Raw genomic sequence first — 57,671 nt, forward strand, 5'->3', positions numbered from 1 at the left:
GCCGGCAGGGACTTTCACTTTCCCCTCGCCTGCCGGATAAGAAGGTATCGCAGGATATTGCTCCTTCAGTTTTCCGAACTGGGCGGCCGAAATGACCGGGTTCATAAAGAAACTGCCGGCATTTCCCAGCTTCTCCGGATCGGGCAGCTTCTCCTCACGGATCGCGATCACCGTCCGGCGGACGGCATCCAGAGTAAGCTCCGGACAACCGGCCAGCGCCTCCTTCAGGTTACCGTAGTTTATGGAAAGAGCAGGGCGCTTATCCAACCGTATCAGTATATATGTAACAATGTACGGATCGTTATGTTCGTTTTTGAAGAAGCTGGAGCGATAACCGTACTGACATTCCTCGTTCGTAAAAATCCGCTTTTCAAAAGTCAGCTGGTTGTATGCTTCCACACTTTCTATCACATCTTTTATCTCCGCCCCATAGGCTCCGATATTCTGGATAGCGGCGGCACCTGCCTCGCCGGGGATCAGCGACAGGTTCTCGATCCCTCCCCACCCGTTGGCAACGGCATGCGCAACAACGTCGTCCCACTTCTCGGCGGCTCCGACACGCAGCCAGATATGTTCGTCGGTTTCCTTCTCCACACTGATGCCTTTGATGGCCGAGTGCAGAACGATACCGTTAAAGTCATTTATAAACAACAGATTGCTTCCGCATCCGATATGCAGCGACAAACACTCCTGAAAATACTCGTCCCGTAAGATCCGTCCTAATTCTTCTTCATCGGTATATTCCATGAACCACCGTGTTTTCACCGGCAGATGGAATGTATTATGCTTCTCCAGGGAGTAATTTTCTTCTATCCTCATAATATCTGTTTATTATTTATTGCAGGACAAAAGTAGTAATAATGTGCCAATAGGTCAATATGCCGATCGGCCAATTAAGAAATATCTTTATAATTGGCTGACCGGCATATTAGCACACGGCTACATTATTATAATGTATCGACGATCTCACGCTGCTTCGTGAAAAAGATCATTCGCTGTATCTCCCCGCTCTGCGATATCAAAGTGGAATAACGTTTCAACGACTGGATCCATTCTTTCTGGGCACGACAGATCTCCGGATGCTGCGAATCCATATAGTTGATGGCATAAAGGCGGAACATACATAGCTGGAAACTTCCCTTTTCCAGAAATGTATAGGTTGCTTCAAAATTGATGTTCGACAGGTAAAGGTACGCCTTGTTGCCGTTCGAATACTCTCCCCGTGCCGCGATCAGCTCCATTTCGTCCAGCAAACGGTGGAGTTCCTGCTTCATAACGTCGATATCGTCGTCGGTCAGCATATTCAATCCTGCAAAGTATTTGATCTCCCTGACCATCGACTGGAAAATGTTGCTATCTAATATGGTATAGGAAGACGGGACCTGCCGGAGTTCCTGCATCAACTTACGCTGCGACTCCAGCACCTTTTCCGGAACTACAACATCAGACATGCTGGCAGTGATCTTCATCCCGTTGTTCTGATGCATCCAGCGGCAGAGGCGAAACTTCGTCAAACGTTCGAAAGGCGAATAGAAAGTGAACGGCACGATGTTGCATGCCGCGCTGAGGACTGCCTTCGGATCGTCCTTGATGAAAGCAAATAGTTTATGGTACCGTTTGAGAATATCATGGTAATTATCGATCTGACTCATGGTATTAGAGACATTCAGATTGAAAACGGCCCCTTCCGCCCGGTTGGTTCCCACGATCTGATCGAGTGAGATCCCCAGACTTTGGGATAATAATGATACTTCAAAAAAAGTAAACGGAACCTCTCCGCGTAACCGGCGATAAACAGCTTCTTTTCCTATGGATATAATATCCATAATATAGTTAGCTAGGTTCGTCTCCTCCGGGAGATGTTCTCTCATGGCTTTTATCAGCCCGTTATTCAATGCATCTTTCATAATTATTAGTATGTTATTTTACTGTTTTTACTCATATTGTTTTTACAAAAATGTCCAAAGAACGATTCCACTCAATAGCATAAATGCCTTCCTTTGTTTCGATTACCGCAACCCAATGCAAATTAACGTTTTTTGTTTCTCTAATCGTAACAAAAGCCTACAGCTATTGTTTAATAAGAAATGAACGCCATTTTGCTTACTTGGAAAAAGACACCATATAGAAAAAGCAATGGCTTACATTTGCAATGTATATAATCATTAAAAAGAAACACTCATGAACAAAGCAGAACTTATCGAGGCCTTAGCAGATAAGGCAGGGTTACAAAAACAGAAAGCGAAAAAAGTATTAGATGCTTACATCGAGATCGTAACCGAAAAAATGTCGCAAAAAGAGGAAATTACTCTTATTGGTTTTGGTACTTTAATACCGAGACCTCAAACAAGTCGCCTGGCTCGTAATCCAAAAACTGGTACTCCAGTACAAATTCCAGCCAGAACAACGGTAAAGTTCAAACCCGGTAAATTCTTGCTGGAGGCTATGAACGGCACTGGCGAAAAAAAATAATATGATTTTTCTCTATAACATCCTTCTTGCTTTTGCGGGAAGGATGTTTTTTTACACCTCCTTGTTCTTTTACTTTATCATATCTGCAAAAATACATACAGATTTCTAGTAAAATGAGGTGTTTTTAATGAATATCGAAACATTCAGGTTCTAATTAAACAACCGCCAGCATGTCCCCTACTCAATTATCGCAATTCCAGAATCCGAACAACCTACCCTGTTTCGGAATATGAAACTTTTGCCCTAAATTTAGAATTTTACAGAGAAACATTTGTGTGATGCTCTAATTATATATAATTTCGGCTCCGAAAAAAAATTAGTCTGCATAATACAACAGAATACACATGAAAATAGTTAATCTTGGGGAATCAAACTCCGTCCTGAACAGATTCGTTTCCGAACTCAGAGATGTAGATATCCAGAAAGACAGTCTCCGCTTTCGCAGAAACATCGAACGTATCGGTGAAATCATGGCTTATGAGATCAGTAAAGATTTTACTTACACCCGGAAAGATATCCAGACTCCGTTAGGGATCGCACCGATGAATACTCCCGACGACCGGATAGTGATCAGTACCATATTACGGGCAGGACTGCCTTACCATCAGGGCTTTTTGAGTTATCTCGATTATGCAGAAAATGCCTTTGTCTCTGCTTATCGCAAATACAAAGACCGTTTGAACTTTGATATTCATATCGAATACATAGCCTCTCCAAGACTTACCGAAAAGACATTGATCATTACCGACCCGATGCTTGCCACCGGAAGTTCGATGGAACTCGCCTACGAAGCATTACTGACCAAAGGACACCCGGCGCATATCCATGTGGCATCCATCATCGCCAGCAAACAAGCGATAGAATACCTGCAACGGAAAATGCCGGATGACAAAACAACCATCTGGATCGCTGCTCTCGACGATGAGCTGGATGATCATTCGTACATCATCCCGGGACTGGGAGATGCCGGAGACCTGGCTTACGGAGAAAAGGAATAAAATCTTTTATCGGGGTAAGGAGAACCAGAAACGCGAACCTTTGCCAATTTCTGAACTTACTCCGATCTTACCTTTCTGCTGTTCCACAATACTTTTACAGATAGAAAGTCCAAGACCTGTCCCTTGCTTAAAGTCATTCCCTTTATAGAAACGGTCGAAAACGTGCGACTGGACTTCTTTACTCATGCCCTCTCCCGTATCAGTAACCGAAAATTCGATTTCATCCGGACGAAGTTCATAAGCCAATGTAATAAAGCCTTTTTCCGTATGCTTGATCGCATTATTGATAAAATTGGAAAAGAGCTGGCTCAACCGTACATGGTCGAACGTGAAGATACAAGGCTCCAGACCCGGTTGACTGCAAAGCTCCACACCTCCATGAAGTTTTATTTTCATGGATTTTACCAAATCTTCCAAAAAGTCTTTCAGTTGTATATCTACCGGTTTGAATTCGATCGTATTCGCTTCTATCTTCGCCAGATCGAGCACATCGGATATCAGCTGCAATAAAAGTTCATTGTTCTTCTGGATTATCTCGACAAACTGCAATTGCTCTTCCTTGTCTTCCGTTTCGGTCAACAGGGTCGAAAAGCCGACAATCGCGTTTAGCGGAGTACGTATCTCGTGGCTCATATTTGCCAGGAAAGCCGATTTCAATCGGTCCAGCTCTTCCGCCTTTTCCCGCTGCTGCTCTGTCTCTTTCAACTCGGTAATATCATAATTCACACAGATCATTTCGATCTTGTCTGAATCGCTCAACTGGGAAGTACACATCACATTGACACGTATCCATTTCCATCCGTCTTCGTGTTTGATACGTAGCTCTTTACGGATACTGGTAGCTTCTCCCCTCACTACTTTATCAAAAAAGTCCAGCATCACGGCACGGTCTTCCGGATGTACACTTTTATAGTTTCCTATTATTTCAGGTAAAGGCGTCCCATCTTTTTCACCAAGGTTCTGATACCACTGGCTGATCGCATATCCTTCGCGAGTCAGCAGGTCGAATTTGGCATATCCCACTTTCGCATAACGACTGACCAATGTGAAGAAATATTCGAACTCTTCAATACGGTTGTAAGCAATCGTTTTATCTGTATTATCCAGATTGATAAAAAGATAGTTTATCAACTCACCCTTATTATCATAAAGCATGCTGACCTTTGTTATCAGGTCGATCGAATCGTTCTTCCTGGTTGGGTAATATTTGTTGGATCTGATATCCGTAAAAGAATAATTCAACCGGAACGAGACAGGTTTCTTCCTGGACATCTTGTCCAGTACATCCTGCGGAAGCAGCGGATTGTCAAAGATGTTGATCCCTAACGCATCTTTCTTGGAGTTCAAACCAAAGATCTCTACATCCTTATTATTCATATCTATCAGAAATCCGTCCTTGTCGTACAGTTCGATCCCGACAGGTATATTCGTATAAATATTGCGCAACAACTTTTCACCCCGGTCGAGCGCCTCGTTGATACGCGCCATCTTCGTTATGATACTGATAATATTGGCGATGGAAGAAAGCCATTGGTAATCTTCCAGGTTCCACATACGATATTTGTCGACGATATCGATGCCGATATAACCCCATGCCTTTTTCTTAATGATCAAAGGGATCAGGATAAAGGAAAGTACGCCTCTCCGCTGCAGGTATTTTTTCTCTTCGCCCGCTTCTGCCGGTAGTTCATCCAGATTACTGATCATCACCGGGTACAGATTCCGTATCCGGCGTGTCGACCACGGCAATGTGGAAACCGGAATATTCTGCAGCGATGAACGGACAGTCGAAACGCCGTCACTACACACTTCGTAGGTACAACTAATCGTTTTTCTGTCGTCACTGTATTCCATAATACAGGCTCGTCCCTTTGTGTCGATGGAAAACAAAATTTCGGTAAGGACCAGTTGGATAGAAGTCAACAAGTCGTTTGTCTGGATGAAAGAATGCAAAGCGCGGGATATGGTGTTCAGGTGACGGAGAAGACTGTCCACCTGATTATTTACGGCTGGCTTATTTTCTTCCGTTTCACTAAAAGGAACTAGCTGCAGGATACCCAGTACATAGATCTTTCCGGTAGCATCGATCTCCCGTTTACAGATCTTTGTCCGTACAAAGCGAAGACCATAACAGGTCTTCATCGGGAAAATCTGCTCATAAATGCCTACTTCTTTAAAATAAGCAAACTCATTCGCTATCCTGGCCCTGTAGTCCTCGCGGATCAAACCAAGAAAATCATCTGTCGGAATAGCATTGTCTTTCAAGCCTAACAGACTGATCAAATAATCTGAACAGATATAACACTTTCTCTTGAAATCAATTTCCCACCAACCAACTTGTGCCGTATCCAATAATAACTTATACTGATCTGTACCCATACATTACTCATACTAGTATGAACACAAAATTCGGTATTAAAAATCATTCCAGCAAATTAAAGTTCATTTATATTCAAGGCTTTTCAAAGATTCTACGTTAAAATAAAAAAAGCGGAGACCGGTAAACCGAGCTCCGCTTTCCTTTCAGATAAGAATCTGTTATTTCAATTCTTTGATCCGGATATTACGGAATTTCACAGGTGAGCCATGTCCCAGGAATCCGATATGTCCTTTCTTGTTGAACAAGCCCGGATGTTCCTTACCGTCAGGTGTTCCGTTCTTAACGGCATCACGGATGTTACCTTCCAGGATCACCACTCCATTCACTGTTACACGGATATTATCTCCGTTAGCAACAATCTCCTCTTCATTCCATTCACCTACCGGCTTGAATGCTTTGTGGTGATCGGCATTCGTTGGGATGATACCGTAAACGGAACCGTGGTGCTGATACTTGGTAATATCTTTATAGATAGGATGTTCGCAGTCCAGTATCTGGATCTCCATACCTACATAAGCAGCATCGCCTTCCATCGGAGTACGGATACCTACGCCGTTGTTCGCTCCAGGAGTCAACTGGAACTCAAAACGATAAACGAAGTTTCCGAATTCATCCTTTGTATACAGGTTTCCACCATAACTCTTACTGGGTATCATAGAGATACAACCATCTTCAATCGTATAGTCGACTGTATTTCCAGTCCACTGGTGCATGTTAGTACCGTCGAACAAGACTTTGAAACCTTCTTTCTGTTCTTCTGCCGACAGTTTGAACGGTTCCTTGCGTTCCAGTTCCTTTACATATATATTACGGTAGTACACTTTACTGCCATGAGCCTGCAATTCGATCTGTTCGATCGGGAAGATCGGTTGTTTACGATCCCAATAGTTTTCAAGGATCACGTCGTCCACTACCTTTTCTCCGTTCAGGATTACAGTTACACGGTCGCCAACCATCTTGATGTAGAAGCTGTTCCACTCGCCCAGCTTGTTATCTGCCACTTTAGACGGCTTACTCGGGTTCACCTGGTTATTATACAGACCGCCGGAACCAACCTGGGCACCTACATTGACACGGGAAGTATCCCAGATCTGCACCTGAGGTGTTCCGCGCAGATAGATACCTGCATCCGCTTCAGGACCAGCCGGATCAAGCATCCAGTCTACATACATTTCAAAGTCGCCATATTGCTTTTCCGTACACAAGTTGTCACCTTTTCCGTTAAAGACAAGAGCGTTGTTTTCCACACTCCAGCCACTACGCATAACCTCGTCAGCCTTTGTTTGTTCTTTTGCCAACTCGGCAGGTTTCATCTTCGAACGGGCAATAGGATTCTTTACCAAGCCTTTCCAGCCTGTCAAGTCTTTCCCGTTGAAGATAGAAACGAAACCTTCACCCTGCGGCATTTCAGCCAGGTGTTTCTTGATCGCTTCCTTCTGATAACCGGCATCCGGATTGTCAAGTACCTGCATTACTTTGTTAAGCAATTCACGTACATTGGTTCCTGTATAATCTTTATTTCCTAAAGCAATATTCATGACTGCGTTGGCTGCTGCCTGCTGAACAGGTTTCTGATCCAGGAATTCACCGGCATACAACATTCCCAGGAATGTTCCTGTCCGTTCAATCTGTTTCAGGATGATATTCTTCTGTTCATCTGTTTTAGCAATTTCCATCGCTTTACGCAAACTCAATAAGCGATTCTCGCCGGTAAAGGCAGGATTAGAAACCAACTTCACATAGGCTTTCAGAGCACGATCGAAATAAGCGGAAGAAGGAGCATCCGCACAGATGGCATACAGTTCGTCAGCCGCTTTGATACCTTTCCAGTTCAATAAAGCATCAAAAGCAGCATCGCGGGCAGCACCCGATCCCTTACGGAAACCATCTACGATAGTAGCCAGTGCATCTTTTTCACCGGTTGTAGCCAATACGGTATAATACAAATACTTTTTGCTGTCGCCGGCCTGGAGCATACGACGGCTGATCGTTTCTTTCTGTTTTGCGGGGGACATAGAAGAGATCGCGGAGATCACAGCCTGCTGGATCGGAGCCACGGCAGACGCATCTGCAGTTTCGAGCATTCCGCACAGATTGACCAGGTCGCCTTCCGATACGACATCTTTCAAAGCTGTATAAGCAGCTTTCTTCACTTCCGGTGAACCGGACTTGATCAGTTCGAGTACCGTCGTCAGGTTGGCCGTCGCTTTACGCATAGCCAGCAATTCAGCACCGGCAATCTTTCCGGCATCCGTAGCAGACGGGATAGCACGTGCTACAGCCTGGTCGATATCACCACCGAAAGCAGCCAATGCATCCTGTCCCAACAGGATTATATCTTTATTGTCGCTTGTCAGTAAATCGGCAAGAGCAGGGATAACCTGTTTGTCGCCTATCTTAACCATTGTCCAGACAGTTGCCTGTTTCACATCGAAGTTCGCGTCTTTCAACTGACCCAGCAGAACCTGCATAGCTGTCAGATCGAAACGAAGTTCAAGATTCTTGATCACATCATGTTTAGACGGGCATTTAGCTTCACGGCCGATCCAGTTGATAACATCCACTTTCACTTCCGGTTTTGCTTTCTGCATCGCCTTCATCACTTCGATATATACTTCTTTATTTGCAAAATCGGATGCATAGTTCAATGCTGCATTACGATATTCCTTGTTGCCGTCTTTCAGAGCTGAAAGCAATAATTTAGTACTGTTTTCTTTCTTCAGCGATAACAGGATCTGCAAAGCTGCGTCACGGGTCTGAGTCTGTCCGGCTTTGGTAGCTTTCTTCAACAGATCGTTGGCAGCCTTTTCCACTTCCTTTACATCTCCCTGCGCAGCTACGCGTTTCAGCAACGCGATATATGCTTCGTTCGCATTTGTCTTCGTCATTGTATATCCGGCAGCCGCTGCAGCATCAGCCAGTTCTTTGATAGAGGCCTTGCTTCCCACACGACTTAATGAGTGCAGGACAGCCTTCTGCATACTTTCATCTCCCGAACCCACTAACGCTTTCAGAAGATCTTCCGTTCCTTCCACCTGTGCCTCACCGATCGCAACGATAATATCTTTTTGTGTCTTCGGAGTACCCATACGGCGCATTAAAGCGGCTTGTAAAGCCTTGCCGGCATTCTCGCTGCCATTAGCAGCCAATGCACGTGCAGCCGGACCACTCAGGCTTTCATCACCCAGATAAGCAGACAGCGCATCGATACATTCGTCTTGTCCCAGGATTTGAAGCTGGCGGATGATAAATGCTTTGGTTTCACGTTCGTTCACCATATCTAAGGCTTTCAGATATGCATTTGCTGTTGCCAGGCGGGCGCTTTCTTCTCCTTTCGCCATCACATAATGCGTCAGGCCGCTCAAAGCGTAATCCACCTGTGCATTGCTACCCTTTCCGGGAGCGTTTATCATGTTGACCAACATCAGTACCCCTTCTTCACCGGTACCTTTCAGGTCATTGATCAGTTTATTATATTCAGCCTGTTTCTCAGCAGGCATCTGGGCCAGTACATCTGCCGCAGTTGTTTTAGCTGTACGGTTTGCCGGAGACTGAGCCATCAGTACGCTGCCGAATAATAGCAAGCTGGCAATCGATATATATGCTTTTCTCATTTTATTCTCTTTTGATTTAGTATATTAACCCCTAATTAAATGTTCCAGGGCGCACGCATCGGCTGGTCGAGCAGACGGTTAGCGGCCTCATCGTTCACAAATTCAAGTTTCACCGGATCGAATTCCAACGTACGATTCAGACGAAGTGCGGTAGCACCCATATTCACGATCGTAGACGAGCGGAATCCATTCCGTTCATTCAAGGCAAAAGGCTGGCGTGTCTTTACACACTCGATAAAGTCGGTCACCTGTGGTTCAGGTTCCGGGAAATCGGCCAGTTTCTTTTCCCAATCAGGGATATCACATACAAAATTCTTATAAACGTTACCGTTCGGACCGGAGATATACGGCGTATTAGGATCGCCGAAGTCGCCACCCCAAAGAACGATCTGGCAACCGTCGTCGTATGTATAAGTAATAGAACGCCATGTTCCTACGGCATCCGGATGTTGTTGAGGAGCATCCACTTCCACCTTCACAGGGCTTGTGTTATCTTTTCCGAGGAAATACTGTACAGGGTCGATATAATGTTGTCCCATATCACCTAGTCCGCCACCGTCATAATCCCAGTATCCGCGGAATGTCTGGTGAACACGGTGTGCATTATAAGGTTTATAAGGAGCCGGGCCTAACCACATATCGTAATCCAGTTCGGAAGGAACTGTTTGCGGTTCGAGATATTCTTTACCTACCCAGTAGAATTTCCAGTCGAAACCGGTATGTTTACTGATCGTTACTTTCAACGGCCAGCCAAGCAGACCACTCTGAACCAGTTTCTTCAACGGTTTAACGGGAGTACCCAGTCCGTAGAAAGGGTCAGCGAAACGGAACCAGGTATTCAGACGAAACATGCGTCCGTTCTGTTTTACCGCTTCCATCACACGTTTACCTTCACCGATCGTACGTGTCATCGGTTTTTCACACCAGATATCTTTTCCTGCTTTGGCAGCTTCTACCGACATAATACCATGCCAGTGGGGAGGCGTCGCAATATGCACGATATCAACGTTAGGGTCGAGTATCAGATCACGGAAATCATGATAAGCGGCGATCTTATCCTTCACCAATTGTTTCCCCAGTTCAAGATGTTTCTTGTCGACATCACAAACGGCAACCAGACGTGTCCCGGCATAGTTCACATGACCACGTCCCATTCCGCCTGTACCTATAATACCTTTTGTCAACTGGTCGCTTGGAGCGATAAAGCCATTTCCAAGCACGTGACGCGGCACAATCGTAAAGGCCGCAATTCCCCCAAGGGTTTTAAGGAAGTCCCTTCTGTTTGTTCTCATAGTACAAATTAATGTATAATATTGATTAGCAATTGTAATTTTTTCCGTATTAAAAAAGACGTTAGAAAGCAAAATCTCCCTCTAACGTCTCACAAAGATATTATTTATCCAATAACTCTTGCAAATATTTACGAGTTTTTATGACATAATCATGTTGGGAACCGTTCAACTCACACTCGATAGTGACAGCTCCCTGGAAACCCTGTTTCTTCAATTCGGCAATAACTGCTGGAAAATTAACATCTCCGGTTGGGATAGGTACTTCCGCCCCCAATTCATAAGGGTTATCGGGGTCCGGATATTTTCCGTCTTTAGCATGAAACTCTTTGATAAGAGGTCCGAACTGTTTCACGGCATCCAAAGAGTTAGCCTTTCCGTACATCAGCAGGTTTGCCAGGTCACAATTGATGAACACATTTCCGGTTCCTATATCTTTTATGGCACGGATCAATGTTGTCGGTGTCTCCTGCCCTGTTTCAAAATAGATCAGGACATTGCGTTCTTTCGCATAATTCGCCAGGTCCTGCATTACCTTGACAAAATCTTTATATTGTTCGGAAGAAGGATCTTCCGGAATAAATCCGAAATGGGAGTGCATTGCCGGAATATCAGCCATCGCACAAAAGTCGATCATTTCATGGTACACTTTGATCTTTTCTGCCCGTTCGTCTGTAGGCACCAGTCCGATCGTTGCCGGTCCCTTCCGGAAGTTCCAGGTACTTTTACTACCGGGCACACCAACCAAAGTAGTCACTTTGATATCATATTTCTTCGAAGCCTCTTTTACCTTTTCAGCAAAATCTTTCGTCAGCGTATTTTTCCTGTAACTGATTTCGCAGGACCCGAATCCCTGATCATGCAGATCTTTGAAACTTTTATCGATATCAGTCAGATCATACTGGATGACACCGATCGTGATTTTATCAGCGGCGTGTGCCGTTGTAAAGGCAAACAACAAGGCTGCTGCCACCAAACAATGCTTTACTTTCATAATGTAGAAATTTATTTTAGTCAGTACAAAGTTAAGACGGAAAGTTAAAAAATAAACCTTCCGCCTCAAAATTATCCGTTCAATTATTCCATAGTAGGATTGAATGTGCCGCCCCAGTTATTATTTTGTTCCAGATTCGGATTTTCTAATATTTTACTTTCCTGGATCGGAAAGAAATAATAAGATTCCTGAATCAAAAATTTATTTTCGGCAATGGCACTGATCGGTACCATTCTAAGTATATATTTAAAATTATCAGGAACCAATGAATACGTCTTGGCTTTTTGGGTAGCTTCAGCAATATCCATTTCAGTACCATCCTCATTGATAGCGATAGCTTCGATTCCATATTTTTGCAGTCCGTTCAATTGCATCATTTTACGAGTTCTTCTCAGATCCATAAAACGATGCCCTTCAAAGCACAATTCTACATTACGTTCATCAAGAATAGCCTGGCGAATCTCTTCACGACTGCTGACTTTCAATCCATACAAACCATTTTCTCCAGCTTCGATACCAGCCCGTTTACGAATCTGCTTCAACATATCTATGGCTGTATCTTCGTGACCTGTTTCATTGGCTGCTTCAGCATAGATAAACATGACTTCAGCTAATCTCATGAATGGATAATCATGGTCATAGGTCGATACCAAATCTTGACTTAAAGACAGATCAGATCCTTTCCGCACATACATACCACTGATTGCATCATTTTGTGTGGCAGTGCTACCTACATTCGGATTGATTCCATAGGAATCTTCTCTAACCGCTATACCCACCGAAGTGTATTGGCGATATCCTGAAGCGGTTCCTGATACAGGATACAAATCTGCATTATATAGGATACAATCCTCAAATCTAGGATCACGGTTTTTCCAATATTTCTGTAAAAACTCGGATTCTTCACCAACATAATACTTGCCATCCGGATCATCAAACCTCTTTCCATCCATCATAGGAAAAGCTTTTACCATGTCCCAGGTAGGTGTATTACTGGCATTACTACGACTCAAAGAAGACGGACGAATAGTGTTTTCCCATCCTGCAGTCTTATCCGGATTGCTGTATATAATAGGAAAAACGACCTCTGAATTACCGTCCACTAACCAGTTATCAGCATAATTAGCAGTCAATTTAATTCCTTGGGATATACAGAAGTCATATGCCTCCTTTGCAGCCGTATAAGCTTCGCTCCAATATTTATTATCATACATGTTACTCGGATTAAACTGCGGAGAAGCTTTATAAAGCAACATCTTTGCCTTATATGCTTTAGCAAAACACTGATCTATACGTCCATAATTATTACCCGTAGCTTTTGCCGGAAGCAGTGCAATAGCATCATTCAGGTCTTTTATTATCAAATCAAAGCATTCCGCTGTAGAATTACGAGTTACATACAGGTCGTCTTTATCTTTATCCTGAGCTTTGGTAATATAGGGCATACCTCCATGATAAACGACCATTTCACCATATTCATAGGCCCTCATAAATAGCATCTGACCCGTCAGACTATTCTTAACGGATTCGGAACAAGCTCCCTCCGCAAGATATTCGATACCTAAATTAATATTACGGATATTAGTATAATTCCATCGTTTATAACCACTCCCCGATGTCGTTATAGTACTTAACATAAACGGAATACCAGTTTGTTGTTCTGCTGTATTATCAGCACTTGTAGACCATCCACTGAAAATATCGCCATAGAGATCGGTCACATACGCTGTTGCCAGGTTATCATCATTCCAAACCAGGTCCGCATCATAATTCCACAAATTTGATATATCCAAACTATTGCATCCATTGACCAGCAATATAGTTACCAAACCAACCAATGATTGTTTTAATTTATTCAGTTTCATATTTTTTAATTTTAAAATGAGAAGTTAAGACCAAATGTAAACGATCTCATCAAAGGGAATGAATCGTAATATTTTTGTTCAGGATCCATGAACTCATTCATCGCAGAGATAGAGAATAAGTTGGTTGCGTTCATAAATACCTGGGCATGGGTCAGTCCCAACGGACGAAGAACCACCTTAGGCAAATCGTATCCTACGTTAAGATTCTTCAAACGTAAATACGCACCATTTCGCATCCAAAAATCAGTATTACCATAGCCTGATTCATATTGGTTCTTACCGATTACACGAGGATAAACTCCATCGGGATTGTCCGGACTCCAGCATTTATCACTTGTCCAGATAGGATAATACGGACGTGTATTACCACCATATTGCGGCATACCCTGCGTAGCCTCACAGCCTACCAACCGGTCATAACTGCCAACTCCCTGGAAGTGCATATCGATAGTTATTCCCTTCCAACTGAAACTACCTCCAAAACCATAGTTAATACGAGGCGTGCCGTTTGTTGAAAGCAAATTATATGAGTCATTTCCATCAATTTTACCATCCGGTCCCGGAGCATAACCATCACCACGAGTATCCTGAAATAAAAGGCCGCCAAGGTACGGATCACGTCCATACTGCTTAAATCCTTTAGCGATCAATTCATCCACTTCTGCTTGATCTGTCAACAAATGATCCACTTTCAAACCCGTGATACGTCCTGCCGACATTCCAACCAAAGACAAGTCTTTCAGATTACCTGTCATATAAATTACCGATTCATCCAATACATCCCAGCGATCTTTGGAATAGCCTATATTCATATAAAGAGAATAGTTTATTCCGTGTTTAGCTTTATCTCTCCAACTTAATGTGAATTCTCCACCTCTCCATGAACGTTCAGCATAGTTTTCAGGAGCCAACGATGCACCATAGGTGCTAGGTAAAGAAGAAGTTCTTGAACCCAAAATATCAGTTTCCTTTCTATAGAATCCATCGATAGTACCACTTAACTTATTACCTAAAAATGTAAAATCCAAACCACCATTGACAGTCGATGATGTAGCCCAGGTCAAATTATAAGTCGGCATACTGCCTGATTGAATACCATTAGCTAACCCATTGCCAAACATATAACTGTTACCGGAAGTGTATCTTTCTATATACTGGAAATATCCGATCGACGCATTCGACGTATTCAAATCGTTACCGGTAGTACCGTAAGAAGCACGTATTTTTAAGTCATCAAGCCAATTAGAAGCACTCTCCATAAAGGCTTCTTTACTGATACGCCATCCAAGTGAGGCCGAGGGGAAAAAGCCCCATCTGCTTTCTTTTGGAAATTTATTATTTCCATCATAACGGAATGAAAACTCTGCTATATACTTGGAATCATAATTATATGTAGCACGTCCGATCCACGACAAATGCGAGCCTAAATTCTCCGATTCATTTACTGAAACCGTTCGTCTTTCCGGATCGGTCGAAAACACAAACCATTGGTCATAAGCCGTCAGCGGATCATTCGCTGTTGCATAGATGGCTTCACCCTGACTTTGTGCCTGTTCAAAAGTGATCATTCCGCCTACTTCATGCTTGCCAAACTTATTTTTATAGTTCACTGTCCAGTCAAACTGCTCATTCCAGAATTGGCGGGAACCATAAGTCAGATTCTCATAATTGGAACCAAACGTGAAGATATTATATTTATTCAAATCCAATGGTCCCGGAACAAAACGGTTATTAGGATCAGCCGATTGAAAATTATAGGCTTTCTGATGAGTAAGATATTTCTTACGAGCATAGTCATTGATTATGTAATTTCCAGTTACTTTTGTTGATAATCCGGGTAAAAGCTTACTCAAGTCAATATTTAATGATAAAATACCATTTACATTCCGTCTGCGGGTTTTGATATAACGATCACCCAATATCACATCTGCAACATTCCATCCTTTAAAATTACTGACATCCGGATAAACAGGATAATCAGTCTTTTCGTTTGCCGGAGTACCATCCAGATACGCATAAGACGGAACCGTCCTCAAACAATTAAACGTAGTTCTATAAAAGTCGAATATATCCTCACTATCATCGCCACTTCCAGACCAATTGAATCGTCTATCGTCTTTCTGGTAGCCGGAAACATTTGCATTCAATGATATATACTTACTCAGATTTACGGTCAAATTAGATCGGAACGAATACTTATTATTTTCCAGATTCTTGTAAGATCCTTCTTCTCTGATAAAACTTCCTAAAACGTAGTATTTAACTTTTTCAGTACCACCTGTCGCACTAATAGAATGCTTTGTATTCCATGGATTTTGCCAAATCAGGTCATTCACATTATAATCATGCGTCTTAGCATATTCCATCTCTTCGTCATTATTAGGTCTGGCCAGTCCATTAGCTTCAGCAACTAAATTCTGATAAACCAACTCTTTGTAAGCACTCATCTCATCTGTAAATAACTTACGAGTGGGTTTATTAAACGTATATGATCCCTGATATTCAAATTTGGGTTTCCCCATACTATCCGCTCCCGACTTAGTTGTCACCAGGACCACTCCATTACCCGCTTTCGATCCATAAACAGAAGCTGTTGCAGCATCTTTTAAAAAACTCAACTGATCGATCTCGTTCGACTCAAGTGCATCGAATGCCGCTTTATCCCGGATAATTCCGTCAATAACAAATAACGGATCACCGAACCCACCACGCATACGGATTTCTGAACTTGCTCCCATGAAACCTGAACTCCCGACAATTGTCAATCCCGGTGCACGACCCGCTAAAGTATTAGATAAATTGGTCGTTGAAATTGTAGATAACTCTTCTGTCTTCACATTAGTGATAGCTCCGGTCATATTTATTTTTTTCTCTACACCGTATCCGACAACGATCACTTCATCCAACTTTTGGGTATCTTCATGTAATGTGACCTGATAAGAGACCTTCCCATCTTCCACCCGAATTCTCTGCTCTAAATAGCCTATATAGGAGACAAGTAAAGTAGCCCCGGCAGAAATATTGCTTAAGACAAACCTCCCATTAGCATCTGTTACTGTTCCAACACTGCTATTTCCCTCGAGAGTAATGTTTGCACCAATGATCGATGTTCCTTCTTCATCGACAATGACACCAGATATTCTCCTCTCCTTCTGTTGCACTTCATTTACAACCTGTTCTGTGCGAACATTCCTTTTCACACTATTGTCTTTCAAAAACACACGGTTATTCACAATCTTGTAAGAAATACCGGTATCTTTAAAAACCTCTTTGAGCACTTTTTCTATGTGTTCGTTTTTTAAATTAACAAATACGTTGGAGATTTTCTTATTTAATAAAGCTTCATCATAAGAAAATTCATACCCAGTCTGTTCACTTATACTTTGTATTACTGCACCGACTGTCGTACTATTCAGCGTCAGTTCCAGATTCACATACAAAGATTGCGCATCGTTTATCGCCATCGTAGACGATGCTGCAGACAAAAACATTGCTAATGTCGCAATAGAAACTTTTTTAATCATACATGTGATTTAATAATGTTAGTACTAATTTTTCAGTTAGATTTCTTGTTGTGTGTTCATTTTTCTACTCTCGGTCATTTTATCATAGGCATTGCTTTTTGGGGTTGTTCATATATAAAAACTTCTTTTCCTTCCACCTTATAATGGATCGGCGCGAGGTATCCCAACAGATTCAGGATATCGGCAAGTCCTTCGTCCTCATTGATCACACAGCGAAATTTACGCCGTGCAAGAGCCGAAGACTCGATATTGATGTTCACATTAAATTTTACGGATAGTTTATTTACTATTTCGCGCAGGGTGGCATTTTCAAACACAAACTGCCTTAACCGCCAGGCTGTCGAGATATTTACATCTATAGCTTCCGAGGTGTATTCATTCTTGTTTTGGTTATAAGTCACTTTCTCTCCGGGAGAAACATCCAATACTTTATTCCGGTTAATATCCAACAGCTCTATCTGACCACTGACCAGAACTGTCTCAACTTTCTTATTTTCATTATCGATCTTTACATCAAAGGAAGTACCTTTTACCTGGATATTCACATATCCGGTAAAAACATTAAATAGCGAGAACTGCTCCTGCTTTCTTTGAGACTTCAAAGAAAGCTTCTCCTTGCAAGGAGACCTGACGATTCTCGTCAGAGAACGATACCGGATACTTCAATGTCGAGCCGCCCTTCAACCAGACACAAGTTCCGTCGGCAAGCATAACTTTTTTCACATCTTGACCGGGCTTAACTACAATACATATCTGTTTTTCAGGTTGAAAATACTCGTAACCTCCATAAAAGCAGGACACCAGCACCAAAAAGACAGCTGCATATTGCAACACGTTACGCATTAATTGAAAACGATTCGATCGGTCAATCTTACCGTTTACCTTTCCCAAAGCCTCTTCAATACGATCCGGACTTTTATAATACATCGAATGATAGGACACACGCAGACGCATCACATCCGACAATATTGTTTTATTATCCGGAGATAAATTACCCCAGGCCAACATCTCCTGCATTTCGTCGGAAGAGATATTGCCCGCCAGATATTTTGCCAAAAGTCCGTAATCGAAATCCATTTTTTATCCTTTATATCAGCAAAACGTATGAGAGAAAGAAACTACGGAGCAAAAGAATCTTTTTTTAAAAATTTCCTTGCCGGAAAAGAAACAGAAGAGAAAACAAATAGAAATCCTGCTTAGACATATGTGCTTTCAGGAACTTGATCGCCAAATAAATATGACTTTCTACCGTACGTTGGGGCATTTGAAGTCGCTCAGCCACTTCTTTCGATTTAAGCCCTTCTATATAAGTAAGAATGAAGACTTCGCGGCGTTGGGAAGGTAATTCTCCCAGCAGATTATGTAATAATTTATAAAAATCTTTTGAATAAATCTCCTCCAGAACAGACGCATCCGATCTCAATGAATCAGCATACTCCTCCCATACGGATTTCTCTGCCTGAAGCAAATATTTTCCGGCAGACTGTGTTTTCCGATAATGATCGACACAACGCGTATAAGCCGATTGGAACAAATAAGAATGGAATCCTTCTCCTACATATATTTTTTTACGGTTTTCCCACACATTCAAAAAAACATCCTGAACAATATCTTCCGCCATCTCCTGCTCCACGATAGTAGCTACATAGGCCATCACCCGGGGATAATAATAACGAAACATATCATTAAAAGCCTTCCGGTTCCCTTCTTTCAGTTTATATAATGAAGAAACATCAAACATATATAATGTCAGGACAATTTTTACTTAAACCATCTTAATTTGTCCCCAAAAATAAACATTTTTTATTCAATACGGACTATCTATCCCTAAAAACGGGGTACAGACAATAGAAATTAAGCCTTTCTTCACCAGGCACAGGAACAACTATTCGTTACCCGACAAAGAAGTATTTGCCTATAGCTGAGTATCTAAATCTTTATATACTAGCAACTATTAATATGGTGTACTACTTATCGTACATAAGATGTACACCATATATAGGATAAGTAGTACACTATATATAGGATAACCTGTACACCTAACCGATAGTTATTCACATGCCAGGAAATACTTTTTCATAAGATAAAAAATAGTTTATAGACAAACAGGAAACAGTCTTTGCCTTGTAGCAGAATTGATCCGGCGGACAACCACGATTTAAATATATTCGATACCTTTGTCCCTGCAAATGACTAAAGAATAGAAATATGAACTATTACGAACTGAAATTCACATACGAATCGCCTATCGAGGCAACAATCATCAGCGATGTACTGGCATCCGAACTGGGAGAAATAGGTTTTGAAAGTTTCACCGAAAACGAAGACGGCCTGCAGGCTTATATCTCCGATCAATTATATAATGTAAAGGCATTAGTCGACAAACTGAAAGAATTTCCACTGGAAAACGTCACAATCCATTACTCCGAACAGTTTATCGAGAGCAAGGACTGGAACGAAGAATGGGAAAAGAACTATTTCAAACCCATCCGCATCGGAAACGAATGCATCATTCGCGCCTCTTTCCATGAACCGGAGCCAGGTTATACATATAATATTATTATAGACCCCAAAATGGCATTCGGGACAGGCAACCATGAAACGACTTTCCTGATGATCAGCGAGATGCTCAAACTCGACCTGGAAGGTAAAGATTTGCTGGATATGGGATGCGGAACAGCTGTCCTGGCAATCCTCGCTAAAATGAAGAAAGCCAACAAAGTAGTGGGCATCGACATCGATGAATGGGCCTACAACAATGCACTGGAAAATGTCCGCCTGAATAATACCGAAGATATACAAGTCGTACTGGGAGGAGCCGAACAAATCCCGGCTTTCGGACAGTTCGATATTGTATTTGCCAACATAAACCGCAATATACTTTTGAATGATATCCGTCACTATACCAGCTGCATGAAACCAGGAGCACTACTTTTTATGAGCGGATTCTACACACAAGACATTCCCGCCATCGAAGAAGAATGTAAAAGAAACGGCTTGAATTTCATTTCTCATACAGAGAAAAACAACTGGGTGGCCGTCAAGACACAGAAGCAGTAACTTTATTTAACATTAAAAGTTAATGCAGAAGTAAACTATCATCCGCATAAAATCGTTACATTAGTAGACACATTTAAATGTAAGAGTTATGAAAAATGTAGATTCTAAATTATTACTAGGTTTGGTAGTTGGAGCTGCAGTAGGTGCAGCAGTCGGATATTTGGCAGCTACCGATAAGAGAGAACAGTTACTGGAAGAATTGAACGGTGTAGTTGGAAAAGTAAAAGAAGGCTTTAATTCCGCTCTCGCCAAGTACAAAGAAGGTAAGACTGAAGTTGTAAAGGCTACAGAAGAAATCGTAGCTGAATAATCATTTATGGAAAAAGATTCAGGAAAAATCTTTCGTGAGCTGAAAGAAGATGTTTCGACTTACGTAGAATTAAAGCTTGAACTTTTAAAGTTAAGCACATACGAGAGAAGCGGGCAATTGATCGCGGTTCTTTCGTATGGCTTAATTTTATTGTTTCTGGCTTTCTTTGCCATCCTGTTCATATTCCTGGCGTTAGGGTTCTTTCTGGGTGATATGTTCGGTTCTTCGGGAGCCGGGTTCGCCGTTGTGGCGGTATTATATCTCCTGTTGATCGGACTCATTATAATGAACAAACAAAGAATCTGCAACACCGTTCTCAACGTTGTGATTGCAGCATTAAACGGTAACGACGAAAAAGACGATGCAACAACAGATACAAAACAAGCCGCTGACACCGCTGGAGAAGCTGATTTTTGACAAAGAACAGATCCGGAGGCAATGTGTCGTACAGGAACAAAAACTGAATGACGACTTTTCGTATATTCAGGAAAATGCAGGCAGTCTGTTGATTTCCGGCTTTACTACCTTACTCTTTCCAAACACTAAATCGAAAAAGACAGAATCTTCCGACGCAATTGCTGCGACAAACGACCAGCCGGTTACCCCGATGGGTTTCTCGGATTATCTGAGCATAGCACAAGGACTACTCCCGGTTGCCTGGGATGTTGCCAGACCTTTTTTGCTGACATGGGGAATCCGAAAGGCACAAAGCTGGTTTACGAATCTTCTGTTTAAGAAAAAGAAATAACTCCTAACATTTAATTTATGTTAGAGGACATATTTTTCTCCTTTTTATAAAGGAAGAATAAAAAAATAGGACTAAATTTGCAGTCGTTAAAAACAAGGATAAAAATGAAACGTAATTTGATTCTCTTTATGGCATTCACCGCAATGCTGACGATATTGGCTTCATGTGCAACTCCTTGTGGCTGTTAATTGGATTTTATGTAATATTTTTAATAAACCCATAAAAGTTTTATTACAATGATTAAAGTAGGTATTAACGGTTTCGGCCGTATCGGACGTATGGTGTTCCGCGCTGCAGTTAAGAACTTCGGCAATGATATTCAGATCGTAGGTATCAACGACTTGTTGGATGCTGATTACTTGGCATACATGCTGAAATATGACTCAGTACACGGTCGTTTCGATGGTACAGTTGCTGTAGAAGGTAACAACCTGGTAGTAAACGGTAACAAAATCCGTTTGACTGCAGAAATGGATCCTGCTAACCTGAAATGGGACGAAGTTGGTGCTGACGTTGTAGTTGAATCAACTGGTTTCTTCCTGACAGACGAAACAGCTCGCAAACATATCCAGGCTGGTGCTAAGAAAGTTATCATGTCTGCTCCTTCTAAGGACGCTACTCCTATGTTCGTTTATGGCGTTAACGACAAAACTTACGCAGGACAGGACATCATCTCTAACGCTTCTTGTACTACTAACTGCTTGGCTCCTATCGCTAAAGTATTGAACGACAAGTTCGGTATCGTTAAAGGTTTGATGACTACAGTTCACGCTGCTACTGCTACTCAGAAAACAGTAGACGGTCCTTCTAAGAAAGACTGGAGAGGTGGCCGTGGTATCCTTGAAAATATCATCCCTTCTTCTACAGGTGCTGCTAAGGCTGTAGGTAAAGTTCTGCCGGTATTGAACGGTAAACTGACTGGTATGGCTTTCCGTGTTCCGACTTCTGACGTTTCTGTTGTTGACCTGACAGTAGTTCTGGAAAAGGCTGCTACAATGGATGACATCAAAGCTGCTATGAAGGAAGCTTCTGAAGGCGAATTGAAAGGTGTACTGGGTTACACAGAAGATGCAGTTGTTTCAACTGACTTCCGTGGCTGCTCTAACACTTCTATCTTCGATGCTAAAGCAGGTATCTCTTTGGATGATAACTTCGCTAAGATCGTTTCTTGGTATGACAACGAATGGGGTTATTCAAACAAAGTTTGTGAAATGGCTCGCGTTATCGCTGGTAAGTAATCAAATACAAATCAGTATATGGAAGCCGTCCTCTGCAAAGGGGACGGCTTTTTTTATTATCTTTCATTTTATTCTGCGCTCGGTTTGCACTATCTTTGCTACCCTATGAGAACATATCAACTTATAACGATACTTGGACCGACGGCTTCCGGCAAAACGCCTTTTGCAGCAGCATTGGCCGACCGGCTGGATACGGAGATTATCAGTGCCGATTCCCGCCAGATCTATCGCGGCATGGATATCGGAACGGGTAAAGATCTGGCTGATTATACCGTAAACGGCAAAGTGATTCCTTATCACCTGATCGACATCTGTGATCCGGGATATAAATATAATGTATTCGAATATCAGCATGATTTCTTCCGGGCTTACCGGGCGATACAGGAAAAAGGGAAATTGCCGATCCTTTGCGGAGGCACAGGGATGTATATCGAAGCTGTATTGAAAGGATACAAACTGCTGGATGTTCCGCAGAATCCGGAATTAAGAGAGTCGTTAAAGAATAAATCACTGGCTGAACTGGAAGAGATCCTGACGACTTACAAGGTGTTGCACAATAAGACGGATGTCGATTCGGCACAAAGGGCGATCCGTGCCATCGAGATTGAAGAATATTATAAAACGCAGGCTCCGGATGCGAACGAGTATGATCCGATAGATAGTCTGATCATCGGCATAGACATCGACAGGGAGCTACGGAGGGAGAAAATATCCAGGCGACTGCGTGCCCGCCTCGACGAGGGCATGGTGGATGAAGTAAAAGGTATCATTGCTTCGGGTGTCAAGCCGGAAGACCTTATTTATTACGGTCTGGAATATAAATACCTTACATTATATATTATAGGTGAACTTTCTTATGAAGAAATGGTTTCTCAATTAGAGATAGCCATTCACCAGTTCGCCAAACGGCAAATGACCTGGTTCCGGGGAATGGAACGCCGGGGATGCACCATCCACTGGGTCGATGCAATCCTGCCAACAGAAGAGAAAATCGAAAGGACATTGGAGTTATTAAAACAAGAATAATTCCTTTTTAGAAAGAAGTGAACCTATCTGAGCATAAGTCTCAGTCATCAATAAGACATACTTAGTTACAGGTTCATTTGCCGTCTGCTTCAGCTGACGGATTGGTAAATGATCTATCTCATTGGCCTTTAGTCCCATTTTAAACAGTCTTGCTATTTAAGAGAAATGCGGCTAAAGCCAAAAAAGGGATACAATCTGTAGACCGTTGGTTAAAACCAACGGCAAATGAACCTGTAATAGTCATGTCACTTTGATTATAGGATAGTTCAAATTTGATAAAAACTGAAATAAAACAACATAACGATTATGATAACAGTTAACGATTTTAAGAATAAAGACAACTTCTTCCTGATGGCCGGTCCATGTGTGATCGAAGGGGAAGATATGGCTCTGCGCATTGCAGAAAAGGTTGTGGGTATCACCGAGAAGCTGAATATTCCCTACATCTTTAAAGGCTCATACCGCAAAGCGAACCGCTCCCGCCTGGATTCATTTACCGGGATCGGCGATGAAAAAGCCCTGAAGATCTTACGCAAGGTCAGCGAAACTTTCAACGTTCCGACCGTAACGGACATCCATGAAACACACGAAGCAGCCATGGCCGCCGAGTATGTCGATGTCCTCCAGATCCCTGCTTTCCTGTGCCGTCAGACCGACCTGTTGGTTGCCGCCGCCAATACAGGAAAGATTGTCAATATCAAAAAAGGCCAGTTCCTTTCTCCGGGAGCCATGCAGTTTGCCGTACAGAAAGTGGCCGATGCAGGAAATGACAACGTTATGATCACCGAACGAGGCACGACATTCGGCTACACAGACCTGGTTGTCGATTATCGCGGAATCCCGCAAATGCAGGAATTCGGTTACCCGGTCATCATGGACGTCACCCATTCCTTACAGCAACCCAACCAGACATCTGGCGTAACAGGCGGTCTGCCCGCCCTGATCGAGACAATAGCCAAGGCCGCTATCGCCGTAGGAACCGACGGACTATTCATCGAAACTCACCCGGAACCTGCTAAAGCAAAATCCGACGGAGCGAACATGTTACAGTTAGACTTGCTGGAAGGTCTGTTAACCCGGTTAGTACGTATCCGTGAGGCGATCAGGAAATAAGATTCCAATAAGAAAAAGGGGGATATAATGCCCCTAAAGAAACATACGGACACAAAAAAAGGAGCCTCATTCCCGAAGCTCCTTTTTTAATGTATTATTCTTATTATCCCATTTTACTGATCTTCCTCAGCTTATCCTCATCTATCAGCTTGATCTTCCGACCGTCGATAGCGATGATGCGCTCAGCTACAAAAGTAGATAAAGTACGGATAGCATTGGAAGTGGTCATATTCGACAAATTTGCCAAATCTTCACGCGACAGGTAAATACTCAAAGTAGCCCCATCCTCTTCCAATCCATAACTATCTTTCAGGAATAACAAAGATTCTGCCAGACGACCCCGGATATGCTTCTGCGTAAGGTTAACGGTACGTTCATCCGCAACCCCCAGGTCAAACGACAACTGGCGAATAAAGAACATGGCCAAGTTAGGGTTACCCATCAACAGCTCAGTAACCACTGTCATCGGTATCAGACAAACAACAGATGCCTCAAATGCAGACGCATTCGTCAGATAATTTTCCTGAGCAAAATTAGCACGGTAACCAAAATACTGTACAGGCTTAATCATCCGGATGATCTGGCTACGACCGCCAACACCTTCCTTAAAGATTTTCACTTTGCCTCTCAGTAAGCACATCATGTCCCTTGGTTCGTCGCCCTCGCAATAGATCAACTCGTTACGTTTGAAATGCTGGATCGTCGAATTATTACGGAGAATGTCCCGTTCCTTTTCGGTCAGAACTCTCCATACTTCTGCTAAACTGGCCGACAGATCGACCTCTTCTTTTTGTTGCTTAACCACGACTGTTTTATAACATACTTATGAAGCACAAATGTACAACTTTTCTTTTGAAATAGTAAAATATTTGATACTATAAATTGTGTTCCCGGATACATTTTACTTTCTTTTGCTACTCATTTCAATTTTATTCGTTACGTTTGCATCAAAAGGGGTGATAATTTGTTGAAAAGATACGTTTTGATATTTACTCTGATTTTATTGACTATAAATGCTCTCGCCAAAGCGGATAGCAATTATAGAAATAAGGTGTTGCCCGACTTAAAGGAGAAAACAGAATCGTCTGTAAAAGCGGATTCCATTATGGAAGAGGTGATTAAAAACGCCGAAAAATACCAGCATGTCCTCTCCCGGTACGAAGCGGAAATATATATAAAAGGACGGACGGAAATACTCAAACAAAACTTTCTGATGCGTTTCGCCCATCATCTTTTCCCTGTAGACCGGAAAAATAAGGATATGATCTTCGAGATGATCAGCGATTCCAAGTTCAACGCTCCCAACAATTTCCTGCATAACTTCCGGGCTGTAAACGGAAACAGTATTCCCAACAGCAAAAAGCAACAGGAAGCACTGGGATTCCTCAACCTGAATGTATATTCCTCCACCATATACAACGAGGGTATCATCACCCCCATGACCAAACAAGCATCCAAATTCTATACATTCGACCTGGAGAGTGTAAGCGATACCAGCGGACTGAAGATTTATAAAATACGCTTCATGCCGAAGTTATGGAGCCAGAAACTTATCTGCGGCGACCTGTATATCCGTGACCAGTCCTGGATCATCGACAAAATAGATGTAAACGGACGTTTCGATTTCGCCGAATTCAACCTGGTCATGACATTCGGACGCGATTACCGACGCTTTATCCTTCCCGATAAGGCGAGTCTATATCTGCGTTACCATGTTCTGGGGAATGCCATTGCTACCAGCTATCATTCTTCATTCACTTATAAAGCGGTGGAATGGGTGGAAGAAGATAATGAAACTCAACAAAAGAGATCACTGGACCTGACCGGATATTATAAGTTATCTTCAGATACGGTCCCAATTATCACAGACACTGCTTTCTGGAACAAAGAACGGGATATTCCTTTAACAAAAGAAGAACAATCCTTATACCATATAGACAGTGATAACAATGAGCAAAGAATAGACACTGCCAATATCACGAAATACCTGAAACTGACGGAGAAGTTCACGAATACGATCAGTATGGATTACAAGACCACCCGTCTGAAATATTCCGGGATATTCAACCCCTTCCAGTTGGGATATTCAGGACATAACGGTATTACTTACCGACAACGTTTGCGCATCAGCAAGACATTCGACAAAGACCGTCAGATCCGCTTCCGCCCGGATATCGGTTTCGTATTCAAACGGAAAGAAATCTTTTTCACCGTGTCCGGAGACTGGGAATATCTGCCGGAGAAAAAAGGCATATTGAGCCTCTCGATCGGTAATGGTAACCAGAGTTACTCTTCAGCCATTATGAAAGAGATAAACGAGCAGTTGAAAGACTCCACATTCAATTTTGACGATTTGAATCTGGAATACTTTAAACATTATTATGCAGAGATCCGTAACAATATTGAGTTATTCAACGGTTTTCAAGTCTGGGCAGGTGCAGCCTATCACCGCCGCATACCCGTAAAAAAGAAAAGCCAGATACCCAATCCCGGAGAAGGCGTTGAAGATATCATCAATGAGAACTATCATGATTTTACTCCCGTCGTCGGCATTTCCTATACGCCACGCCAGTATTACTGGATGGACGGATATCGCAAAGAATATCTGTATTCCTACTATCCGACCATCTCAGTCGAATTTGCCCGTGCAATCCCCGGAGTAGGTAAAAGTTCCGGCGATTACGGACGGATCGAAGCGGATATTCACCAAAGCATTGCACTCGGTTTGTCCAGAAAACTCAATTATCACATCAGCGGAGGTATTTATCTGAATCCCAAATCTATTTACTTTGCCGATTTCCGTTATTTCTCACGCCGCCAGTTCCCGGAATCGTGGGGAGATGAATTCGGAGGAGTATTCAACCAGCTAAGGAGTTTCTGGTTCAATGCATCCGACAAATATGTGCAAGGACATATTATGTACGAAAGTCCCTTCATCCTGTCACAACTTTTCAAGAAGAAAACATCTAAGTACATTCTGTCTGAACGGTTTTATTTCAGCCAACTGTGGACACCTGTTTTGCCGAGTTACACAGAGGTGGGATATGGTTTCGGTAACCATATTTTCAACGTTGCCGCCTTCGCCGGATTCGATAGATGGAAATACCAGAATATCGGCCTCAAGTTTGCCTTCGAACTATTTTAATAGGACATTTGTGGGCGGACGATCATTATACCGCTGTTACGCTTGATACTTTCCACGTATTCCTGTAAAGGAGCTTCGTTGACTATCACTTTCTTTTGCGTAGTAGATGCATGGATAAAGGTCAGTTCATCCCCTACCCGGCAAACAATGCCGACATGAGAAATGTCCAACCCTTTGATAGTCGTGACGAAACAGACGATGTCTCCGTCCTCTATTCCTTCTGCCAACTTGTTTATATCCGATTCCGGAATATAATAATAAGGACGGGCATTGATCTCTTTTTCTTTTGCTGCGATCCGGGCAACAAGTTCCGGATGCTCTTTCAAAGGCTTATAACTATCCGGATGTGTAGACATGAAGGATACGTCGACAGGCAAGGAGACTCCTCCTATTTCCCCGGTAGCATCTTTTACTATTCCTTTTCGCTGGTTCTCAAAGATCCAGTCTGTCGTATAATGCAAGCGGTCGGTATAATCATGGATTTCCCCGTTACGATAACGGATCGTTTGCAGGTTCTTACAAAACTCATCAAAAGACGGGGTTGCTGATTGCATAGTCTTCGTTAAAGCGACAACATTCTCTACCAATGTCATACAATCCATTTCGCGAAGATTGATCACCAGGCCTTCGGGTTCCTTTTCCAATGTGGCTGCCACATAAGGCGCATCCAGGAAGAAACGGGCTGTCTTAACCATTAACTCTCCGGTTGGCAACGACTTCACCGGAGTCATTTCTGAAAGATAGCGGTCAAAGACAGCGCGGTCCTCATCGGTACAGTATAGCTTATCAGCAGCCTGTCCACGGAAAAAGAAAAAGCAGAAAAAAAACAATAAAAAGATTTTATTCATATATTCATTTATTATCAGAATTGAACTATCCTATAATCAAAGTGACATGACTATTACAGGTTCATTTGCCGTTGGTTTTAACCAACGGTCTACAGATTGTATCCCTTTTTTGGCTTTAGCCGCATTTCTCTTAAATAGCAAGACTGTTTAAAATGGGACTAAAGTCCAATGAGATAGATCATTTACCAATCCGTCAGCTGAAGCAGACGGCAAATGAACCTGTAACTAAGTATGTCTTATTGATGACTGAGACTTATGCTCAGATAGGTTCAATTATTTCTATATATTGACTCATATTCTCATCATTTTCCCCATCCATAAGAGGAGATTTCCCCTTTATACCTTCGTTTTCAGTAACTCCTCCAACTTAATCAATTCATCCCTGAACTGGGCGGCCTCGATAAAGTCAAGCTTCTTGGCAGCCTCCGTCATTTGCTTCTTCGTTCGTTCGATTGCTTTTTCAAGTTGCGGACGGTTCATATACTTAACCACCGGATCGGCAACCAGGCTTGGTTCCGGTTCGACATAAGCATACGGTTCTGCTGTGGCCGGTTGCTGTTTCTCACCCAGAAGAGATACACTCGTCTTAATAACCTGCCTCGGGGTAATCCCATGCTTTTCGTTATAGGCAAGCTGTTTCTCCCGGCGGCGGGTTGTCTCATCCATTGTCAGTTGCATGCTGGCCGTGATCTTATCTGCATAGAAAATTACTTTTCCGTTCACATTACGGGCAGCACGTCCGGCTGTCTGCGTCAGGGAGCGGTGGGAACGAAGGAAACCTTCTTTATCCGCATCCAAAATAGCGACTAAAGAAACTTCCGGCAAGTCCAGTCCCTCACGAAGCAAGTTCACCCCGATCAGCACATCGAACAAACCTTTCCGCAAATCGTCCATGATCTGAATACGTTCCAATGTATCTACATCGCTATGGATATAATTACAACGTATTCCCATCCGGGTCAGATAAGCAGTCAGTTCTTCCGCCATACGTTTGGTCAGGGTCGTTACCAAAACACGTTCATCTTTGGCCGAACGCAGGGTTATCTCTTCCATCAGGTCGTCGATCTGGTTCAATGTCGGACGAACTTCAATGACCGGATCGAGCAGTCCGGTCGGACGGATCACCTGATCGACAACGATTCCCTCACTCTTCTCCAACTCATAATCGGCTGGCGTCGCACTGACATAAATGGCCAGCGGAGTAAGCGACTCGAACTCATCAAACATAAGCGGACGGTTATCCATCGCCGCAGGCAGGCGGAAACCATATTCCACCAGGTTCTTCTTACGGGAATAATCCCCTCCGTACATGGCTCGTATCTGGGGTATCGTCACATGGCTTTCATCAATCACCAACATAAAATCTTTCGGGAAATAATCGAGCAGGCAATAAGGACGCTCACCGGCCATACGCCCGTCGAAATAACGGGAATAGTTCTCGATGCCCGAACAATGTCCCAGCTCGCGGATCATCTCCAGGTCGAAAGTGACACGTTCGTATAAACGTTTCGCTTCATAGTGCTTGCCGATCTCTTTCAGGAAATTCACCTGTGTACCGAGATCGACATCGATCTGGCCGATCGCCGCATTGATACGCTCTTGTGTAGTCACGAACAGGTTTGTCGGATAGATATTCAGCTCATCCTGCTCATCTATCTCCTGCCCTGTCTTCGGGTCGAAAGAAGACAAACGGTCGATTTCGTCTCCCCAGAATTCAATACGGTAAGCTACGCCGTCGAATGACTCGATGGCCGGGAAAATATCGACCGTATCGCCATTCACACGGAAACAACCACTGTTAAACTCCAGCTTGTTGTTCACATATAAAGCATCTACAAACCGGCGCAACAGTTTATCGCGGTCGATCTGCATACCTTTTTCCAGATGCGTCACCTTCTCGGCAAAGGCTGTCGGGTCCGCCATACCGTACAAACAGGATACGGAAGAAACAACGATCACATCTTTCCGTCCCGACAATAAGGAAGCTGTGGTACGGAGACGCAGTTTGTCTATCTCTTCGTTGATCTGCAAATCCTTCTCGATATAAGTATCCGTAGAAGGCAGGTAAGCCTCCGGTTGGTAATAATCGTAATAGGAAACGAAATACTCTACGGCGTTATTCGGGAAAAAGGCTTTGAACTCGCTGTACAGCTGTGCAGCAAGTGTTTTGTTATGACTTAGGATCAGGGTCGGTTTCTGCACCTCCTTGATCACATTGGCAATAGTAAATGTCTTTCCCGAACCTGTTACTCCGAGGAGCGTCTGGAAAGGCACACCACTCTGAATGCCCTCCGAAAGAGCCGCTATTGCTTCCGGCTGATCCCCCGTCGGGCTGAATGGTGAAGATAACTCGAAATTCATTATTCGTATAGTCCTTTTTTAGGTATAACTATCCAGAGTATCAAATAAGCTATTACCCCGGAAAACACAGTAAATATACTCAACAGGATATAACCGACGCGTACCAGTGTCGGATCCCAGCCAAAGTAATCGGCTATGCCGCCGCAAACTCCGGCAATCATTCCGTTATTCGAACGATAAAGTCTTCTTGGTGCTTCTTCCATGATGCTCTATTTTATTTTGTTTTTGTAAAGATACTATTTAATCTGTATAGCTGAAGTAATCCGGTTACAAATTGAACCAGTAATTCATCTTCAGCATAAAAGTATTGGTTGCCGGAAGTCCGAACATACGGTCCAGGTTACTACCCCAGCCATCTATCTTCCGGCTTTCCTGGTTGGACATGCGGTGTTCCCAGACAAAATACAAGGTAGAACCCGGCAAATATTCCCAACGCGCCACCAGGTTGGAGCGGAACTCGTTAAAGCTGAAATCCGGATTCTTAAAGGAGGCTTCACGACCTTCGCTCTTGATATGATAAGTTCCGTCAGCATAGTTGAGTTCATCTCCGGAAAAGATATGGAAACGCTTGTCATAAGTATGAGACTTCGTATCGGCAGCCTCTTTAAAATCGCTGAACTTCGCTGTAGAAGTAAACGGGGAACCGTAGAACTGGATAGAGATATCCGGTGTCACGTTCACCTGTAACCGCATCGTTACCCCGTATGTTTTCTGATCCATATGCCCCATCAGGTAGATCAGTGAAGGATCATCCTGAGCAGATGAGGCAGCCGACGATTTCAATGTGCCGACATACTGCATATTGTCCGTATTCCAGGCATAATCTACCTGTCCCGATAAATAAACATGGTTGCCTAAACGGAAGGTAAGGCTAGGCGACAGCGTATTAAAACGGTTATAGCCGTCCAGGTTATGATTTCCTTCATATTTCAACATAAACATCATCCGTTGGGCTTTGTCCGTATTCACTTTAACCGAAGTCTGGAAATAAGGATTCAGGCGCATGTCGGGACCACCACGAAGCATACGGCTGTCCAGGCGGTTCCAGACAAATGTTTCTTTCATATCCATCTCATAACGGTTCATCGTCATGCTTTGCCAACGAAGGGCCGCATCGTTACTGAAAGGTGTTCCGCCATAATTCCATTGGTTCTTCTGAGTCAACGTAAACGCATTATACCGGAAATGCTTCCAGATATCCGTTTGACGGTAAGCCACTTCCGTCTCGTTCGTCCGGTTGTCCGTCTCCTTCATATATCCCATATCGTTCAGGTCGAAGCCGGGAGACGACCAGCTGAATGTTTCGGAAAAAGCCCACTTGGCATTCCCTTTACGTCCGGCCTTCACATAACCGCCGGTCCCGTTCAAAGAGCGACGCTCCGGGTCCACGCCTAAATAACCGGCAGCAGACTCCCGCTGATAATAATGAACCGGGTTCGTTTGCAGAACGGTTATCGCCTCCTTGCTGCCGTTCAAAGAACTGAACATTCCTTTTACATCTATATAATAAAGGCGGTTATTGAAATACTGCGTAAAATCAACTCCGGCCGTAAACGCATTACGCACCATAAAATCTTCCAGGTAAGGCTGGTCGAGTGCACGGTTGACAGAGGTAAGCATTCCTCCCAGCAAACTGTTTCCTTTCCAGTTTTTCTGGACACGTGCCACCGTATAATTGGTCAGGGGTTCCACAACTTCGACATCCTCCATCCCGCTACGGGTTACTTTGGCGGAAGACCGGGCTGTTACACTCTGCACGACTCCCAGGGTTACACCGTGCCTGTTCGTTCCCGTCAGTTTCAAAGCACCAATGATCGGTACATTGTCTTTGCTGTCAGCGAAACTATTTATATTATCAATACCCAACGGAGTATAAGATGGCGCAGCACCGATACGGCGGGTGTAGAACATCATGTCGCTACCGTTGGCAAAATCCAGGATATGTTTTCCTTCCAGGAAGAAAGGACGTTTCTCGTCATAAAAAGTTTCATAAGCAGTCAGGTTCATCACCGAAGGGTCCAGTTCCACCTGTCCGTAATCAGGATTGACAGTCAGGTCCAACGTAAAATCGGAAAGAGCGAATTTGGCATCCAACCCGATATTACCTCCCCAGCTATGTCCTTTCTGATAAGGACTGCCGGGTATCTTCGGTTCATTCCGGTATTTGCCCATTACATAAGGAAGAAATTCTATTCCGCGCGGTTTCGGCAGATCGGTCATTCCGTGCATTTCCCCGAAAGAAAAGACATGACCGTTATTCTTCAAAGGGATCATACTCCAGTTCTGCACCTCATTGTTCCGGCGGATAATGCGACGGACATGAAGTCCCCATATCCCATCGTCCGAAAGCTGGTTATAACGTAACTGGCTGAACGGGATACGCAACTCTGCCGTCCAGCTGGAGTCGGCCATATCGATATGGGTCTTTCCTTCCCATACGGCATTCCAGCTCAGATTGACATTCAGCTTATCGGTAACGACCAGGTCGGTCTTGTTTCCTCCCAGATTGATGTTGAATTCCGGAGCCGCCCGGTAATCATGATATGTATCGAAGGCCACACTGATAAGGTCTCCCATACTATTATCGTCGCGGTTGCCGATAAAGCGGATCATCTTTTCCGGATGGCTATCTTTACAATAGACACCAACATAAATGTATTTATTATCATAAAACAGCTTTACCCGGGTGGGAGAAGCCGGTATCTTCCGTTCATAAGGGATGATCTGGACGAAACGGTCAGACCATTCTCCCTGCTTCATCCAGAAATCTTCATCCAAGCGCCCGTCCATAACCGGCTTTGCTCCTGTTACCTTTGTTATATTATAAACCCGCTTGTAGGCTTTGTCAAAGGGGACAATAGAATCCTGTTGTGCCTTACAAAAAGCACTGGTAAACAATAAAAAGGCAACAAAGGACAATCGGTATTTCATTTTCTATTACAGGTAAGCTGCCACTTTTTTACGATCCGTCTCCACTGTTTCAAATTCCGAAGAAACAATGCTGCTTCCCATCGGAACGTTCTCATTCCGGTATTCCATCCGGCTGTAAACGATGCTGCGGGCAGAAGTATGGAACTCTTTCGCTCCCGTTTCCGCTTCTATCTGTGCGATATTATTTTCCCGTACGCCGCAACCCGGCATGATGATGATACGTCCGTCGGCACGTTTTACCAGTTCGGCGATCAGAGGAATGCCCTTTACAGCATCCGACTGCTGGCCGGAAGTCAGGATACGGTCGCAACCTAACTCTATCAGTTGCTCCAGTGCAGCGAACGGATCACGGCACACATCAAAGGCCCGGTGACAAGTTACCGACAACGGTTTGGCAGCCTCTATCAATCTCCGCATCAGAGGGACATCGATGTCTCCTTCTTTTGTCAGGCATCCGAAAACAACTCCATGAACTTTCAGCTGTTTACACAGTTCAATATCCAGCAACATGGCATCTATCTCAGCCGGAGTATACAGAAAATCACCGCCACGCGGCCGGATGATGACATTTATATCGATAGAAGAGGTTAATGCCTGAGCTGTCTTGATCTCGCCATAGCTGGGAGTCGTACCTCCTTCAGGAATACCGGCACATAGTTCCACACGTTTAGCGCCTCCTGCTTCGGCTTCCACACAACTTTGAGCTGAATTGGCACAGATCTCAATGATACGGGTTGGTTTCATATATATCTTTAATTATGTTTGTTCTTTTTCAAACACAAAGATAAGGATTATATTTGAATCCCGATTTACAATTCATGCAGACAGAAGTCAGTTATGTAAGTATTATGATTACATTTGCGTTCAGTAAAGCAGCAAGACGATGAACTCAGAAAAACTAAAGGGCCATATATTGATTCTGATAGCAAATATAATGTTCGCTATCAATATGCCCATTTCCAAATATCTGTTACCGGCTCATGTGCAACCCGAGGCACTTACCATTATGCGAATGGGGTCCGCCTGCCTGCTCTTTTGGATTGCCTCGTTGTTTACTAAACGGGAAAAGGTTACAATGAAAGACCTCGGCATGCTCTTTATCTGTGCCCTTTGTGGCGTAGGTTTCAATCAGGGATTATTTATCGTCGGACTCAACCGGACATCACCGGTCGATGCGTCCATCATTGCGACGGCTGTCCCTATCTTCGTCATGCTGCTGGCTGCCGTTATCCTGAAAGAGCCGATCACAAAGATGAAAGCATTCGGTGTATTATTAGGATGTTGCGGAGGCGTTTCCTTAATATTAGCATCCACGCATAGCCCCGGACAGGCCAGTGGCCTTACCGGAAACCTGATGATCACAACCAGTGCGGTTATCTATTCGATCTATCTGGTCTTATCCAAACCTTTGAGTTTACGCTATTCGGCCGTGACAATGATGAAGTGGATGTTTCTTTTTTCCACGCTCGTATTGTTGCCATTCACTTTCCAGCATGTGCTTGAGACACCCGCCTTCCAACGGGAAGTATTCGACATGAAAGAGATTGGAGCCATCAGTTTCGTCCTGATAGGTGCTACATTTATTCCTTACCTGCTGATCCCGATGTCTTTGAAACGCATTCGCCCCACAACTGTCAGTATGTATAATTATGTACAGCCAATCATTGCTTCGCTGATTACCGTTATGGTGGGACAAGATACTTTCTCCTTCCAAAAAGCATTGTCGGCAGTCCTTGTTTTTGTTGGGGTTTATTTAGTGACTCAAAGTAAAAGCCGGGCCGACCTGGAAAAGGAGAATCGCTAAAAAAGCTTTCGCACAAACTTGTTAATCACTCTTATAACCGGAACCTTTATATATTTTATTTGTTTTAAGCAGTAAAATATACGTCAAAACTATGGATAGTGTAAGTACCTCTAAGAAAACGCCCAGCAAAAGTATGATATGGCTTATTGTCATATTGGTTATCGCCGTCATTATTGCCTTTCTATGGTGGTGGAACTATCGTAAATATATTTCGACCGACGATGCCAACCTCGACAGTTACCGGGTAAGCGTCGCTGCCCAAGTCATGGGGCCGATGGTCCGGCAATATGCATGGGAAGGCGATACGGTCAAAGCCGGTATGATCCTTACCGAACTCGACAGCAGCAGCATTATCGCAGAGTTACAGGAAGCCGTTGCCCGCCGTGAACAAATGATAGCTAACCTGAAACTGGAAAAAGAAAACCTCAACACCGCTGTCAAAAACCTTCAACTGGCTGAAATAGCTTACCATCAGGCAGAAGTAAACTATCAACGGGATAAAAAATTATACAGCACCAACGCCGTTTCGCAGGAAACATTCCAGGATGCGGAAGACAGTTGGAAAAGTACAGGCATCAAAGTGGATATGGCCAAAGACCAGATCAAGGTATCACGTGCACAGATCGCATCCGGTGAAGCAGCGATCGCCTCGGCTGATGCCGCTATTGAATCCACCCGTGTTTCACTAGGCTATTACCGCATTATAGCTCCGACAGATGGTGTAATAGCGAAACGATGGTCATTGCCGGGCGATATGATCCAGCCCGGACAAACGCTTTTCACCATTAATGAAGGGAAAGACCTATGGGTAGCCGTTTACCTGGAAGAAACTAAATTCAAAACGATTCGTTTAGGACAATCTGCCGATTTCACCTTGGATGCTTATCCCGGACTTACCTTTACCGGAAAAATATTCTATATCGGAACGAATACAGCATCCGAGTTTTCATTGATTCCTCCGAATAATGCTTCCGGGAATTATACGAAAGTAGCCCAACGCATCCCTCTAAAAATATCCATCGACAGCGTAAAAAAAGGCAAAGAAAAGACCGGAATGCCCAAACTGGTATCAGGTATGTCTGCAACCGTTAAGATCATCAAGGAACAATAATGGGGAAAGACGAAAATACAAATAGCGGAGCTTACAAATGGCTGGTATTAGGCAATATCATGATCGGGACTTTTATGGCCGTACTGGATTCGACCGTGGTAAATACCGGACTGCCAGCCATCATGGGGACACTCGGTGCCAGTATCAATACAGCCGAATGGGTGTTGACAGGGTATATGCTGGCCATTGCGAGTATCCTTCCGGCTGCGGCATGGCTATCCGACCGGTTCGGATATAAACGCATTTATTTCCTTTCTCTGCTGGTTTTTACCTTCGGTTCTTTCATGTGCGGGAACTCTACCTCTATCGAAGAACTGATCTTCTGGCGTGTAATCGAAGGGTTGGGCTGCGGGGCTATCATGCCGGTCGGCATGGCTATTGTCAGTAATGTATTCCCTCCGGAACAACGAGGCACTGCACTCGGCTTCTGGGCTATTGCATCTGCGGCATCCGTTTCGTTCGGCCCTTCTATCGGTGGTTATCTGGTTGATAACCTGAACTGGAATTATATATTTTATGTAAATGTGCCGGTCGGGATAATAGCTTTGTTCGTCACTGTCGTTTTACAAAAAGAATACAAAGCAGAGACAGTACAGCCTTTTGATATTCCCGGATTCATCACTTCCGGTATCTTTCTGCCTTTATTCATGTACGGATTGTCGGAAGTCAACTCTTCAACCAATACGCAGGGCTGGAACAGTCCCATCGTATTAAGTTCGATGTGGATATCGGCCATTATGTTCATTCTATTCATTTATATAGAGCTGACTGTAAAATATCCACTGATCAACCTGCGCATATTCAAAGACAGGAATTTCACCCTGGCAAATGTGATGATGTTCATCTTCGGGGTAGGTATGTTCGGAAGTACCTTCCTGATTCCGCTTTACTTGCAAAATAATCTGGGATATTCAGCCCTCCAGGCCGGTATGTTCTTCATTCCCGTAGGGATCATTCAGGGCTTCTGCTCCCCTACCGCAGGCGCCCTGGGACAAAAGATAAATCCTAAAATATTGATCGCAGGCGGACTGATCCTGATGGCTTTAAGTTTCTATCTCAACATCTTCCTGTCATTCCTGACCGAGAAATGGTATATCATGATGAGCCTGTATCTCCGTGGTATCGGTATGGGAATACTTTTCACGCCTCTGTTGACACTTTCGCTTGCCAATATCCGCATAGACATGATGGCACAGGCTTCTAGCCTTACCAACATCATCCGGCAGATGGGTGGTAGTTTCGGTGTGGCTATTTTCAGCCATGTACTTACGCAACGTACCAGTTACCACACCCAACGGTACAGCGAAGCACTGAATTATACGGGAGAAATATACCACCAGACCATCGACAAACTAAGTGCCTTCGCCTTGCAAACAACCGGGGCAACGGAGGGAACCGCCAAATCACTTGCCGAACAACTGATACTCGAACGCCTCGACCTGGAAGCCTATATAGGCGGCATCAATGACGATTTCTATATTGCATTTATCGTGACGTTACTTTGTCTTGTTCCTGTATTCTGGCTCAGGAAAGTAAAAAGGGGGAAAACAACTAAACAATAGTAATCATCCACTCTATTTTCCTATCAACTTTCCACGATTTTATCACTTTCTGCACAAAAATTGCTTGTATTTGAAAAATAATGTGTAATATTGCCCCTGCAATAAGCAACAAAAACAAGAAATAGAACCGAATGATTGCAGGTATAGCATATTATACATGGGCATTGATGACCCCTTGGGGGGTTAGAATTTAAACACTACGCATCAGTGGACAGTTGACAAGTGACAGTTGACAGATAAATGTCACTAATGGTCAATTATCCTTTTTTCACTTTATCAAGTTATCCATATTAATAATTCAAGTTGACTTTTACATGTTACAAAAGTCCTTTTCGGGCAATTGTCAACTGTCAATTGTCAACTGTCAACTATAAAAAGATGAAAGTATTGAAATTCGGCGGAACGTCCGTAGGTTCCGTGAATAGTATTCTGAGTGTTAAGAAGATAGTAGAGGCCATTGAAGAGCCTGTAATCGTTGTCGTATCTGCTTTGGGCGGCATTACCGACAAACTGCTGGCAACATCTGCCATGGCAGCCAAAGGCGATGTAGGATACGAGAGAGAATTCTCCGAAATCATAACACGCCACCTGGACGTGATCCAGGGAGTTATCCCGGACAAGATGCAACGTATCGAGGTACAGAAAAAAGTGATGAGTCTGCTGGACGAACTGGGAAATATCTTCAAAGGTGTGTACCTGATCAATGATCTGTCGGTCAAGACATCCGATACGATCGTCAGCTATGGGGAACGTATCTCTTCTTTGATCGTATCCAATGTGATTGAAGATGCCAAATTATTCGACTCCCGGAAATTCATCAAGACAATCAAACAGTTCAATAAGCATACTGTAGATTTCGAGAAAACCAACCAACTGATCAAAGAGACATTCAATCCGCTGCCGAAAGTATCGCTCGTTCCCGGTTTTATCTCTTCGAGCACAGAAAACGGAGAAGTAACGAACCTGGGACGCGGAGGTTCCGACTATACCGCATCTATCCTGGCTACAGCCCTCGATGCTTCCGTTCTGGAAATCTGGACGGATGTGGACGGCTTTATGACAGCCGACCCACGTGTGATCAGTTCTGCATACGTTATCGACCGGTTGACATTTACCGAAGCTATGGAGTTGTGTAACTTCGGAGCCAAAGTGATCTATCCGCCGACGATCTACCCGGTTTATCATAAAAATATTCCTATCCGCATCCTGAATACATTTAATCCGGAAGCACCGGGTACTTATATCTCCAAGGAAAAAGTAAAGGAAGAAGGAAAAGCCATCATCAAAGGTATTTCTTCTATCAATGATACTTGCCTGATCACCGTACAAGGTTTAGGTATGGTCGGTGTGATCGGCGTCAACTACCGTATCTTTAAAACACTGGCTAAAAACGGTATCAGTGTATTTATGGTATCACAGGCAAGTTCTGAAAACAATACAACCTTCGCTGTCCGTAATGCCGATGCAGACCTGGCAGTAGAAGTCCTGAACGAAGAGTTTGCCCTTGAACGTGCCCAGGGAGACATGAACGATACGGTTGCCGAGAAAGATCTGGCGACAGTCGCCATCGTCGGAGAAAATATGAAACGCACACCGGGTATTGCAGGCAGACTGTTCGGTACACTGGGTAGTGCAGGTATCAGCGTGATCGCTTGTGCACAAGGCGCTTCCGAAACAAATATTTCTTTCGTCATCAAGCTCAAATACCTGCGCAAGGCATTGAACTCTATCCACGATTCCTTTTTTCTGTCACAATATAAGGTATTGAACCTGTTTATTGCAGGAGTAGGAACAGTGGGAGGTAATCTACTGGAACAGATACGCATTCAGCAACCTAAACTGATGGAACAAAACGGTCTGAAGCTGAATGTGGTAGGGATCGCCAACAGTAAACGCGCTCTTTTCCTACGTGAAGGTCTGAACCTGGAAAACTGTATCGACGAACTGAAGAAGAACGGAGAAGAAAGTTCTCCCGAACACCTGAAAGACGAGATACTGAAGATGAACATCTTTAATTCCGTATTTGTGGATTGTACGGCAACCCCGGCAGTATCCGACCTGTATGAAACATTACTCTATAATAACGTTTCGGTTGTGGCAGCCAATAAGATCGCAGCTTCTTCTTCCTACAGCAATTATATCAAGCTGAAAGAAACAGCCCGTCACCGCGGTATCAAATTCCTGTTTGAGACAAACGTAGGAGCCGGACTTCCTATCATCAATACGATGAACGACCTGAGAAACAGCGGTGACCATATCCTGAAGCTGGAAGCAGTTCTTTCGGGTACATTAAATTATATATTCAATACACTCAGTGCAGATATACCTTTCAGCAAAGCGATCCTGATGGCAAAAGAAGAAGGTTATTCAGAACCTGATCCCCGTATCGACCTGAGTGGCAAGGATGTATTGCGTAAACTGGTAATCCTGGCACGCGAAGCCGGTTATAAGGTTGAACAGGAAGATGTAAAACGCAATCTGTTTGTTCCGGACAAATACTTTGAAGGTTCGCTTGACGACTTCTGGTGCAAAGTAAAGGAACTGGATGCCGGATTTGAAAGCAAACGCCAGCAACTGGAAGCCGAAGGTAAACGTTTCCGTTTTGTTGCCAAGATGGAGAAAGGTGCCTGTGAAATCGGTTTGCAGGAAGTGGATAGCCACCATCCGTTCTACGAACTGGAAGGCAGCAACAACATCATTATGATCTCTACCGAAAGATACCACGAGTATCCTATGATAATAAAAGGTTATGGAGCCGGAGCCGATGTAACGGCGGCAGGTGTTTTCGCCGATATCATATCAATTGCCAACATACGTTAGCAATTGAAGGTGACAGTTGACAAGTGACAGTTGACAGATCGAGATGGTTATTGTCACTTGTTAGGTGTCTTCAGTTAAAATAATAATAAACAACCAAAACATTATTAATTATGGAAAAAAGTATTACGAGAGAGAAGGCTTATAAATTTGCCATACGTATTGTTAAGCTTTATAAAGTGTTGTGTGGACGGAAAGAGTTTGTTTTATCAAAACAACTTTTACGTAGTGGTACATCTATTGGAGCTTTATTGAAGGAAAGCGAACATGCTCAGTCACGTGCCGATTTTATTAATAAAGTAAATATAGCTTTAAAAGAAGCCAATGAAAGCGAATACTGGATTATGCTTCTTAAAGATACTCAATATCTTACTTATTCAGAATATACTTCAATCGTCAATGATTGCAGAGAATTAATAAGATTAACGATCAGCATTGTAAAAACAAGTAAACTAAATAGTTGACTTAGACAGTTCCCCAAACTATCAACTGTCACTTGTCAACTGTCAACTGATAAAGATGAAAAGTATTATTATTTTAGGAGACGGAATGGCAGATGAGCCAATCGAGGCATTAGGAGGCAAAACCCCTATGCAATATGCAGACACTCCCTATATGGACAAACTAGCAGCCTTGGGAGTCACCGGACAAATGAAAACCGTTGCCGACGGATTCCATCCGGGAAGCGAAGTTGCCAATATGGCCGTATTGGGATACGACCTGCCTAAAGTATATGAAGGACGCGGCGTATTGGAAGCAGCAAGCATTGGCGTCACCTTGCAACCTGGAGAGATGGCTATGCGCTGTAACCTTATTTGTGTTGAGGGAGAGATCCTGAAGAATCATTCTGCCGAACATATCTCTACCGAAGAAGCCGACGAGCTAATCCAATACCTCAACGAAAAACTTGGTTGCGACAAAGTTAAATTCTATACCGGTGTTTCATACCGCCATCTGCTGGTCATCAAGAACGGCGATAAACGGCTGGATTGTACCCCGCCCCATGATGTTCCTCTACACCCCTTCCGTCCGCTGATGATCAAACCGGAAGCACCGGAAGCAAAAGAGACAGCCGACCTATTGAATGACCTGATCCTGAAGTCGCAGGAACTATTGAAAGATCATCCGGTCAACCTAAAACGTATAGCGGCGGGAAAAGATCCCGCAAACAGCATTTGGCCCTGGTCTCCCGGTTATCGTCCTGCTATGCAGACCATGCAGGAAATGTACGGCTTCGGGAAAGGTTCTGTTATTTCGGCAGTCGATTTAATACGGGGTATCGGAGTCTACGCCGGTCTGGAAGTCATCAACGTGGAAGGCGCAACCGGTCTATACGATACAAACTATGAAGGGAAAGCATATGCTGCCCTTGAAGCATTGAAAACAAACGATTTTGTTTACCTCCACGTGGAAGCAAGCGATGAAGCCGGTCACGAAGGAGATGTAGAACTGAAAATAAAAACAATCGAATATCTGGATAAACGGGCGATCCGTATCATCTACGAAGAACTACAAAAATGGGATGAACCGGTAGCTATCGCCGTACTCCCCGATCACCCGACCCCTTGTTCCATCCGTACCCATACCAACACCCCCGTTCCTTTTCTGATCTATAAACCCGGACAGGAACCGGATGCAGTCACCCGCTTCGATGAGTTCAGTGTACTGAACGGAAAATATGGCGTACTAGAAAAAGATGAATTTATAAGAGAATTATTATGAAATATTACAGCACAAACAAACAAGCTCCCCTGGCTACTCTCGAAGAAGCCGTTGTAAAAGGCCTTGCAGGAGACAAAGGGTTATATATGCCCGAGCGTATTGTCCGTCTGGATGAAGCGACAATCAAGAATATGAAGAATCAGTCTTTCCACGAAATAGCCTGTACAGTAGCACAAGCTTTCTTCGGTGAAGATATTGAAACGGAGACATTAAACGAAATCGTAAAAGATACGTTGTCATTTGAAACACCGGTAGTAAACGTCAGTGAAAACATTTATAGCCTTGAGCTTTTTCACGGTCCGACACTTGCATTCAAAGATGTTGGCGGCCGTTTTATGGCACGTTTGCTGGGATATTTCATTAAGAAAGAAGGCTTGAAGCAGGTCAATGTACTGGTTGCCACTTCAGGAGATACCGGAAGTGCCGTAGCCAACGGATTTTTAGGCGTGCCGGGTATCCATGTGTATGTACTTTATCCGAAAGGAAAAGTAAGCCCGATTCAGGAATGCCAGTTCACAACACTCGGACAAAACATCACAGCCCTGGAAATAGACGGTACTTTCGATGATTGCCAGGCATTGGTAAAATCAGCTTTTATGGATGATGAATTGAACCGTCACATGAAACTGACCTCTGCCAATTCGATCAATGTAGCTCGTTTCCTGCCGCAATCGTTTTACTATTTCAATGCATATGCACAATTAGATAAAATAGGTAAAGCGGATAATCTGGTGATATCTGTCCCCAGCGGTAACTTTGGAAATATCACTGCCGGTCTTTTCGCCAACTGGATGGGATTGCCTGTTAAGCGCTTTATCGCCGCCAATAATCGCAACGATGTATTCCTCGAATATCTGAAAACAGGTGTTTACACTCCACGTCCTTCTGTTGCAACCATAGCAAACGCCATGGATGTCGGCGATCCGAGTAACTTTGCCCGTATCATGGATTTGTTCGATATCTATAACGATAAACATAAAGAAATATGCCAGCGCATCAACGGATACCGCTTTACCGATGAAGAGATCGAACATACGATCAGATATGTATATAAAAATGACGGATATCTGCTCGACCCGCATGGAGCTTGTGGTTTCCAGGCTTTGATACAGAACGGACTTGATGCAGACGAGACCGGTATTTTCCTTGAGACAGCCCATCCGGCTAAGTTTAAAGGAACCGTCGACCGTATTCTGGAAACAGATATAGAAATCCCGGCTAAGTTGAAGGCTTTCATGCAGGGCACAAAACAAAGTATTGAGCTCAGTAAAGATTTTGAAACATTCAAATCTTACCTGATGGCCCAATAACAGAATATAAAAGTAAAATGTCCCTTTGGGTTATTACCGGGAGGGACATTTCACCCATCCTAAAAAATTTCCCTCCACAAAGACTAATTCATAAATAATTACATCCAATAGAATGCAGGATGCAGCTTTTTTATCTTTCTGAGCATCTTAAAGAAAAGTAAGAAATAATGTCTTATACCGATAGGGGTTTTTGACAGATTTCTGTCTTACATATAAAATTTAAATAAGACTGAAATGAAATACGTATTATTCATTGCCATGGATGTTGCAGTATATCCTTTTTTACTGTTATTCTATATCGCAAAATGTATCTTTGAAAAAATACAACCGATACATTGATCTTCACTATAAGTAGAAGTAAATACAATTCAGACCAAACAAACATTTCCCTAAATGTCCATTTGGCCTGAATTGCATTATTTTATTTGAAAACCTTTTTTATAGCTTCTAAAAAGCCATATTTATATTCTGTATCCGGTTCCAGGTAACTTCCTTCTCCCCATTCATTCCAGGCATTGATCGTTACTAAAGGAGTCTGATCCGGATGTTTATCCACAAACTCTTTGGCTTTGTAAAGGAATTTCTCGAATTTTTGAGGCGTAACTCCTGATACAGCAGGCTGTGGACCACCGGGGAAACGAGGATTATTATCCCAGTCGATAGAGACATGCGGAAAATAAGGGATAGAAAAATTTTCACTGAATTCTTTATATTTGGAAACAGCTTTTTCTCCCCAGGAGGCATAATCCTGATTAGCCGGGACAAAATGGCACCATTGATAATTGGTCAAACTATTAAAACCTAAATATTTGACTGTATTCTCCTGAGTCTCCGACTTATCTCCCGGAACAGCCGATAATGTTGCCGGAAGGGCACCCCACAAAATAGCCTGCAAATGAACACCTGGCAAGCCTGCTTTCTTACATTTCTCTCTAAAATGGTCTAATGCTTTCTTTGCCTCTTCCATGCCACCCAAACCATTAATGAATGTACCCAGTTCATAAATAGCAAACACCGGCTTTCCATCTATTCTATAATAATTAGGCTTCATAAAATAGTCCTTGATAATATGATCCGTAAAACGATCGAAAATATCAAAATCCACTTCTCCTTTCCAAAACACTTTACTTTTATCCGGTTCCTTAGGATCCAGATAAGTAGTATGTGTATGATTAGCCCACATTAAATAGAAATTCATTTTTTCATTATTCCCGGCTTTCAGGAAACCATCATTCAAGACCCTCTCCAAAAAAGGTTTGTCATCATACCAATACCAGTCAAATATAAATGTGTTAACTCCATATTCAAGTGCTGTATCGATAACTTTCTCCTGAACTTTCGGATCCGCCTCATCCAAATATCCCCACAAAGGAACCCTGGGTTGCCGATGCCCTTCAAATTTCGGTTTTGCCTTATAGATAGCTTCCCATTCTCCCTTTCCATCCGGGAAAACACCCATCTCTTTAAAGCGCGGATCATCCTGATAAGCCGGCCAGATATAAGCTGCAATATCATACTTTTGCTTATTCTGCTGAGAAAACACGTAAGAACTCAACAAGAATAACGCACTCAATAGATAATATCTCATAAATTATAACCTCAATTAAAATAACTATTCTCTATTTTTCATCCACAAACACGCTCTTTACTGCGTCCAAATAACCATACCCAAATACATTACAAGGCATCAGGTAACTAGTCTCCGTCCATTCATTCCAACTATTTATCGTTATCAGCGGTTTCTGCTTCGGATGCCGGTCGGCAAAAGCTTTAGCACGACGAAGTGCTTTTTCAAAATTTTCGGGTGTATTATTCTTCACAACTGCACTTACACCTGTACGGGGACTATTATCCCATCCCACACTTATATGAGGATAATAAGTAAAGTCATAAGAAGAATCAATGCGTTCCCATTCTTTTTCAACCGCATCCATAATTACATTATAATCTTCATTTACATTCGTAAAATGAGCAAACTGATAATGAGTTGCGCTAGTGAATCCTAATTTCTTTACGAATGAATTCTCCGGATTCGTTGTTTTTCCAGCATCGAACCCACTATAGTTCATATTAATGGACCACATCGTTATCTGCAACTCAAGTCCGGGAAACCCAGCCTTTTTCGTTTCTTTCTTAAACCATTCCAAAGCATCTGCTGTTTCTTCGACTCCTCCCAAACCTGCTATTAACTGTGGTATATCATAAATCATAAAAACAGGTTTTCCGTCTATCTTATAATATTGAGGATGTTTGAAATATTTCTCGATATTACGTTTACAGATCTTTTCAAACTCCTGACGGTCCACTTTGCCGGTCCAGATCACATTATCTTCTTTGACTCTGGCCAGGCGGGTATCCCAGACATTCACCACATCATGGTTCGCCCACATCAGGTAGAACTGCATTTTATCCACATTATCAGCTTTGAGGAAACCATTATCCAAAGTTGTCTCCATAAACGGACGGCCGTCAAACCAATACCAGTCAAAAATAAAAACATTTACACCATGCTTTGTTGCCTGTTCTATCTCCATCGACATAACCGAAGGATCTGCTTCATTAATATATCCCCACAGAGGTTTGCGGTCCCAATAATGTCCGGGATTTCTCTTTTGCATTGTCATAACAGTCTCCCACTCACCTATTCCCATCGGCCAGAACGGACGTAAACGCGGATCGTCAGAAGCATACGCCGGATAGAGAAATGCTGCTATATCATACTTCTGCTTCTTTCCTTGTCCAAACAAAAGGATCGAGCAACACAAAAACACAAATAATAAACACAATCGATTTTTCATATTTTCTATTCTTTATTAAAAACACTTTTTACAGCTTCCAGATAGGACATTCCGTTTTTCGTATCAGGTTCCAGATAACTACCTTCCGTCCATTCATTCCAACAATTGATATTTAAAATACGCGGGCCATCAGGGTCTGCCAATAATCTATCCCGGGTCATTTGTAAAGCTTTTTTGAAATTTGCCGGAGTATTATTCGACATCGTGTTCGTATAAGGATAGCCGTAATTACTACCACTCCACTCCTTCTCCTGATTCGTTCTCGGACTTGGATCCCATCCCATAGTTACATTCGGATAATAAGGGACTCCATAATCCTTCACGGCATTATCCCAATGTTCCAGGTATTTATTCCTGACATAATTAAAATCGGTTTCAACCTGCGGCAATCCGACATGATGAATCCAGACATAAGAAGTCGCAGAATCGAACTTCAACTTTTCTAATAATTCTCTATTGTTCAGCGGAGCATCCTGACCGGGCAAAATTGCTGTACTCCAAGCTACCAAATTCCAATGTATCCCCTTCAATCCGGCATCAATAGCTTTCCGATCTAATTTTTTCATTTCTTTTATCGTAGCTTCCAAAGAACCGAAACTATTAATAAAATTTTGAATATCATAAATAGAGAAATAAGCCTTCCCATCTATCAACCAATAATTTGACTTAGTAAAATATTGCTCGATCAAATTATTACCAATACGATCGAACATTTCAGAGGTAACCTTTCCGTCATATAAATAATCATGTTTATCACCAGCAGTATAAGGATATAATTCCATCCAGTCGTGGTTTGCCCACATAAGAGCAAATTTAATGGAATCAGTATTCGATGCGTGAAGAAAACCTTCATCCAGACAACGGTTTAAAAAAGGTTTCCCCTCATAGGTATACCAATCGAAAATAAACACATCGATACCATGCGTCGATGCAGCCTGTATTTTCTGCTCCATCACTTTGGGGTCTTTTTCGTCAGTATATCCCCATGCTGGTACTTTAGGCTGATAATGACCATCAAAGCGAGGTTTAGCATGCTTTACCAACTCCCATTCCGACCAGTTTTCAAAATGCTGACGGCTAATACGCAAATCGGTAGTATCACGTGTATGATAATTAGGGAAATAATAGCACGCTACTGTAATTTCATCACTTACATCTTTCGCCTGACTCATACCCGTTGCAGTAAAAGCCAGCATAATCAAACAAATAATTACTTTTAGATTCATATCTTATTTTTCTTTCACAAAAACGATCAGTCCAGATCCATTAACTGAAACTGACCGTTTTTATTAATATTTATTTATATCCTGGATTTTCCACCATATTAGGATTGCTAGACGTTCTGCTCAAAGTTATAGGCAAATAATAATTTTCCTCTTTGAACAACGGTGTAGAAACACTTCCGTCGATATTATCCAGAATTTCCAGTTTATATTTTTTCTCATCATCTGTATAACTAGAATAGTCTAATATATATCGAAGACCAGAAAAACTTCTTGATAATTCAGTGGTTGCAGTTCTCCAACGTCTGACATCCCAATACCGGTGTCCTTCAAATGCCAGTTCGACTTTTCTTTCATGACGTATCTTATCCTGGCTGATCTCTTTCAGCGAGGCAATTCCGGCACGTTCCCGTATCTGATTGATAGCATCCAAAGCTTCACCATTCTTACCTAATTCATAAGCAGCTTCCGCTAAATTCAGTAAGGTTTCCGCATAACGGAATAATAAGAAATCCTGGGAAGAAGTAGCCCATGCAGACTCTGTTCCTGCCATGTTATCATGAGATTCATCCAAATATTTCATTACACCAAAACAAGTACCTTCCAGATCCTGATCGCCTGTACATAACACTCCCTTGTAAGAATCCTTCGTCATAATCGTCCCATCCGGTAAAAGCAAGCCATTATGGTAATCCACAAAGCTACCTTTCCACGGAGTTTCCTGTGTATATATCGTTGCAAAGAAACGAGGATCCTTTTTCCCCCACAACTTATCCATAGTCCACAGGCCATTCTCCACTTCTGAACGGTTCAGTTTTCCGGGAGTACCATCCACATACTCAAAATCTTCCACCAACTCCAGATAAGGACCGTCCAGGTTACCTCTGTTCCAACCCTGGGGACGAGGACACTGAAAGAAATCAACAGCCCATCCATTTCCACCTGTTATCAAACCGTTTGAACTATCGTGTCTTTTTGCAAAGATAACCTCACTATTATTTTTAACTAAAAATATATTTTTAAAGTTTGTTACTTTATCCGCATCCAGATCATATAAAGCAAATTTTCCGCTATTTATGATCTCCTTGGAAGCATCATAAGATATCTGATAAAAATCCTTTGCCTTTTCTGCAGGGATTCCCACTACTCCATCCAATTGCACCTTACCGAACTGTGCAATACTTGCAGCGTATAAAGCTGCCCGCGACTTCAAAGCCAAAGCAGCATATTTCGTTGCACGTCCCAGGTTTCCGCTTCCGGCCTCTTCCGGCAACTCATTAGCTATTTCACTTGTTTCAGATATAATAAAATTATAGACGGCTTCTTCCGTATCCCGTTTAGGATATAATTCTTCCTCCGGATCAGTCAACTGCTGCGCTTTCAAAATCAAGGGAACACCACCATAACGTTTTGCCATGGCAAAATAAGAAAAAGCTCTCAAAAAACGAGCTTCTGCAACTCGAGTACCTTTAAGATCCTGATTTAACGGAGATTCCGGGACTTTTTCTATAAATTCATTGATTTTACGGATAGGATCATATCCCCACCAGTCCAACAAACCACCATCAATTTTTAGTCCGCCAAACTTATAATTATATCCGGTCATAGCTTCTCCCCAATCTCTCCATTGAGACAAACATTCATCAGAAACATGGTTCACAACGAATGCAGGGAAATAGCCATCACCTTGCCAACCTGCACCACCACTTTCATTTCCAAAATAAGACATGTGATAGTAACATTGAACTAAATAAGCTTCAATCAAAGCTTCATCATTCCATACAGCTTCATCAGAGATGATATCTAATGGAGTTTTGTCCAGAACATCTGAACAGGAAACAAAAGATGAAGCGATTATCATTAATGACAAAAATATTTTTTTCATACGATTAGACTTTTTATTAGAATGACAAATTAACACCTACAGAAAGAGTTTTTTGTTGAGGATAATAATATCCGCCTTGTCCGGAAGGGGCCTCCGGGTCAATATGATATTTTCTTAACTTATCGAATGTCAACAAATTGGTACCTGCAAAATAGACTCTGCATTGCTTTATAAATAATTTCGTACAAAGCTCTTTGGGCAAATTATATCCGATAGCCAACGATTTCAGACGTAAATAACCTGCTTTTTTATAAAAATAATCAGATGTATAACCATTGGTAGCAGCACCACCTAAACGAGGATAAAGAGCATCAGATACATTATTTTGTTCACACCAACGAAGATCATACAGCTCCTGTGGGAATGTTAATGTATTATGCCATAATGTGATATTGCTGTTATATCCGAAAGCACCCTGGAAAAGAGCCGCAAAATCAAAATCTTTATATTTCAGATCGACATTCAGTCCATACATCCAATGAGGCATCGTTCCTTTACCTATCTCAACCTGGTCTTTCCAGTCCAACACTTTATCGCCGTTTACATCTACATAGCGAATATCTCCCGGCCGTAAAGATGCATTTTGCTTATTATCCTGATCAAAACCCAAATTATCAATTTCTTCCTGAGAAGTAAACAATCCGTCCGATACGTATCCAAATTGTCTGTCTATCCATTGTCCGGACTTCTGATTTATCCTTTTCTGGTCAGGATCTGTATACATCTGCTCTTCATAATGATCCCATTTTGCTCTGGACCACGAAATATTACCGCTGATGTTATAGCTGAAATCTTTAAAGTTTTTTGAACTACCGACAATAAATTCAAAACCTCTATCTGTCATACTATTAAGATTCTCATCAGGAAAACTAGCACCAAATGTAGGAGACAAACTCATAGAGCGTTTAGCCGGGATACCAGATCTCTTCCGGTAGAAAACATCCCCTTCTCCATAAATCAACTGATTCAGGAATGAATAATTCAGACCGACATTCCATATTTCAAATTTTTCCCAGGACAAAATAGGATTAGCCAAGCCTGTTGTCACAATACCGGACATACTTTTATCTCCCAACAGATAATATCCATTCAGCTTATAACCGGATAGATACTGGAAGTTACCCACAGCATCATTACCTGAACGTCCGTAACTTGCCCTAACCTTTAAGTCATCCAATACAGATTTAGCATTTTCCATAAAGGATTCCTCTGTGATTCTCCATCCTAATGAAGCACTCGGGAAAAAGCCCCATCTGTGTCCGGGAGCAAACTTAGCCGAGGCATCCGCTCTTAATGTTGTTTCCAACAAATATTTATTCTTATAGGAATAATTAAATCTTCCGACAAAACTCTTACGTCCCATCTCCGATGAGGCTCCGTCATTTTTCATTGTTTCAGTATTACCGACAAATAATTCCTCAATGGAAGGAGTCAGCATATCTTCTCTACTTGCTGACATCCAGTTTCCCGAATAATCAATCGCTTCATACAGAGCCAAAACAGACAAAGTATGATCTTCCGCCAACGTATTATCATAATTAACAGAGAACTGCCTAGTCAGCATCTTACTCCGATCATCCCGTTGTGATAATTGGGCCGAATTTCCCAATCCTCCTGCACTGATATATGTATCACTCGCCACATCATATCTATAAAAGGAAGATGGTCTGTTAAATCTCTTCTGGAATTTAATATCGTCATAATAATTAACAAAGAATTTAGCAGAGAGTCCCTTTACCCATTTAATATTATATTTTAAAGCGATTGTACCGGTTAAAGTAAGCTTTTCATCTTTGGTATATCCGGATAAATCAGTATTGGATGTAACATGTGCACCCCCTGTTCCCTTTCCATCAGCATAAGAGATTCTCGTCGGATCTGGCAAATGAGCCGGATAAATAGGCAACGTATTCCAAAAATCCTGCCAAACCGTATTTTCCCCTGCGGACTGGCCACGAACTGTCGTCATATTATCAGACTTTATGAAAGACAAGTCCAACTGCAACGATAGCTGATCTGTGATGTTGGCATCGATATTCGACTGTAAATTATAACGCTTATAATCTCCACCATTATTTTTCCAAATAGATTCCTGGCCTAAATAGCCCAAAAAACCATAATATTTAATCTTCTCACTACCTCCGCGTACCGATATATTATGCTGGTTCAACGGAGACCAGTTTCTGATCAATTCGTTATACCAATCTGTATTTACATACTGCGGATCCGTACCGTCATAGAACTTCTGTATCTGTTCTTCCGTATAGGGAGCAGTCGATTCCGGTTTACCTGACTGAAGCCACTCTTCCCGTTTCAAAGTAGCATAATCACCCGAAGATACAGGTTTAGGCATAGTAGTAATGCCTTGAAAAGTAATGGATGAATTAATAGCAATGGTCGGCTTTTGGACAACACCTCTCTTTGTGGTTACCAAAATAACACCATTACCGGCACGAGCTCCATAAATTGAAGCGGAACCATCTTTCAATATACTGATAGACTCGATCTGATTCGGATCGACCCGATTAAAATCAGTTTCTATTCCGTCCACGATCCAAATAGCATTATCCGCAAATCCACGCACTTTTATAGTTGCCTGGTCCGCCCCAGGTTGTCCGCTTGCCTGCTGAGAGACTAATCCGGGTAATCTACCACCTAAACTATTTATAGTACTGGAAACCGGAGCAACGGTCATTTCTTCGCTTTTAACCGTTGCGATAGATCCTGTCAAGTTTCCTTTTTTCTGTGTACCATATCCGACAACTACCACTTCATCCAATGTTTTGGTATCTTCTTTTAATGTAACAGCCAACGACTGTTCATTACCAATCTTTATTTCAGATGAAAGATAGCCGATATAAGAGATCTCCAGTAAGTCTCCCTTTTCTACATTTAAAGAAAAATGTCCGTCTATATCCGTTACAGCACCATTGGTCGTTCCTTTGACCATTACATTTGCTCCGATAATAGGGATACCCGCAGCATCGACCACCGTCCCTGTAATCTTCTTCCCTTTTTGGGATATAATAGGATTTGACGATTTTACAGACAACACAATTCGATTTTCCACAACTGAATAACCGACATTGGTCCCGGAAAAAACGGTATCCAGTATTTTAAATATATCAGCATCATCGACAGATACCGATACTTTACGATTCAAATCGACATGACGATTGTTATAAAAGAAAGAAAAATTACTTTTAGCTTCTATCTGTTCCAAGACTTCCTGCACTGTTTGATTTTTAGTATCCAAACTAATCCGGGCAGTTTGTGCATAGCTACCAGAGGCATGTAGTAAGCTAATTGAACTTATCAAAAAGACAAAAAACAGTTTCATAACCAATGGAATCTTTTTTAAGGTTAACCCGAGTGACTTTGTCACCCATAGAAATTGGGTAATAGATAATTTTTGCATAACTTTGTGTACTTTTTTTAAGGAAAAAATGATTTGAAACGAACCTGTCGCCAAACAGGTTTCTCTCAGTTAGTTCATTTCATTCGGATGAATACGCCAATATTTATCCGAATGTTTTTGTTTCAAGGGGGTCCGTTTGCCATACGCTTCTGTTTTTAATAGATTTCTACTTTACTTTTCCTATCCAATTGATTTTCCGACGGAATATAACGCCACTTAATTCCGGAAGAAGCATTGAATATGTCTAATATCTGTTCCAATCGATGATTGGTAAACGATCCGGTATAAAAGTCTTTTACATATTTATTATTCGACACTACAAAATCCACATTAAACCTTTTTGTCAACATACGTAAAGCCTCTTCAAACGGGGTTTTCCTGAAAATAATCATTCCATTCTTCCAGGATATTTCAGCTTCTCCATTTGTCTGATATATGCTCGCCCGGTCTGCTTGTATATTATAAACCAGCTTTTCCCCCGGCTTCATATTCACCTGTCCGGACCTGGAAATAAAAGCGACTTTACCACTGATCAATGTGGTCGAAACAATAGAATCCCACTTAAAAGCCTCCATATTAAAAGAAGTTCCCAATACTTCGACCCTGGCATTGTGAGGAGTCGTTACAACAAACCGTTTTTCCGGATTTTTTACAACTTCAAAGAAAGCCTCACCTTCCAACCGGACCGAACGGAAATCCCCATCGAACGTTTCCGGATATACCAGCAACGACTCGGAATTTAGATTCACCTTTGTGCCGTCCGGTAATGTCAGGCTGGTTGTCATTCCCGGATTTGTCCGGACTTCCAACATACGGATATCCCGCTTTTCAGGAATAAGTACTTCCAACAGATAAACTGCCAACAACGGAATGAACAATATCGCAGCAACCCTCTGTCCCCACATAAACAACGTCTTCAGCTGACTTCTTCGGATACGCCCGTCGACTTTATCTAAAGCATTATCTGTATTTACCTGATCCATGATAGCAATAGTATCCGAAGCCAGGTATATCAGTTGTATCTGCTGAGCAATTTTATAATGTTCTTCAGATTGACGAATCCAGATTTCAACTTTCTCTTTCTCCTCTGCTGAAACATTTCCGTCACAATAGCGGGGAAGTAACTCCTCTACAATATTTATATTATTCTCGCTCATTTAATCTCCTTTTATTATTATGACAGGTGAGATCAGATGAGTTCCTAAACAGAAATTGACTTTTTTCAAAAAAAAATTATGATATTTGCTCTTAGATAAGAAAAACATATGAAAGGGAGTATATATAAAGAGCAATACCAGAATGATAATCTTCTTTTGTCAGCTTTACGTCAATCGGACAGGGAAGCATATACCTTCTTATTCCGGAAATATTACCCAATGCTGTGTGCTTATTGCCACAAGTTTATTTCTTTAGAAGATTCAGAAGAGATCGTTCAGGATGTTCTGTTCTGGTTATGGGAATCCCGCAAAGAGCTGGTTATAGAAAAGTCACTCAGCCAATACCTGTTCAAGATTATATATAATAGAGCCATCAATAAAATAGCCAGTCTACAGGCAAAAAACAAAGCTGATACCATTTTCTTTGAGCAAATGCAGGAAATGTTACAGGACACCGATTACTACCAGATTACCGAACTAAGAGAATTGCTCAAAAAAGCTATTAACAAACTACCGGACAGCTACCGGCAGGCATTCGTCATGCACAGGTTCCAGCACATGAGCTACAAGGAGATAGCTGAACAGGCAGGAGTTTCCAGTAAAACTATAGACTACCGGATCCAGCAGGCTCTAAAGATTTTACGCAAAGAATTAAAGGATTATCTACCTCTTCTATACTTTATTCATTTGGTCTGAAGCTATATCATACCGATATATTCTTATTTTTCCCGATTATTCGTACCTTTGTTCTAACAATACAAAAGGAGCATTCATGTATTTCAAAAATATAATCGGTCAGGAAGAAATAAAGAAACAACTTATCCATTCAGCACAAACAGGTGTTGTTCCACATGCCCAGTTATTTACAGAACAGGGAGGTGCAGGAGCTTTTCCTCTGGCTTTGGCATATGCCCGTTACCTGAATTGTACTCACCGGACAGAGACTGACGCCTGCGGGACATGTCCGTCCTGCCTGAAATACAATGAACTGGCACATCCGGATTTACATTTTGTCTTTCCTATCGTTGCCAAGAAAGAAAAGAAAAAAGAAGTGTGCGACGATTATCTGACCGAGTGGCGCGGGTTCCTGAAAGACCGTCCCTATTTCAATATAGACGGCTGGCTCGATTATATAGATGCCGGTAACTCACAAGCTATCATCTATTCAAAGGAAAGCGACGAGATTATCCGTAAACTGAACCTGAAAATATATGAAGCGACTTACCGTATCTTATTGGTCTGGTTACCCGAAAAACTACATCCGACCTGTGCTAACAAACTTCTGAAAGTTATCGAGGAACCTCCTTTAAATACAGTTATCCTGATGGTCTCGGAAATACCCGATCAGGTATTGGGAACAATTCTCTCACGGGCACAACGGATTAATGTCCGTTCCATCCATCCCGAAGCGATAACAACAGCTATGATGATGCAATTCGGTTTGGCAGCCGACGATGCCAAACATGTTGCCCATCTGGCCAACGGCAATTATCTGAAGGCAGTAGAAGCGATCAGCCTCAGCGAAGAGAACAGTTTCTATCTGGAACAGTTTAAAACGATGATGCGTAATTCCTGGGCACGAAATGTAAAAGGAATGAAAGCAATGGGAGATATTCTGGCCGGTATCGGACGGGAACGGCAAAAGAACTTCCTCCAATATTGCCAGCATTTGATACGCGAAAACTTTATGTATCGTTTTCAGTCTCCGGATTTGAATTATATGAATATGGACGAAGCTGGTTTTGCCGTCAAGTTTGCCCCTTTCGTCAACGAACGGAATGTATTCGATATAATGGAAGAACTGGCCAAAGCAGAACGCCATATAACACAGAATGTAAATGCTAAAATGGTTTTCTTTGACTTGTCGTTACGATTGACAGTTTTGATAAAGCGGTAAATAAAACTTACCACCATATCTGGCGTCCATTTTCAAAAATATTCATAACGTATAAGGATTGGATTGGATTTTTCGGTGATAGTACTTATTTTATTTTTTGTTTTAAATTCTTCTGTGCAACCTTCATTTATACAAAACAGTAACCTATCTATTTCCTCTTGATGGAAATATGCATAGACTGCTGTTGAATCAGCATAGACAAAATTAATCGAAGGTTGATATCCTATTTTTTTAAAGGTCACATCATCATAAACAAAATTGAATAACCTAGATTGCTTTGATTTCATATTATAGACTATTCTAGTAACATCATTTTTACCATTATCTATTGTTATATAAAAAATAATATAATCTCCAAATTCAATATATTCATCTATATTGTATATTTTGTTCATATTAGTAAATACTGATTGTATCATAAAACCTTGATTTAGTTCTCTCGAATCATGTGAAAAAGTCATTTTACTTTTAACATCATTCACTGTCAATAGATTTTTTGATCTCAAAGTAAGAAAAGGCCAAATACCTTTAGAATCTACAGTTACAATCGTATCTGACAAGTTTTTAATAAATCGAACGCCATTTGGAGTATTATAAAACTCAGATCTTCCACCATAATCAGCCGCATATGATCCTTTATTATATTTCTTTGCAGAAAAATAAGATTCCTCTATAAAGAAATCTTTTTGATCTAACTTAAAAAGTAAAAAATCAGGATCTGGTTATTTATAATAATATGAACTTACATACAGATTGTTATCTATATAATCTATATATTCAACATTTGACTCAATCTTTATATAATTTGCATATTTATATTTTCCGGTATGAATATCATAAACATTAATCTTTTGTTTATTACAATCAAAAAGACATATATTTCCTCCCTTTTTATCAATTGAAAAATCCGAAATATTCAAATACTCTCCAGGTCCTTGCCCTATACTTCCTATTTTTCTTAAAAAACGACCATCCATACCGTACACAAAAACTGCCTTTGCTTTGTAAGTATCCAAAATATAAATCAAGCTATCAGCAACTTCGAGCTTAT

At 42.3% G+C, this 57,671-nt stretch carries 44 protein-coding genes (2 of these 44 running past the window's edge); 19 read left to right on the forward strand and 25 right to left on the reverse strand.

Annotation, left to right across the window (positions count from 1 at the left end):
• Both murB and DWW23_RS26440 read right to left on the reverse strand, forming a co-directional pair.
• Positions 1-819, reverse strand: partial view of a UDP-N-acetylmuramate dehydrogenase gene (gene murB / locus DWW23_RS14895; RefSeq protein ID WP_122354069.1) — the 5' portion only. 195 nt of this gene lie to the left of the window's left edge; only the first 819 of its 1,014 coding nucleotides appear in the window; it begins with the start codon at positions 817-819; its stop codon lies off the left edge, out of view.
• Positions 820-947: 128 nt separating this feature from the next.
• Complete coding sequence (locus tag DWW23_RS26440; RefSeq protein WP_158583194.1) at positions 948-1,907, reverse strand: hypothetical protein; 960 nt, start codon at positions 1,905-1,907, stop codon at positions 948-950.
• 274 nt (positions 1,908-2,181) lie between these two features.
• On the opposite strand from DWW23_RS26440, the gene DWW23_RS14910 reads away from it, so the two are divergent.
• Both DWW23_RS14910 and upp read left to right on the forward strand, forming a co-directional pair.
• The gene (locus DWW23_RS14910) at positions 2,182-2,472 is read left to right on the forward strand and encodes an HU family DNA-binding protein (RefSeq protein WP_007652950.1); all 291 of its coding nucleotides are present in this window, start codon (positions 2,182-2,184) and stop codon (positions 2,470-2,472) included.
• 344 nt (positions 2,473-2,816) lie between these two features.
• Positions 2,817-3,470 (forward strand): uracil phosphoribosyltransferase, encoded by a 654-nt coding sequence (upp, locus tag DWW23_RS14915; protein ID WP_122354072.1) that lies wholly within the window; start codon positions 2,817-2,819, stop codon positions 3,468-3,470.
• Positions 3,471-3,476: 6 nt separating this feature from the next.
• Here upp and DWW23_RS14920 read toward each other — a convergent pair whose 3' ends face one another.
• The 9 genes from DWW23_RS14920 to DWW23_RS14960 all read right to left on the reverse strand — a co-directional run bounded on the left by DWW23_RS14920 (position 3,477) and on the right by DWW23_RS14960 (position 18,877).
• A complete protein-coding gene (locus DWW23_RS14920) occupies positions 3,477-5,849 on the reverse strand; it encodes a PAS domain-containing sensor histidine kinase (RefSeq protein ID WP_122354073.1) in 2,373 nt (790 codons plus the stop codon).
• Between the two features lie 159 nt (positions 5,850-6,008).
• Entirely contained in the window at positions 6,009-9,464 is a 3,456-nt protein-coding gene (locus tag DWW23_RS14925) for a DUF1080 domain-containing protein (RefSeq protein WP_122354074.1), read from the reverse strand.
• A 35-nt stretch (positions 9,465-9,499) separates the two neighbouring features.
• Positions 9,500-10,756 carry a Gfo/Idh/MocA family oxidoreductase gene (locus DWW23_RS14930; protein WP_122354075.1) on the reverse strand — a complete coding sequence of 419 codons (1,257 nt, stop codon included), beginning with the start codon at positions 10,754-10,756 and terminating at the stop codon, positions 9,500-9,502.
• A gap of 100 nt (positions 10,757-10,856) precedes the next feature.
• Positions 10,857-11,747, reverse strand: coding sequence for a sugar phosphate isomerase/epimerase (locus DWW23_RS14935; protein ID WP_122354076.1), 891 nt, complete (start codon positions 11,745-11,747; stop codon positions 10,857-10,859).
• An 83-nt stretch (positions 11,748-11,830) separates the two neighbouring features.
• Positions 11,831-13,612 (reverse strand): RagB/SusD family nutrient uptake outer membrane protein, encoded by a 1,782-nt coding sequence (locus DWW23_RS14940; RefSeq protein ID WP_122354077.1) that lies wholly within the window; start codon positions 13,610-13,612, stop codon positions 11,831-11,833.
• Between the two features lie 11 nt (positions 13,613-13,623).
• The gene (locus DWW23_RS14945) at positions 13,624-17,136 is read right to left on the reverse strand and encodes a TonB-dependent receptor (RefSeq protein WP_122354078.1); all 3,513 of its coding nucleotides are present in this window, start codon (positions 17,134-17,136) and stop codon (positions 13,624-13,626) included.
• A gap of 74 nt (positions 17,137-17,210) precedes the next feature.
• Positions 17,211-17,738, reverse strand: coding sequence for a FecR family protein (locus DWW23_RS14950; RefSeq protein ID WP_221267813.1), 528 nt, complete (start codon positions 17,736-17,738; stop codon positions 17,211-17,213).
• The gene (locus tag DWW23_RS14955) at positions 17,698-18,213 is read right to left on the reverse strand and encodes a FecR domain-containing protein (RefSeq protein ID WP_122354080.1); all 516 of its coding nucleotides are present in this window, start codon (positions 18,211-18,213) and stop codon (positions 17,698-17,700) included. The genes DWW23_RS14950 and DWW23_RS14955 overlap by 41 nt, the downstream gene beginning before the upstream one ends.
• A gap of 64 nt (positions 18,214-18,277) precedes the next feature.
• Complete coding sequence (locus DWW23_RS14960) at positions 18,278-18,877, reverse strand: RNA polymerase sigma-70 factor (RefSeq protein WP_122354081.1); 600 nt, start codon at positions 18,875-18,877, stop codon at positions 18,278-18,280.
• 467 nt (positions 18,878-19,344) lie between these two features.
• Here DWW23_RS14960 and prmA point away from each other — a divergent pair, with 467 nt between their 5' ends.
• The 7 genes from prmA to kdsA all read left to right on the forward strand — a co-directional run bounded on the left by prmA (position 19,345) and on the right by kdsA (position 24,631).
• Entirely contained in the window at positions 19,345-20,196 is an 852-nt protein-coding gene (gene prmA / locus DWW23_RS14965; RefSeq protein WP_122354082.1) for a 50S ribosomal protein L11 methyltransferase, read from the forward strand.
• Between the two features lie 88 nt (positions 20,197-20,284).
• Complete coding sequence (locus DWW23_RS14970; protein ID WP_007652933.1) at positions 20,285-20,506, forward strand: YtxH domain-containing protein; 222 nt, start codon at positions 20,285-20,287, stop codon at positions 20,504-20,506.
• Positions 20,507-20,512: 6 nt separating this feature from the next.
• A complete protein-coding gene (locus tag DWW23_RS14975) occupies positions 20,513-20,923 on the forward strand; it encodes a phage holin family protein (protein WP_122354083.1) in 411 nt (136 codons plus the stop codon).
• Positions 20,868-21,254 (forward strand): hypothetical protein, encoded by a 387-nt coding sequence (locus DWW23_RS14980; RefSeq protein ID WP_122354084.1) that lies wholly within the window; start codon positions 20,868-20,870, stop codon positions 21,252-21,254. Before DWW23_RS14975 ends, DWW23_RS14980 begins: the two co-directional genes overlap by 56 nt.
• A gap of 236 nt (positions 21,255-21,490) precedes the next feature.
• Positions 21,491-22,492, forward strand: coding sequence for a type I glyceraldehyde-3-phosphate dehydrogenase (gap, locus tag DWW23_RS14985; RefSeq protein WP_122354085.1), 1,002 nt, complete (start codon positions 21,491-21,493; stop codon positions 22,490-22,492).
• A gap of 105 nt (positions 22,493-22,597) precedes the next feature.
• Complete coding sequence (gene miaA, locus DWW23_RS14990; protein WP_122354158.1) at positions 22,598-23,518, forward strand: tRNA (adenosine(37)-N6)-dimethylallyltransferase MiaA; 921 nt, start codon at positions 22,598-22,600, stop codon at positions 23,516-23,518.
• Between the two features lie 306 nt (positions 23,519-23,824).
• Complete coding sequence (kdsA, locus tag DWW23_RS14995; protein WP_122354086.1) at positions 23,825-24,631, forward strand: 3-deoxy-8-phosphooctulonate synthase; 807 nt, start codon at positions 23,825-23,827, stop codon at positions 24,629-24,631.
• 103 nt (positions 24,632-24,734) lie between these two features.
• Here kdsA and DWW23_RS15000 read toward each other — a convergent pair whose 3' ends face one another.
• Positions 24,735-25,436 (reverse strand): Crp/Fnr family transcriptional regulator, encoded by a 702-nt coding sequence (locus DWW23_RS15000; RefSeq protein WP_122354087.1) that lies wholly within the window; start codon positions 25,434-25,436, stop codon positions 24,735-24,737.
• Between the two features lie 159 nt (positions 25,437-25,595).
• Here DWW23_RS15000 and DWW23_RS15005 point away from each other — a divergent pair, with 159 nt between their 5' ends.
• A complete protein-coding gene (locus DWW23_RS15005) occupies positions 25,596-27,776 on the forward strand; it encodes a DUF5686 family protein (protein WP_370449279.1) in 2,181 nt (726 codons plus the stop codon).
• Here DWW23_RS15005 and DWW23_RS15010 read toward each other — a convergent pair.
• The 5 genes from DWW23_RS15010 to DWW23_RS15030 form a co-directional block, all read right to left on the reverse strand.
• Positions 27,773-28,624, reverse strand: a complete 852-nt coding sequence (locus tag DWW23_RS15010) for an N-acetylmuramoyl-L-alanine amidase-like domain-containing protein (protein ID WP_122354089.1) — start codon at positions 28,622-28,624, stop codon at positions 27,773-27,775. The genes DWW23_RS15005 and DWW23_RS15010 overlap by 4 nt on opposite strands.
• 336 nt (positions 28,625-28,960) lie before the next feature.
• Positions 28,961-30,985, reverse strand: coding sequence for an excinuclease ABC subunit UvrB (uvrB, locus tag DWW23_RS15015; RefSeq protein ID WP_122354090.1), 2,025 nt, complete (start codon positions 30,983-30,985; stop codon positions 28,961-28,963).
• On the reverse strand, positions 30,985-31,188 hold the full coding sequence (locus DWW23_RS15020; protein ID WP_122354091.1) for a PspC domain-containing protein: 204 nt from the start codon (positions 31,186-31,188) through the stop codon (positions 30,985-30,987). The genes uvrB and DWW23_RS15020 overlap by 1 nt, the downstream gene beginning before the upstream one ends.
• A 64-nt stretch (positions 31,189-31,252) precedes the next feature.
• Positions 31,253-33,916: a DUF5916 domain-containing protein gene (locus DWW23_RS15025; RefSeq protein ID WP_122354092.1), complete on the reverse strand. Its 2,664-nt coding sequence runs from the start codon at positions 33,914-33,916 to the stop codon at positions 31,253-31,255.
• Positions 33,917-33,922: 6 nt separating this feature from the next.
• Positions 33,923-34,660, reverse strand: coding sequence for a copper homeostasis protein CutC (locus DWW23_RS15030; protein WP_122354093.1), 738 nt, complete (start codon positions 34,658-34,660; stop codon positions 33,923-33,925).
• Between the two features lie 139 nt (positions 34,661-34,799).
• Here DWW23_RS15030 and DWW23_RS15035 point away from each other — a divergent pair, with 139 nt between their 5' ends.
• From DWW23_RS15035 to thrC, 7 genes are all read left to right on the forward strand, one after another.
• The gene (locus DWW23_RS15035) at positions 34,800-35,720 is read left to right on the forward strand and encodes a DMT family transporter (protein ID WP_122354094.1); all 921 of its coding nucleotides are present in this window, start codon (positions 34,800-34,802) and stop codon (positions 35,718-35,720) included.
• A gap of 91 nt (positions 35,721-35,811) precedes the next feature.
• On the forward strand, positions 35,812-36,831 hold the full coding sequence (locus DWW23_RS15040; RefSeq protein WP_122354095.1) for an HlyD family secretion protein: 1,020 nt from the start codon (positions 35,812-35,814) through the stop codon (positions 36,829-36,831).
• Entirely contained in the window at positions 36,831-38,393 is a 1,563-nt protein-coding gene (locus DWW23_RS15045; protein ID WP_122354096.1) for a DHA2 family efflux MFS transporter permease subunit, read from the forward strand. The genes DWW23_RS15040 and DWW23_RS15045 overlap by 1 nt, the downstream gene beginning before the upstream one ends.
• Positions 38,394-38,771: 378 nt before the next feature.
• Entirely contained in the window at positions 38,772-41,213 is a 2,442-nt protein-coding gene (gene thrA, locus DWW23_RS15050; protein ID WP_122354097.1) for a bifunctional aspartate kinase/homoserine dehydrogenase I, read from the forward strand.
• A 110-nt stretch (positions 41,214-41,323) separates the two neighbouring features.
• Entirely contained in the window at positions 41,324-41,674 is a 351-nt protein-coding gene (locus tag DWW23_RS15055; protein WP_122354098.1) for a four helix bundle protein, read from the forward strand.
• A 55-nt stretch (positions 41,675-41,729) separates the two neighbouring features.
• Positions 41,730-42,932 (forward strand): cofactor-independent phosphoglycerate mutase, encoded by a 1,203-nt coding sequence (locus tag DWW23_RS15060; RefSeq protein ID WP_122354099.1) that lies wholly within the window; start codon positions 41,730-41,732, stop codon positions 42,930-42,932.
• The gene (gene thrC, locus DWW23_RS15065) at positions 42,929-44,242 is read left to right on the forward strand and encodes a threonine synthase (RefSeq protein ID WP_122354100.1); all 1,314 of its coding nucleotides are present in this window, start codon (positions 42,929-42,931) and stop codon (positions 44,240-44,242) included. The genes DWW23_RS15060 and thrC overlap by 4 nt, the downstream gene beginning before the upstream one ends.
• Positions 44,243-44,663: 421 nt before the next feature.
• Here the strand turns inward: thrC and DWW23_RS15070 are convergent, their stop codons facing one another.
• The 6 genes from DWW23_RS15070 to DWW23_RS15095 all read right to left on the reverse strand — a co-directional run bounded on the left by DWW23_RS15070 (position 44,664) and on the right by DWW23_RS15095 (position 54,723).
• A complete protein-coding gene (locus DWW23_RS15070; protein WP_122354101.1) occupies positions 44,664-45,830 on the reverse strand; it encodes a glycoside hydrolase family 99-like domain-containing protein in 1,167 nt (388 codons plus the stop codon).
• A 31-nt stretch (positions 45,831-45,861) separates the two neighbouring features.
• Complete coding sequence (locus DWW23_RS15075) at positions 45,862-47,040, reverse strand: glycoside hydrolase family 99-like domain-containing protein (RefSeq protein WP_122354102.1); 1,179 nt, start codon at positions 47,038-47,040, stop codon at positions 45,862-45,864.
• Between the two features lie 5 nt (positions 47,041-47,045).
• Positions 47,046-48,266, reverse strand: coding sequence for a glycoside hydrolase family 99-like domain-containing protein (locus tag DWW23_RS15080; protein WP_122354103.1), 1,221 nt, complete (start codon positions 48,264-48,266; stop codon positions 47,046-47,048).
• Positions 48,267-48,336: 70 nt separating this feature from the next.
• Positions 48,337-50,148 (reverse strand): RagB/SusD family nutrient uptake outer membrane protein, encoded by a 1,812-nt coding sequence (locus tag DWW23_RS15085; RefSeq protein ID WP_122354104.1) that lies wholly within the window; start codon positions 50,146-50,148, stop codon positions 48,337-48,339.
• A 16-nt stretch (positions 50,149-50,164) separates the two neighbouring features.
• Positions 50,165-53,404, reverse strand: coding sequence for a TonB-dependent receptor (locus DWW23_RS15090; protein ID WP_233564345.1), 3,240 nt, complete (start codon positions 53,402-53,404; stop codon positions 50,165-50,167).
• 317 nt (positions 53,405-53,721) lie between these two features.
• Positions 53,722-54,723 (reverse strand): FecR family protein, encoded by a 1,002-nt coding sequence (locus DWW23_RS15095; RefSeq protein ID WP_122354106.1) that lies wholly within the window; start codon positions 54,721-54,723, stop codon positions 53,722-53,724.
• Between the two features lie 108 nt (positions 54,724-54,831).
• Between DWW23_RS15095 and DWW23_RS15100 the strand changes: the two genes are divergently transcribed.
• Together DWW23_RS15100 and DWW23_RS15105 are read left to right on the forward strand one after the other, a co-directional pair.
• Positions 54,832-55,419, forward strand: a complete 588-nt coding sequence (locus tag DWW23_RS15100; protein WP_122354107.1) for an RNA polymerase sigma-70 factor — start codon at positions 54,832-54,834, stop codon at positions 55,417-55,419.
• Positions 55,420-55,495: 76 nt separating this feature from the next.
• On the forward strand, positions 55,496-56,620 hold the full coding sequence (locus DWW23_RS15105) for a DNA polymerase III subunit delta (RefSeq protein ID WP_122354108.1): 1,125 nt from the start codon (positions 55,496-55,498) through the stop codon (positions 56,618-56,620).
• Between the two features lie 32 nt (positions 56,621-56,652).
• On the opposite strand, the gene DWW23_RS15110 is transcribed toward DWW23_RS15105, so the two are convergent.
• Both DWW23_RS15110 and DWW23_RS15115 read right to left on the reverse strand, forming a co-directional pair.
• A complete protein-coding gene (locus DWW23_RS15110) occupies positions 56,653-57,039 on the reverse strand; it encodes a hypothetical protein (protein WP_147382617.1) in 387 nt (128 codons plus the stop codon).
• 303 nt (positions 57,040-57,342) lie between these two features.
• Positions 57,343-57,671: the 3' portion of a 6-bladed beta-propeller gene (locus DWW23_RS15115; protein WP_222941160.1), read on the reverse strand. Its footprint extends 133 nt past the window's final position; only the last 329 of its 462 coding nucleotides appear in the window; its start codon lies off the right edge, out of view — the gene reads right to left on this strand; the stop codon is at positions 57,343-57,345.

It is taken from the genome of Parabacteroides sp. AF14-59 (genome assembly GCF_003479515.1).
Lineage (GTDB): Bacteria > Bacteroidota > Bacteroidia > Bacteroidales > Tannerellaceae > Parabacteroides > Parabacteroides faecis.

Excerpts from the sequence above, each read along its gene's own strand:
- DWW23_RS26440 (WP_158583194.1), bottom strand. The coding sequence starts at position 1,907 with ATGAAAGATGCATTGAATAACGGGCTGATAAAAGCCATGAGAGAACAT.
- DWW23_RS14910 (WP_007652950.1), top strand. The coding sequence starts at position 2,182 with ATGAACAAAGCAGAACTTATCGAGGCCTTAGCAGATAAGGCAGGGTTA.
- upp (WP_122354072.1), top strand. The coding sequence starts at position 2,817 with ATGAAAATAGTTAATCTTGGGGAATCAAACTCCGTCCTGAACAGATTC.
- DWW23_RS14920 (WP_122354073.1), bottom strand. The coding sequence starts at position 5,849 with ATGGGTACAGATCAGTATAAGTTATTATTGGATACGGCACAAGTTGGT.
- DWW23_RS14925 (WP_122354074.1), bottom strand. The coding sequence starts at position 9,464 with ATGAGAAAAGCATATATATCGATTGCCAGCTTGCTATTATTCGGCAGC.
- DWW23_RS14930 (WP_122354075.1), bottom strand. The coding sequence starts at position 10,756 with ATGAGAACAAACAGAAGGGACTTCCTTAAAACCCTTGGGGGAATTGCG.
- DWW23_RS14935 (WP_122354076.1), bottom strand. The coding sequence starts at position 11,747 with ATGAAAGTAAAGCATTGTTTGGTGGCAGCAGCCTTGTTGTTTGCCTTT.
- DWW23_RS14940 (WP_122354077.1), bottom strand. The coding sequence starts at position 13,612 with ATGAAACTGAATAAATTAAAACAATCATTGGTTGGTTTGGTAACTATA.
- DWW23_RS14945 (WP_122354078.1), bottom strand. The coding sequence starts at position 17,136 with ATGATTAAAAAAGTTTCTATTGCGACATTAGCAATGTTTTTGTCTGCA.
- DWW23_RS14955 (WP_122354080.1), bottom strand. The coding sequence starts at position 18,213 with ATGGATTTCGATTACGGACTTTTGGCAAAATATCTGGCGGGCAATATC.
- DWW23_RS14960 (WP_122354081.1), bottom strand. The coding sequence starts at position 18,877 with ATGTTTGATGTTTCTTCATTATATAAACTGAAAGAAGGGAACCGGAAG.
- prmA (WP_122354082.1), top strand. The coding sequence starts at position 19,345 with ATGAACTATTACGAACTGAAATTCACATACGAATCGCCTATCGAGGCA.
- DWW23_RS14970 (WP_007652933.1), top strand. The coding sequence starts at position 20,285 with ATGAAAAATGTAGATTCTAAATTATTACTAGGTTTGGTAGTTGGAGCT.
- DWW23_RS14975 (WP_122354083.1), top strand. The coding sequence starts at position 20,513 with ATGGAAAAAGATTCAGGAAAAATCTTTCGTGAGCTGAAAGAAGATGTT.
- DWW23_RS14980 (WP_122354084.1), top strand. The coding sequence starts at position 20,868 with ATGCAACAACAGATACAAAACAAGCCGCTGACACCGCTGGAGAAGCTG.
- gap (WP_122354085.1), top strand. The coding sequence starts at position 21,491 with ATGATTAAAGTAGGTATTAACGGTTTCGGCCGTATCGGACGTATGGTG.
- miaA (WP_122354158.1), top strand. The coding sequence starts at position 22,598 with ATGAGAACATATCAACTTATAACGATACTTGGACCGACGGCTTCCGGC.
- kdsA (WP_122354086.1), top strand. The coding sequence starts at position 23,825 with ATGATAACAGTTAACGATTTTAAGAATAAAGACAACTTCTTCCTGATG.
- DWW23_RS15010 (WP_122354089.1), bottom strand. The coding sequence starts at position 28,624 with ATGAATAAAATCTTTTTATTGTTTTTTTTCTGCTTTTTCTTTTTCCGT.
- uvrB (WP_122354090.1), bottom strand. The coding sequence starts at position 30,985 with ATGAATTTCGAGTTATCTTCACCATTCAGCCCGACGGGGGATCAGCCG.
- DWW23_RS15020 (WP_122354091.1), bottom strand. The coding sequence starts at position 31,188 with ATGGAAGAAGCACCAAGAAGACTTTATCGTTCGAATAACGGAATGATT.
- DWW23_RS15025 (WP_122354092.1), bottom strand. The coding sequence starts at position 33,916 with ATGAAATACCGATTGTCCTTTGTTGCCTTTTTATTGTTTACCAGTGCT.
- DWW23_RS15030 (WP_122354093.1), bottom strand. The coding sequence starts at position 34,660 with ATGAAACCAACCCGTATCATTGAGATCTGTGCCAATTCAGCTCAAAGT.
- DWW23_RS15035 (WP_122354094.1), top strand. The coding sequence starts at position 34,800 with ATGAACTCAGAAAAACTAAAGGGCCATATATTGATTCTGATAGCAAAT.
- DWW23_RS15040 (WP_122354095.1), top strand. The coding sequence starts at position 35,812 with ATGGATAGTGTAAGTACCTCTAAGAAAACGCCCAGCAAAAGTATGATA.
- DWW23_RS15045 (WP_122354096.1), top strand. The coding sequence starts at position 36,831 with ATGGGGAAAGACGAAAATACAAATAGCGGAGCTTACAAATGGCTGGTA.
- thrA (WP_122354097.1), top strand. The coding sequence starts at position 38,772 with ATGAAAGTATTGAAATTCGGCGGAACGTCCGTAGGTTCCGTGAATAGT.
- DWW23_RS15055 (WP_122354098.1), top strand. The coding sequence starts at position 41,324 with ATGGAAAAAAGTATTACGAGAGAGAAGGCTTATAAATTTGCCATACGT.
- DWW23_RS15060 (WP_122354099.1), top strand. The coding sequence starts at position 41,730 with ATGAAAAGTATTATTATTTTAGGAGACGGAATGGCAGATGAGCCAATC.
- thrC (WP_122354100.1), top strand. The coding sequence starts at position 42,929 with ATGAAATATTACAGCACAAACAAACAAGCTCCCCTGGCTACTCTCGAA.
- DWW23_RS15070 (WP_122354101.1), bottom strand. The coding sequence starts at position 45,830 with ATGAGATATTATCTATTGAGTGCGTTATTCTTGTTGAGTTCTTACGTG.
- DWW23_RS15075 (WP_122354102.1), bottom strand. The coding sequence starts at position 47,040 with ATGAAAAATCGATTGTGTTTATTATTTGTGTTTTTGTGTTGCTCGATC.
- DWW23_RS15080 (WP_122354103.1), bottom strand. The coding sequence starts at position 48,266 with ATGAATCTAAAAGTAATTATTTGTTTGATTATGCTGGCTTTTACTGCA.
- DWW23_RS15085 (WP_122354104.1), bottom strand. The coding sequence starts at position 50,148 with ATGAAAAAAATATTTTTGTCATTAATGATAATCGCTTCATCTTTTGTT.
- DWW23_RS15095 (WP_122354106.1), bottom strand. The coding sequence starts at position 54,723 with ATGAGCGAGAATAATATAAATATTGTAGAGGAGTTACTTCCCCGCTAT.
- DWW23_RS15100 (WP_122354107.1), top strand. The coding sequence starts at position 54,832 with ATGAAAGGGAGTATATATAAAGAGCAATACCAGAATGATAATCTTCTT.
- DWW23_RS15105 (WP_122354108.1), top strand. The coding sequence starts at position 55,496 with ATGTATTTCAAAAATATAATCGGTCAGGAAGAAATAAAGAAACAACTT.
- DWW23_RS15110 (WP_147382617.1), bottom strand. The coding sequence starts at position 57,039 with ATGATACAATCAGTATTTACTAATATGAACAAAATATACAATATAGAT.